This window comes from Bradyrhizobium ferriligni, from assembly GCF_056837965.1.
This window is the reverse complement of record NZ_JBXEJO010000086.1, coordinates 1-40,920: the sequence shown is the minus strand read 5'-3', so window position 1 is coordinate 40,920 and position 40,920 is coordinate 1. Positions and strand designations below refer to the sequence as shown.

Sequence of the window (40,920 nt, the reverse complement as noted above, 5' to 3'; positions counted from 1 at the left end):
AATCCCATCTTGGTGAGAGCCCCCACCCGCCGCGCTAAGCGCGTCGGCCTCCCCCGCAAGCGGGAGAGGCTGAGCGAGCCTGCGGTTCAACTCTGCTTCAACCAACAATTCATCGCGCTCTAGCGCACGCCGCGGCGAAATCTCGTCGCGGCGTTCGTACGATCGGCCTCGCGCGTGTCGAGGCAATAGCTGTGTTCCTTCTCCCGGAATTTCTGAACGGAATCGCAGAGCGCCATGCCGGCGACGGGGTTGTCGGCGATCCCCGATTGCTTCAGGAGATCGTCCGAAACATCGAAACCCCCGGGAACGAAATGTCCATCACGAAACGCTCGCTTGTCCTGGTCGCAATTGCCGCCATGTGTCTCTCATTTGCGGCCGGCGCTGCCCGAGCGGAGGATGGCGTGCTGCGGGTCGGCATCATCACCGACATGAGCGGGCAATATTCCGACGGCAATGGCCCGGGATCGGTGATCGCGGCACAAATGGCGGCGGAGGAAATCGGCGGCACGGTCGCCGGTCGCAAGATCGAGATCATTTCGGCGGATCACCAGAACAAGCCTGACGTGGCGACCGGCATCGTGCGCAACTGGATCGACAACAAGGGTGTCGACGTGGTCGCCGAAGGCGTCAATTCCGCGGTGGCACTCGCGATCCAGACGGTGACGCGCGAACGCAAGAAGCTGTTCCTGATTTCGGGCTCCGGTTCGTCCGATCTCACCGGCAAGCAATGCTCGCCGACCAGCGTGCAGTGGACCTACGATACCTATGCCTCCTCGAACGCGACGGCGAAAGCCGTGGTTGCGCGCGGCGGCACGCCCTGGTTCTTCCTGACGGCGGATTACGCGTTCGGCCAGGCGCTGGAGCGCGATGCGAGCAAGGCCGTGACATCGGCCGGCGGCAAGGTGCTCGGCGCGGTCCGCCACCCCTTCGACACCGCCGATTTCTCGTCCTTCCTGCTGCAGGCCCAGTCCTCCGGCGCCAAGATCCTGGCGCTTGCCAATGCAGGTTCCGACTTCCGCAACGCGGTGTCGCAGGCCGACGAGTTCAACATCCGCGCCAGCATGCAGGTCGTCGCACTGCAGGTGACGCTCACCGACGTGCCCGCGCTTGGCCTCGCGCATGCGCACGATCTGCTGTTCACCGATTCCTTCTATTGGGATCGCACGCCGGAGACGCGCGTCTTCGCCCAGGAGTTCTTCAAGCGGCATGGCGCGATGCCGACCGCCTACCAGGCCGGCGTCAACTCGGCGCTCCGGCACTATTTCAAGGCGGTCGCCGCCACCAACTCGGTCGATTCGGAAACCGTGATCGCGCAAATGCGCAAGACCCCGGTCAATGATTTCTTTGCCCAGAATGGCCTCGTGCGCGAGGACGGTCGGATGGTGCATGACATGTATCTGATGCGCATCAAGAAGCCGGAGGAGTCCAGGAGCAAATGGGACCTCTACGAGTATCTCGCGACGGTGCCGGGCGACCAGGCCTTCCGTCCGCTCGATGAAGGCGGCTGCCCCTACGTCGCCAAATCGCACTAGCTGCGTCAGAAATTTGCATCGAGCCTTCGCGTGAGTTTTTCTCCTATCATGCGCGAGTTTTGATCGGTTGTCCGGTGCCGATCCTGACGATACGTTCGCATTGAGATCGATCCCAGTTGGCAGATCATGCTCCTGCGCAGTTCCGAGCGATCTGCGGCGTGCGGCGCGTTGACCTCGCTGAGACCTTCTCGTCCGCCCTGCAAGGCCGGGCGCAGAAGCGATCCGGACAGGAGACGCGGCAACATGACGGGCGACACGGGTGTTCGGGCCGGCCAGTGCCATTGCGGCGCGGTGCGTTTCGAGGCGACGCTCAGCGACGGCTTCAATTCGATCCGCCGCTGCACTTGCTCTTACTGCCGGATGCGGGGCGCCGTCGTTGCCATGGCGGAGATGGGCGGGATCAAGATCCTGCACGGTGAGGATGCGTTAACGAGCTACCGCTTCCATACCGGATCGGTGCAGCACTTCTTCTGTTCGCGCTGCGGAATCTACACCCATCATCAACGACGATCGAACCAGAACCTGTATGCCGTCAATGTGGCCTGCCTGGACGGCGTAAGCCCATTCGATTTCCCCGAGGTGCCTGTGATGGACGGTGTCAATCATACGAACGACACCGGCAAGCCGACGCGCCGGGCAGGCACACTCCGCTTCATCCCGGCCGACTAACGATCGCTGTCGGCCGACGACCGCCCGGCTCGTCGCGGGACGACGGTGAAAGGGAAGGGAGCCATTCCACCGGTGATCGTGCAACAAGTTCAGTGTCGTCCCTGCCTAGTGCGCAATTGCGCACGGGAGCAGGGACCCATAACCACCGATGGTCATTGTTTCACGACGCTGGAACAAGGAGTCCCCTTAACAACCTCGGCCGCGGAGTATGGGTCCTGGCTTTCGCAGGGACGACAGCTGTGGTGAACTCAAGCGGACCGTCATCGCGACGGCCCCATCACCGTGTTCACGAGGCACCATGACCAACACCATCGAGGCTTCCGACGGCGGCTACCGCTTCATGCCCGGCGTCAGTCAGTATTCCTGCGGCATCGGTGCGCTGCCCGGCTTTGCCATCGAGCGCGTCAGGTTCTCTGAACCGGTGCCCTTGAGCGCGGGTTTTGCAAGGATTGCCGACATCATCAAAGCGGCGGGCCGTCCGCTGACGGCATTCGGCGCCTGCGAGCTGCGCTCCCCGGCGCCGTTCACCGAGGACGGGTTCAGGGCCTTCAACGATATCTACATCAAGACGCTGGTGGCCTGGGGCGTGATGCGGGACGGCGTCAATCCGGTGGCGCGCAGCAATGTCTGTCCGAAGCTCGATCCGCCCGGCGAGCCGAGCTTCCACGCCTTCTGCTACACGGTGCCGGCCGCCAAGGACGCACCAACCAGCTTCGTCGTCGCCGGCAGCGGCGAGTCGGTCGAGGGCAAGGCCAATTACCGCGATCACACCGTCGCCCTTGGCGACACCAGCCCGGCCGGCCTCCTGGCGAAGGCGAAATTCGTGGCCGACGAGATGGAACGCCGGATGAGCGCGTTCGGCGGCCGTTGGCAGGACACCACCGCGGTGCAGCTCTACACCGTGCACGACGCCTATCCGGTGCTGGAAAGCGAACTCGGCCGCCGCGGCGTGCTTCGCAACGGCTTGACCTGGCATTTCGACCGGCCGCCGGTGGTTGGGCTCGACTTCGAAATGGATTGCCGGCGCGTGCATCGCGAGCGCGTGGTGTGATGTGTCGGTCGCGTGATGCATCAAAAGCGCGTGTGGGTGCATGTGGAAGCGTGCGCCCTTTCTTGACACGGATCGCGTCAACCGTTTCCCTTCGCCATCGACGTCAGCGGCTGGGTGAGCGCGGGTGCAGAACGAATCTGTGATCAGGCGGCGGGATCTGCTGGCGCTGATTGGCACCATTGCCGGCAGTTCGGCGATGTATCACGCGATGACGAGCCTCGGCTTCGCGTCGGAATCCGCCTACAAGGGGCCGCTGAAGCTCGCGGGCGACGTGAAGGGCGCCTCGGTGCTGATTCTCGGCGCAGGGCTTGCCGGGATGACGGCGGCGCTGGAGCTGCGCAAGGCCGGCTACAAGGTCCAGATCCTCGAATTCAACAACCGCGCCGGCGGCCGCAACTGGTCGATCCGCGGCGGCGACAGTTTTGTCGAGCTCGGCGGCTTCAGGCAGACCAGCCAGTTCGAGCAGGGGCTCTATCTCAATCCCGGCCCGTGGCGGATTCCCTATCATCACCGTGCGCTGCTCGACTACTGCCGCCGGCTCAATGTGACGCTGGAACCCTTCATCCAGCTCAATCACAACGCCTATCTGCACGCGACGCGTGCATTCGGCGGCAAACCGCAGCGCTTTCGCAGCATCAAGGCGGATTTCCAGGGCGGGGTCTCGGAGCTGCTCGCGAAGATCACCCAGCAGGGCCGGCTCGACGAGACCGTCGGCAAGGAAGATCAGGAGATCCTGCTGCAGTCGCTGCGCGACTGGGGCGCGCTGGATCGCGACTACAAGTACAATGCCAACCTCGTGTCGGCCGAGTTCCGTGGTTATGCGCGCGATCCCGGCGGCGGGTTGATGGGCGATCCGCTGCCCAGCGACCCGATCCCGCTGCAGGAGCTGCTGCGGTCGCGGATGTGGCGCTATCTGCAGACCTTTGCGCGCTACGATTTCCAGACCACCATGTTCCAGCCGGTCGGCGGCATGGACATGATCGGCAAGGCGTTCGCGCGCGAGGTCGGCGATCTCATCCGCTATGGCGCCAAGGTAACGCAGATCCAGCAGAACGGCTCCGGCGTCACCGTGAGCTATGTCGACACCGCCAGCCCATCCACGGTGCAGCAGGCCACCGCCGATTGGTGCATCTGCACCATCCCGTTGCCGATCCTGAGCCAGTTGCCGGTCGATGTCAGCGCGCCGATGAAGAGTGCGATCGACTCCGTGCCCTATGCCGCCTCGGTGAAGATCGGCCTGCAGTTCAAGCGGCGGTTCTGGGAGGAGGATGACGCGATCTATGGCGGCATCAGCTATACCGACCTGCCGATCCGGCAGATCGCCTATCCGAACTATGGCTTCAACCGCGGCGGCCGCGGCATCCTGCTCGGCGCCTACATGTATGGCGGTGCCAATTCCTTCGAGTTTACCGCGATGACGCCTGCCGAGCGGGTCGCCAGCGCGGTCGAGTTCGGCGCCGCAATCCATCCGCAGTACAGAAACGAATTCGAGAACGGCGTCGCGGTGGCCTGGCATCGCGTGCCGTTCACGCTCGGCTGCGCCGGCGAATGGACCGAAGCCGCCCGCGCGCAGCATTACCGCAATCTCTGCCAGATCGACGGCCGTATCGTGCTGGCGGGCGAGCACGCCTCGCAGCTGCCGGCCTGGCAGGAGGGCGCCATCTTGTCCGCGCTCGACGTCATCTCCCGGCTGCACGAACGCGTGGTGAAGACATGATGATGCGGACCGCAACATCCGTCGTCGCCGCACTGGCGCTGCTGTCGGCGACGGCAGCCCTTGGGCAGGACAGTAGCGCGGGCAAGCGCACCTTCTCTTCGGGCTACCGCTTCGTCGAGATGACCGGCGAGGAGCTGTTCGCCAATGTGTGCCAGGGCTGCCACATGCCGGATGCGACGGGCGCGAGCGGGGCGGGCAGCTATCCGTCGCTGGCCGGCAACAAGAATCTCGAGGCCGGCAGCTATCCGGTCTTCCTGGTCATCAATGGCCGCCGCGGCATGCCGGCATTCGGCGACATGATGACCGATGGTCAGATCGCCGCCGTTGTGAATTATCTGCGGACGCACTTCAGCAACAACTATGAGGACGCGGTGACGACCAAGGATGTCCAGGACGCCCGCCGCTGACAAAAACACTCGGGAGAGTTTGATGAAATTCATCGGTATCGCACTGGGCGCCGCGTTATCGGCGATGGCGACCGCTGCCTCGGCTGACGTGGTCAGGCATCCGATTCCCAACTCGACATTCCCTATCGCGCAGGCCGTGACCGTCACCGGCAACACCACGACCGTCTATGTCAGCGGCCAGGTGCCGCCGGCGATCAACAAGGACGCCGATCCGTCGAGCGTGCAGGCCTATGGTGATACCAGGACGCAGACCGTCGGCGTGCTCAACCGCATCAAGGCCATTCTGGAAGGCCAGGGCCTTGGCATGGGCGACGTCGTCAAGATGCAGGTGTTCCTGGTGCACAACGCATCGGCGCCGATGGACTTCAAGGCCTTTATGGAGGGCTACACCCAGTTCTTCGGCGGCAGCCAGCCGAACCTGCCGGCGCGCTCGGTGGTCGGCGTCGCAGCCCTCGCCAATCCCGGATTCCTGGTCGAGATCGAGGTGATCGCGGCCAAGGATACCAACAAGGATTCGAAATAAGGACTGCAAATAGCGTACGCGAAACCGCGGAGCATGCGCGCGGAAATTGAAGGGCTCGCCGTCTTGCCAAAGCGCGTGTCGCCTGTCTGAATTCGCCCCAATCAGGTAGCGGAATTCTGGGAGAGCACGATGTCGCACAAGGCTAGAGACACGGTTCGATCGCTGCGGCTCGCGGCGGCGTTTGGACCGGCGCTGCTCGCAACTGGCGCCGCGGCGCAGGGGCTGACCGAGCAGCAGCAATTCGCCCGCGGCATCTACCAGGAGCTGGTCGAGATCAACACCACCACCGCGACCGGCGATACCCAGAAGGCGGCGGAGGCGATGGGCGCGCGGCTCCGCGCGGCGGGCTTCCCCGAGGCCGACGTGCACGTGTTCTCGCCGGCGCCGCACAAGGGCAATCTGGTGGCGCGGCTGCACGGCTCCGGCGCGCGCAAGCCGATCCTCCTGGTCGCCCATATCGACGTCGTCCCCGCCAACCGCGAGGACTGGTCGGTCGATCCGTTCAAGCTCACCGAGCAGGACGGCTATTTCTACGGCCGCGGCTCCAGCGACGACAAATACATGGCGTCCGCCTTCATCACCAATCTGATCCGCTACAAGAAGGAGGGCTACAAGCCCGACCGCGACATCATCGTGGCGCTCGAGACCGACGAGGAGATCCTCGATGCCAACGGTCTCGGCATGCAGTGGCTGATCAAGAACCACCGCGACCTGATCGATGCCGAGTTCGCGCTCAATGAAGGCGGCGGCGTCGGTCTCAAGAACGGCAAGGCGATCCGCAACAGCGTGCAGACCAGCGAGAAGGTCTCGATCGGCTACCAGCTCACGGTGAAGGATCGCGGCGGCCACTCGTCGCTGCCGCGCAAGGACAATGCGATCTATCACCTCGCCGAAGGCCTCGTCCGGCTTTCCAAATTCGACTTCCCGATGAACCTCAACGAGACGACGCGAATCTATTTCAGCAAGACCGCCGAGGTCGACACGTCGCATGCCGACGACATCAGGGCGATCCTGGCGCCGCAGCCCGACCCGGCGGCGCTGGCGCGGTTATCGGAGAATCCGGGTTATAATGCGCAGCTCCGCACCACCTGTGTCGCGACCATGCTGGAGGGCGGCCATGCCATCAATGCGCTGCCGCAGCTGGCGACCGCCAAGGTGAATTGCCGGATCCTGCCCGGCGAGCCGGTCGAGGGCGTGCAGGCGACGATCGAGCGGGTGCTCGCCGACAAGCAAATCGCGGTGGCTCCGACCGGCAAGGCCGTGCTGAGCCCGCCGTCGCCCCTGAACGAGGAGATCATGGGTTCGATCGAGAAGCTGTCGAAGGAGTTCTGGCCGGATGCGTCGATCGTTCCGGTCATGAGCACCGGCGCAACCGACGGCAGCTATCTGCGCAATGCCGGAATTCCGACCTATGGTCATTCCGGGCTGGCCGCCGATGTCGACGACAACCGCAACCATGGCAAGGACGAGCGCGTGCTCGTCAAGTCGTTCTACGAGGGCGAGGAGTATCTCTATCGCCTGGTCAAGATGCTCGCCGGCGGGAAATGATGGCTGACAGCAAGACAAAGACACGGGTTGCGGTCGCCGGCCTCGGCGCGATCGGCACCGACGTCGTCAAGGCGCTCGATCAGGGCATCGAGGGCCTGACGCTGGTCGCGGTGTCGGCGAACAATCCGGACAAGCACCGCGGCCGGGTGGCGGAGCTCAAGTCGGCGCCGAAGCTGGTGCCGATCGAGCAGCTGGCCGAGGTCGCCGACATCGTGGTCGAGTGCGCGCCGAGCAAGGTGGTCCGTGCGATCGTGGCGCCGGTGGTCGAGCGCGGCAAGACCGCGGTCGTGCTGAGCGTCGGCGCGCTGCTGCAGAACGAGGACCTCGTCGATCTTGCGAGAGCCCATGGCGGGCAGATCATCGTGCCGACCGGCGCGCTGATCGGGCTTGATGCGGTGACCGCCGCGGCGATCGGAACCATTCATTCGGCGAAGCTGGTGACGCGCAAGCCGGTCGCGGGCCTCGTCGGCGCGCCGCACCTCGTCGAGAACAACATCCAAATTGAAGGCATCACCGAGCCGCTGCGTGTCTTCGAGGGCAGTGCGCGCGGCGCCGCAAAGGGCTTTCCGGCCAACCTCAACGTCGCGGTGGCGCTGTCGCTGGCCGGCATCGGCCCCGACCGCACAAGGGTCGAGATCTGGGCGGATCCGACCGTGACCCGCAACACCCACCGGATCGAGGTCGATTCCGATTCCGCGCGGTTCTCGATGATGATCGAGAACATTCCCTCGGAGAACCCGAAGACCGGCCGCATCACCGCGCTGTCAGTGATCGCCTGCCTGTGCAAGCTGCGCTCGTCATTGCGGATCGGCACCTGATGAAGATTGCGCCCGACGATCTGTTGCTGGTCATCGACGTGCAGAACGATTTCTGCCCCGGCGGCGCGCTGGCGGTCACGGACGGCGATGCCGTCGTGCCGGTCGTCAACCGGCTCGCCAGCCGGTTCGACCATGTCGTGCTGACCCAGGACTGGCATCCGGCGGGCCACAGCTCGTTTGCGACCTCGCATCCGGGCGCGGCGCCGTTCTCCGAAATCGCCATGCCGTATGGGCAGCAGACCCTGTGGCCGGATCATTGCATCCAGGGCAGCGCGGGCGCGGCGTTCCATCCCGACCTTGCGACCGAGCCGGCCGAGCTCGTGATCCGCAAGGGGTTCCGGGCCGCGATCGATTCCTACTCGGCGTTCTTCGAGAACGACCGCAAGACGCCGACCGGGCTCGCCGGTTATCTGCGCGAGCGCGGCCTCAGGCGCGTCGTGATGACGGGGCTCGCCACGGACTATTGCGTGCAGTATTCGGCGCTCGATGCGCGGCGGCTCGGTTTCGATACCACGGTGGTGCTGGCGGGCTGCCGCGCCATCGATCTCGGCGGTTCGCTTGCCGTCGCCACCGCGGCGATGCGCGAGGCCGGGGTGGAGCTTGTCGAGGAGCTCGTCTGAGCGGCGCCAAAGAGGGGCAAAAACCGTTGTTTTGACTGGCTTTTTGTTCTAATCCCCAGCCGTTGATGATCACGCGCAGCGGAGCTTTCGTGTCGGGACAGGTTTTGCGGATTGGGACGCGCAAGAGCGCGATGGCGCTCGCGCAGACGGATGAGGTCGCGCGCCTGCTGCGCGCTTCGGCGCCGGACCTTGCCGTCGACATCGTCAAGTTCGAGACCCGCGGCGACCAGGACCAGACCAGCAAGCTGTTGCGCCATGGCGGCAAGGGCGGCGCCTTCGTCGCCGAGATCCGCGAAGCCATGCGCGCCGGCACCTTGCAGGCGGCGATGCATTCGCTGAAGGACGTGCCGGGCAACGAGGAGACGCCGGGTCTCGTCATCGCCGCGATGCTGGCGCGCGATGCCGCCAATGACAGCCTCGTGCTGCGGCCGGGCTTGTCGCTCGACACCCTCCGCGCCGCGCGCGGCAAGGGCTTCATGATCGGCACCAATGCAGTCCGCCGCGCCGCCTATCTGCGCCGGCTGTTTCCGGAAGCGACCGTGATCCATTATCGCGGCGCCGCCGATACGCGGGTGGCCAAGCTCGATCGCGGCGACAAGCAGCGGCTGCCCGGTGGCGGCGAAGTGGGGCCGGCGGATGCGCTGGTGATGGCGCGCTCGGGCCTGGAGCGCATCGGCATGACCGCGCGCATCGCGCATGATTTCTCGGTCGGCGAGATGCTGCCGGCGGTCGGCCAGGGCATTGTCGCGGTGGAATGCGTCGAGACCGATTGGGCGACGCGTGCGAGGCTTGCCGGGATCGACAACGCGCCGTCGCGGCTCGCCGCCGAGGCCGAGCGCGAGGTGCTGTGGGTGCTCAACGGTCATTGCAATTCGCCGATCGCCGGCCACGCCACGCTCGCGGGCAGCGAGATGACGCTGCGCGCCTCCGTGCTCGACGAGGCCGGTGCCGGCTTCATCGAGGTGACGCGGCGTGGGCCCGCGGATCGTCCGCGCGAACTCGGCCGCGCCGTCGGCATGGAGTTGTTGGAGAAGGGCGCCGCCGAAATCATCGCCCGCACCCGGATCGACGAATAGCGATATCCATCCCACGTCGTCCCGGCGAAAGCCGGGACCCATAACCACGAATGTTGGTTGTGGGACGATGCTGGGACCGCAGCTCGCTTGAACAACTACCGACGGTGGTTATGGGTCCCGGCTTTCGCCGGGACGACACCGGTGTGTGGGGCCTAATCCCGATCAGCTCGCAGCGGCCAGCTGCCGATGATGCGGAAGCACGATGCGCTGTCGGTCTGCTTGAACAGCGCGATGCGGTCGATTGCGAGCCGCGTGAGGTCGATCGCCGCGAACCGTGTGCGCAGCTGCGCCACGATCGGGCCGCGCCGCTCGTCGCCCAGCCGCCCCGTCAGCGTCATGTGGAAGCGGAACTCCTCCATGACGTAGGGATAGCCCCAGCGGTCGAGATAGTCGCACTGCCGCGCGGTGAGCCGCTCGGGCTTGCGCCGCGCGCGATCCGCGGCTGTCAGCGGGGTACGGAACGCGTCGAATTCGGTGACGCAGTCGGCGGCAAGCTGCTGCAGTTCGTCCGAGCGGCTGGCCGGGATCACCGCGATGAAGCCGCTGATCGCGTCGACCACCGGTTCGATCACCGGAATGCGCCGCGCGCGGCCGGCGAAGGCGGCACAGGCATCGAGAAGCTCGGCCTCGCTTCGACCGTCGGCGAGCGCGGTGGGCGCCTTCAGCGTGGCGTGGAATCCATACTTGCGCGGATCTTCGCTCACCTCGCGCCAGTCGGACGTGACGCCTTCGGGAAACGGCAGGTCGTCGCCCGACACCGCATCGTAACCGAGCAGTGTCGAACCGAAGCGGTGCAGGACGCTGTCGGGTGACGGCGCATAGTAGATCGCGTAGCGCGGAGTGCTGGACATGGGCTTGGGCTACGCCGCCGCAACTGTCTTGCGCGGCGCGCGCGAATGAACAAGGCAGCTTGCGTCCGCCAGATGCACCAGACGTCCGGCTGAGATCACGGCGACGATGCGTGGCCGCAGCGGCGCCTTGTCGTCGACGACGACGATGTCGGCACGGCGGCCCACCGCGAGCACGCCGCGATCGGCGAGCCCTGCCGCGCGCGCCGGTGCCGACGAGATCAGGTCCCAGGCCCTGGCGAGCGGCAGGATGCCGTCGGCGACGAGGCGGAACGCCGCGAGCAGCTGCGCCGGATAGTAGTAGTCCGACGCCAGCACCGAGCAGAGGCCCTGTGCGATCATGTCGGATGCCTTCGTCCAGCCGGTGTGGCTGCCGCCGCGCACCACATTGGGCGCGCCGAACACGATGAAGTCGCCCGCGCCAGCGGCATCGCGCGCGGTCTCCTCATTGACGGGGAATTCGGCGATCACAGCGCCCAGCGCGCGAAACTCCTGGCGCATCGCCGGGCTGTTGTCGTCGTGTGAGAGCATACGGATATCAGCCGCGCGCGCAGCCGCGGCCAGTCGCGCGATCGAGGCGGGCACTTCGGGACGGCGCGCCACAACCCGGTCGAGCATGTCGTTGACGGCCTCGAGGGAGAGCCCGGTGCGTTCGGCCAGCTGGTTGCGTTTCTTCGGCTTGACGTTGCTGTGGTCGTTGAAGGCGAACAGGTCGATGCGGCCTTCGCTGAGCCATTGAATGATTTCGGCCTCGGCCTCGAGATTGTGGGTCTCGTGGCGCAGATGGAAGCGGGTGTCGGCGGCGAGCTGCGGCCGCAGCGCCTCGATCGCATCGAGCAGCTTGCGCGCATTCTCCGCGCTGCGCAGGCCGGGCTCCCACGACCAGGTCGTGCCATGGAATACGGTGGTGATGCCGTTGGCGATCGCCTGCCGGTCGCTGTCAACAAGCGCCACGTCGGTCGGGAAGTCGACGCTTGGGCGTGGCATCATCTGCCGCTCGAATGCATCGCCGTGCAGGTCGATGATGCCGGGCAGCACCAGGAGGCCGGTGGCATCGATGTGAAGCGCGGCGCGACCCTGCTCGGCGTCGAGCGCACCGATGTCGCGGCCCGCGGTCCGCAGCGAGGTCTCGACCAAGGCGCCGTCAACCAGCGTGCGCCCGCCCTCGATGAAAATGTCCGTCACGATGCGGCGCTCCGTTGTTTGTTCTGTGATGGGGATACGGCCTCGGCCTCATGCTTGTCGAGGAATTCCTCGACCGCGAGTTTGCGAAAGTCGGGCAGGACACGCCGAAGTGTTTCGTGATCCCAGTCCCACCATGCGAGCGCGGCGAGGCGGTCGGCGATCGTCTCGGAGAAGCGCCGCTTCACCGGCCGCGCCGGATTACCGGCAACGATGGTGTAGGCGGGAACGTCCTTGGTCACGATCGCGCCGGCGGCAATGACGGCGCCGGTTCCGATGTTCCGTCCTGGTAACAGGATCGCACCATGCCCGATCCAGACGTCATGGCCGATATGCACGTGATGCGCACGTCGCCAGTTGAAGAAGTCGGTGTCGTCGCTCTCTCCGGGAAAATACGCGCTGGCGCGATAGGTGAAATGCGCCTGGGTAGCGCGATGCATCGGGTGGTTGCCGGGGTTGATGCGGGTCATCGCCGCGATCGAGCAGAACTTGCCGATCGAGGTGTAGGTGATCTGGCTGTCGTTCACGACGTAGGAATAGTCGTCCATGCTGACTTCAAGCAGGATCGTGCGCGCGCCGACCTCGGTGTATTTGCCGAGCTTGCTCTCACGGACCGACGCAGTCGGGTCGACGGTCGGCACAACCGAGAGTGTCTTTCCGGCCATCAGGGCCTCCGCAAATCTTCAAGAATCTTGGGCTTCCGGGGATGCGTGCTCGTCATCGGGACGCTTGATGACAACATCATGACGTCGGGATGACGGCAAGCGAGCGACAAGGGAGGGGTGTGGACGATCGCCGCACCGCAGCGCTGTCGTCACATAACTGTAAAACGCCGGGGATAGCGATGGCCCAACGAGGCGCGGTTGGAGCATTACATGCTGGTGGTGGAAGGTTTGACGTGCCGGTTCGGCACGAAAGCCGCAGTCGACAACGCGTCCTTTTCGATCGCGCCGGGCAGCTTTGTCGGCGTGATCGGCCGCTCCGGTGCCGGCAAGTCGACGCTGTTGCGGATGATCAATCGTCTCGCCGATCCGACCTCCGGCCGTATCCTGTTCGAAGGCACCGACGTTACCGCGTTGCGCGGCAAGGAACTGCGGCGGTGGCGCGCGCGCTCGGCGATGATCTTCCAGCAGTTCAATCTGGTCGGCCGCCTTGATGTGCTGACCAACGTGCTGATGGGTCGGCTGGCCCAGATTCCGTCATGGCGCTCGCTGGTGCAGGTCTGGCCGGAGCAGGACAGGGCGCTGGCGCTGTCGGCGCTCGAGCAATTCGACATCGCCCAGCTCGCGGCACAGCGCGCCGACCAGCTCTCCGGCGGCCAGCAGCAGCGCGTCGCGATCGCCCGCGCGCTGGTGCAGGAGCCCGACATCATTCTCGCCGACGAGCCGATCGCCTCGCTCGATCCGCGCAACACCAAGATCGTGATGGACGCGCTGCTGCGCATCAACAAGCATTTCGGCATCACTGTGCTTTGCAATCTGCACTCGCTCGACCTGGCGCGGACCTATTGCGACCGCTTGGTCGGCATGGCCGCGGGTCGCGTGGTGTTCGATGGCGCCCCCGCGGCGCTCACCGACCATATCGCCCGCGAGCTCTATGACCTCGAGGCCAATGACGTCATCGGCGCGGCACCGCTGCCCGCGCCCGACGGTGCAACTGCGCCGGCACTCGGCACCGCAGCCGCGGCCTGAGCGTCGCGCACTTTTCAATCTGGGAGGCCGAGCATTTTGCTCGGCCAACAGGTGCAACTACGACAAAAGAGGGGTAGTCATGTTCACTCGTCGCATCATTCTGGCCGGCGCTGCCGCGCTGGCATTTGCCGGTCCGGCCTCCGCGCAGGACTGGAAGGCAAAATATCCGGAGCTCACCTTCGCGGTGGTGCCGGCCGAGAACGCCTCCGGCGTCACCGAGCGTTGGACGCCGTTCGTCGCGTATCTGTCGAAGGAACTCGGCGTGAAGGTCACGCTGCGCATTGCCAACGACTACGCGGCCGTCATCGAGGGCCAGCGCGCCGGCAACATCCAGATCGCCAGCTACGGCTCGGCCTCGTTCTCTCGCGCGCGCTTGACCGGCGTCAAGACCGACGCGTTCGCCAACGATATGAACGCCGACGGTTCGACCGGCTATTACTCGGTGTTCTTCGTCAAGGCGTCGAGCCCGTACAAGACCGTCGAGGACCTGAAAGGCAAGAATCTCGGCTTGGTCGATCCGAACTCGACGTCCGGCAACAACGTGCCGCGCTTCGAACTCAACAAGATGGGCATCGGGAACGCCGAGGGCTATTTCGGCAAGGTCGTGTTCACCGGCAGCCACGAGAACGCCGTCTTGGCGCTGTCGCAGGGAACCGTTGATGTGGCCGCCAACCAGTGGACCAACGAGGACGATTCCACGCTCGCCCAGATGCTGACCAAGGGCATGCTGAAGAATGCCGACGGCTCGGCGATGAAGAAGGATGATTTCCGCATCATCCACAAGTCGGCGCTGATCATCAACGGCCCTTATGCGTACAACACCGATCTTCCGGAGGATCTGAAGGCCGCGATCGCAAAGGCCTTCTTCGACGCCCCGACCAAGGACAAGGCCGCCTTCGACCGTCTATCCGACGGTCAGAAGAAGGGCTTCCATCCCGCCACCACCAAGGATTGGGACGGCACCATCGAGCTGATCAAGTTCGTCGACGGTTTGCGCAAGAAGGCGAGCTGATCGCACGCCTGACGTCACGAGGGCCGGGCGTATCGCCCGGCCCTTTCTCTCCACTCAACTCCGAACCGGACTGGCACGCGTCGATGGCGACCGCCGTATCCATTCTTCCAGCGCAGCAACTGGCGACGCTGGAGGACGCCTACCGCAAGTCCGTCGCACGCAAGCGGTTGAAAGCCGCGCTGGCAACGGCGGCCTTCTGTGCGGTGCTGGTGATCGCGGCGTTCGGCGCGGAAGTGAACCTGCGCACGCTGTTCACCTATTTCGGCAATTTCGTCAGCTATTTCGATCGCATCCTGACGCTGGATTCCGGCGCGCGGGTCTGGACCGATCCCGCCGAATGGTTCTGGGGTTGGCATAAATGGCTGAAGATGCTCGGCGAGACGATCCTGATCAGCTATGTCGGCACGCTGACGGGTGCCGTGCTCGCCTTCGCGCTCAATTTCTTCGCGGCCCAGAATACGTCGCCGGGCCCGTGGGTACGTTTCACGATCCGCCGCCTGCTGGAACTCGCGCGCACCGTTCCCGGCATCGTGTTCGCGCTGATCTTCGTGATCGCGTTCGGCCTCGGGCCGATGGCCGGCGTACTGGCGATCGCGATCCACACCACCGGGGCGCTGGGCAAGTTGTTCGCCGAGATCGTCGAGAACGCCGACATGAAGCCGGTCGAGGGCATCCGCTCCACCGGCGCGAGCTGGCTGTCCTGCATGCGCTTTGCCGTGCTGCCGCAGGTCTCGGCCGGCTATGCCAGCTATGCGCTGCTGCGCTTCGAGATCAACGTCCGCGAGGCGTCGGTGATGGGCTTCGTCGGCGCTGGCGGCATCGGCCAGGAGCTGGTGGTCGCGATCCGCAAGTTCTACTATTCCGACGTCAGCGCCATCCTCATCACCATCATCGTCACCGTCTTCATCATCGACATCTCGACCGGCTGGCTGCGCGGCCGGCTGTTCGGCAAGGAGACCCGTCGATGAGCCAGATGCCGAGGCCGGACACCACGGAACTGCGCGCGAAGTACCCCGGCGTCTTCGAACGTCCCGCATCGGCACGGCTGGCGATGCCGGCCATGATCGCGGCGGCGCTCGCGATCTTCGTGTTCGGACTGGTCGATCTCGATTTCTCGCCGTCCAGGCTGATCGCGGGCCTCGGCCAGCTCGGCTGGATCACCATGCTGATGCTCCCGCCGAATCCGGGCTCGTCGTTTCCGCTCTACATGCAGGCGCTCGGCGAGACGCTGTCGATCGCGGTGCTCGGCACCACGCTTGCCGCGCTGCTGGCGCTGCCGGTCAGTCTGCTGGCGGCGCGCAACATCATCCCCTCGAACCTGATCCGCTTTCCGGTGCGCCGCTTCCTCGATTCGATCCGCGGCGTCGATACGCTGATCTGGGCGCTGGTCTGGATCAACGTCGTCGGCCTCGGCCCGTTCGCCGGCGTGCTGGCGATCATGGTGTCGGACTTCGGCGCGTTTGGAAAGCTGTTCTCGGAGGCGATCGAGGCGGCGGATCGCAAGCAGGTCGAGGGCATCCGCGCGTCCGGCGGCAACGCGCTGCACGAAATCCGCTTCGGCCTGTTGCCGCAGGTGCTGCCCGTGATCGCCGGTCAGGTGCTCTACTTCATCGAGTCCAACACCCGTTCGGCCACCATCATCGGCATCGTCGGCGCCGGCGGCATCGGATTGCAGCTCGCCGAGCAGATCCGCGTGCTGGAATGGCAGAAGGTATCGTTCCTGATCCTGATGATCCTGATCGCGGTCGCCGCGATCGACTTCATCTCCAGCAAGCTGCGCTTTGCGATCATTGGACAGAGGGCGGTGGTGTAGCTCGCCATGCGCTCAAATCCTTCTCCCCTTGTGGGAGAAGGTGGCGCGAAGCGCCGGATGAGGGGTATCTCTCCGCGAACTCAGAAGCCGACGTGTTCGCGGAGAGATACCCCTCACCCGGATCGCATCTAGTGATGCGATCCGACCTCTCCCACAAGGGGAGAGGTGCACCGTCAGTGTGGCTGCACACTCAGCCGTTCTCGACCAGAAACTCGACGCGCTCGGCGGCGAAGCGCGAGCGCTTGGTCACCAGCGGCTGGTCCAGCATGTCGACGTCGGTGGCGTCGACCACCAGCACCGGCCGTCCCAGCGGCAGGTCGAGCCGCGCGGCGTCGGTCGCATCGACGATCGCCGCGGTGATCCGGGTCGAGGCGCGGTGGTAGTCCTTGACGCCGTAATGTCCGAGCAGCTTGGTCATCGAGCGAACGTTGGCGAACACGCTGCCGGCATCGGGAAACCGCTCGGCCGACAGCCAGGTGGTGGAAACGCAGATCGGCGTCCGGTCGGCGAGCCGCACCGCTTCGATCCGGATCAGTGGCGCACCGATCTTCAGGCCCAGCTCGCGGGCGATCTCGCGGTTGGCAATGTCGTCGCCTGCCTCGATCAACTGGCCGCGCGGCTCGTGGCCGCCGGCGCCGACGATCTCGGAAAATCGCGTGCGTGAGCGCAAGGGATAAGCGAGGCGCTGGGCTTCGACATAGGTGCCGCTGCCGCGCTCCGCGCGCACCAGGCCGCGTTCGGCCAATGCGGCGAGCGCCCGCCGCACGGTGTGGCGGTTGACCCGGTACGTCTCGGCGATCTCCATCTCGCCGGGCAGCTTTTCGCCGGCGGCGAAGCGGCCGTCAGCGATGCCGCGCTCGATGCCGTCGGCGACCTGCCGCCATAAGGCGACGCCGGAACTTTCCTGCATGCTCATGGCGCGGTGATACCAGAAATCTTTGGTTTGTCACGAAACAGTCATGGCGCTCCGCTATCAAGTTGTCTAGTATCATAGACAACTTGATGCAAGCAAGGTTGCCCAAAGGTTTGCCCATGAGTTCGACCATGAGTTCGACCGGACCAAACAGCAAGCAGGCCCAGCGCAAGGCCGCGATGACGGTGCTGGCGCACGCCGCCGCGACCGACATCGCCGGCAGGCTGGCGGCGATCGCGGTGCCCGCGCATGAGAACCTGCGCGAGCCGGAAAACGGCCTTGTGATGCTGCGCGGACGGATCGGCGGCGACGGTGCGCCGTTCAATCTCGGCGAGGCGACGGTGTCGCGCGCGGCGGTGCGGCTTGCGACCGGCGAGGTCGGCTTCGGCTACACGCTCGGCCGCGACGCGCGCAAGGCGCAGATGATCGCGCTGTGCGACGCCATGGTGCAGTCGGCGGAGCTGTCCGGCGAGGTGGAGGCGAAGGTGATCGCGCCGCTGCGCGTCGCCATGAACGCCGAACGCGGCCGCAAGGCGGCGGAAACCGCGGCCACGCGGGTCGATTTCTACACGATGGTGCGCGGTGAGGGATGATGCAATGACGACGATTGCCGAAATGCCCACGGGCTTTGCCGACAAGGTGCTGTCGGCGCAGTCGACTTTCCGTTCCGTGATGGATGCGATGGCGCGCCCGGGCAGCGTGCAGCGCGTCGCCGCGAGCGTCGGAACGCCCGCCGGCATGATGCGCGGCGCGGCCGCGATCGCGCTGACGCTGTTCGATCACGACACGCCGATCTGGCTCGACGCCGCGATGTCGGCGACGCCGGACGTCGCCCGCTGGCTGAAGTTTCACGCCAGCGCGCCGGTGGTCACCGATTCCTCGATCGCGAGCTTCGCTTTGATCGGCGATGCCGCGAGCCTGCCGGCGCTCGATTGCTTCGCGTTCGGCAGCAGCGAATATCCTGACCGGTCGACCACGCTGATCCTGCAGGTCGACAGCCTGTCGCAGGGTCCGGCCTTCGCGCTGAAAGGGCCCGGCATCGACGGCAGCGCCGTGCTGCAGGCGATGCTCAAGCCGCCCGACCTGTTCCAGCGGCTCGCGATCAACGAAGCCCTGTTCCCGCGCGGCATCGATGTCGTGCTGGTCCATGACGATGCCATTGTGGCGATCCCGCGCACCACGCGGCTGATCGCAAGCGGAGTGTGAGCGATGTATGTAGCCGTCAAGGGAGGCGAGCGCGCCATCGAGAATGCTCATCGGCTGCTCGCGCATGAGCGGCGCGGCGACCGCGATGTGCCCGAGGTGACGCTGGCGCAGATCTCCGAGCAGCTCGCGCTTGGTGTCGATCGCGTGATGACCGAAGGCTCGCTCTACGACCGCGAGCTCGCGGCGCTCGCGATCAAGCAGGCGCGCGGCGATATGATCGAGGCGATCTTCCTGGTGCGCGCCTTCCGCGCCACGTTGCCGCGCTTTGGCGCCACCGAGCCGGTCAACACCGGCGAGATGCAGGTGCGGCGGCGGATCTCCTCGACCTTCAAGGACGTACCGGGCGGCCAGATCCTGGGACCGACCTTCGACTACACCCATCGCCTGCTCGATCCCCAGCTTGCGGAAGGTTTTGTACCCGAGCAGCCGGCGACCGCGGAGGCCTCGCAGGCCGCCACGCCGCGGGTGACCGACATTCTCGGCCGCGATGGTCTAATCGAATCCTCGCCGCAGGCAGATAGCGACACGCCGGTCGGCGACCTCACGCGCGAGCCGTTGAGCTTTCCGGCCGACCGCGATTTGCGGCTGCAGAACCTGGCGCGCGGCGACGAAGGCTTCCTGCTCGCGCTCGGCTACTCGACGCAGCGCGGCTACGGTCGCAATCACCCCTTCGCCGGCGAGATCCGCTTCGGTGAGGTCGAGGTCGAGTTCTTCGCCGAGGACGCGGGCTTTACCGTGCCGCTCGGCTCGATCGAATTGACCGAGTGCCAGATGGTCAACCAGTTCAAGGGCTCGACCACCGAGGCGCCGTGCTTTACCCGCGGCTATGGCCTCGCCTTCGGGCAGAGCGAACGCAAGACCATGTCGATGGCGCTGGTCGATCGCGCGCTGCGTGCGCGCGAGCTCGGCGAGGAGGCGGCGGCGCCGGCGCAGGATGAGGAGTTCGTGATGTCGCACTCCGACAATGTCCAGTCGACCGGCTTCGTCGAGCATCTCAAGTTGCCGCATTATGTCGACTTCCAGTCCGAGCTCGGCCTCTTGCGCAAGCTGCGGCAGGAGTTTGCCGAAGCCAATGCGGCCGTGGAAATGCAGGAGGCCGCGGAATGAACGCGCCGACGTACAATTTCGCCTATCTCGATGAGCAGACCAAGCGGATGATCCGCCGCGCGATCCTGAAGGCCATCGCGATCCCCGGCTATCAGGTGCCGTTTGCGAGCCGCGAGATGCCGATGCCCTATGGCTGGGGCACCGGCGGCGTGCAGGTGACGGCGGCGATCCTCGGTCCCGACGACGTGCTGAAGGTGATCGACCAGGGCTCGGACGACACCACCAACGCGATTTCGATCCGGAAGTTCTTCGGCAAGACCGCCGGTGTCGCGACCACGACCTCGACCACGGACGCGACCGTGATCCAGACCCGGCACCGCATTCCCGAGGCGTCGCTGCATGCCGGGCAGGTGCTGGTCTATCAGGTGCCGATCCCCGAGCCGCTGCGCTTCCTCGAGCCGCGCGAGACCGAGACGCGGCGCATGCACGCGCTCGCCGAATACGGGCTGATGCACGTCAAGCTCTACGAGGACATCGCGCGCTTCGGTCACATCGCCACCGCCTACGCCTATCCGGTGAAGGTGAACGCACGCTACGTGATGGACCCGTCGCCGACGCCGAAATTCGACAATCCGAAGATGGACAATTGCGCGGCGCTGCAGCTGTTCGGCGCCGGCCGCGAGAAGCGCATCTACGCGATCCCGCCCTACACCACGGTGGTCTCGCTTGACTTCGAGGATCACCCGTTCACGCGCTACCGCTTCAACGCGCCCTGCGCGCTGTGCGGCGCCGACAATTCCTATCTCGACGAGATCGTCACCGACGACAAGGGCGGGCGGATGTTCGTGTGCTCCGACACGGACTTCTGCGAGCAGCGCCAGGCCGCCGGCCATCACGGCACCGAGAGCGCAGCGCCGCACAAGGAGAAGGCGCATGTCTGAGCTCTCGAGCCTCGAGAACGATGAGCCGCTGCTGGTTGCCGAGGGGCTTGCCAAGAATTACGGCCGGCTTGCGGCCTGCCGCGACGTCTCGTTCGCGCTCTATTCGGGCGAGGTGCTGGCGATCGTCGGCGAGTCCGGCTCGGGCAAGTCGACGCTGCTGCAGCTGCTCTCGGCGCAGCTCGCGCCGAGCGCGGGCCGGGTGTGCTACCGGATGCGCGACGGCGTGCTGCGCGATCTCGCGGAGCTCGGTGAGGCCGAGCGGCGCTTCCTGTTTCGCACCGACTGGGGCTTCGTGCACCAGGACCCGGCGCAGGGCCTGCGCATGGGCGTGTCGGCCGGCGCCAATGTCGGCGAGCGGCTGATGGCGGTCGGCTGGAATCATTACGGCCGCATCCGCGACACCGCGTCGACCTGGCTGGAGCGGGTCGAGATCGATACCGGCCGCATCGACGACGCGCCGAAGACCTATTCCGGCGGCATGCGGCAGCGGCTGCAGATCGCCCGCAATCTCGTCACCGAGCCGCGGCTGGTGTTCATGGACGAGCCGACCGGCGGCCTCGATGTCTCGGTGCAGGCGCGTTTGCTCGACCTGATGCGCAACCTCGTCAGCGAGCTCGGGCTTGCGGCGATCGTCGTGACCCACGATCTTGCGGTGGCGCGCTTGCTCTCGCATCGCGTGATGGTGATGAAGGGCGGCCGCGTCATCGAGACCGGCCTCACCGACCAGGTGCTCGACGATCCGCGCGAGCCCTACACGCAGCTGCTCGTTTCCTCGATTCTTCCGCCATGAGCGTGCCAATGACCGCGATGATCGAACTTGCCGACGCCGAGAAGACTTTCACCATGCATCTGCAGGGCGGCGTCGAGCTGCCCGTGGTGCGCGGCGTCTCGTTCCACGCCGATCCGGGTGAGTGCGTGGTGTTGTCGGGCCCGTCGGGCGCCGGCAAATCCTCCATCCTGAAAATGATCTTCGGCAACTATCGCTGTGACAGCGGCCGGATCGGCATCCGCCATCACGGCAAGGTTGTCGACCTCGCCACCGCCGAGCCGCGTCAGGTGCTCAGCATCCGCCGCTCGACCATCGGCTATGTCAGCCAGTTCCTGCGCGCCGTGCCGCGGGTGGCGACGATCGACGTCGTTGCCGAGCCCTTGATCGTCAACGGCGTGGCGCGCGAGGAGGCCCGCACGCGCGCCGGCCAGCTGCTGCGCCGGCTCAACATTCCGGAGCGGCTGTGGACCTTGCCGCCCTCGACCTTCTCCGGCGGCGAGCAGCAGCGGGTCAACATTGCGCGCGGCTTCATCTCGGACCTGCCGATCCTGCTGCTGGACGAGCCGACCGCTTCGCTCGACGCGGCGAATCGCGCCGTGGTGGTCGAGCTGATCGCGGAGAAGAAAACCAAGGGCGTCGCGATGGTCGCGATTGTCCATGACGACGAAATCCGTCATCTGATTGCCGACCGCATCGTCGATGTGACCTCGTTCGCCGCTGCTGCCTGAAGGACCGTTTGAAATGACCGCCAAGCAAGACACCATCATCGGCAACGCCCGGCTGGTCCTCGCCGATCGCGTGATCGAGCAGGGCTGGGTCGCGATATCCGACGGCAGGATCGCGGAATTCGGCGAGGGCAGGGCGCCCGAGGCCGCCGAGGATGCCGGCGGCGACCTCCTGATGCCCGGGCTGATCGAGCTGCACACCGACCATCTCGAGATGCACTATGTGCCGCGGCCGAAGGTGTTCTGGAATCCGGTCGCGGCCGTGATCTCCTATGATGGTCAGCTTGCGACCTCAGGCATCACCACGGTGCTGGATTCGCTGCGGGTCTGGCGCGAGGACGGTGCCGAGGATGTCGACGGCCGCGCCGGCGTGCTGGCGGCGGCGATCGCGGCGGCGCGCGAGGAGAATCTGCTGCGCGCAGATCACTTCCTGCATCTGCGCTGCGAAGTGCCGATGCCTGATGTCGTTGCCGAGGCCAAGGAACTGATCGACCGGCCGGACGTGCGGCTGATGTCGCTGATGGACCACACGCCCGGCCAGCGCCAGTTCCGCGACGAGGTGAAGCTGCGCGACTATTATCGCGGCAAGGGCGGCGGCATGACCGACGCCCAGCTCGACGTGCTGTTCGCGCGCCGCTTCGCCTATCAGAAGGAATATGCTGTTGCGAACACCCGCGCTATCGTCGCCCTGGCGCATGAGTACAGGATCCCGCTGGCGAGCCATGACGACACCACTGACGAGAACGTGGTCGACGCCGTCAACGACAAGGTCGCGGTGGCGGAATTCCCGACCACGATGGAAGCTGCGCGGGGCTTGCACGCCGCCGGCATCGACATCCTGATGGGCGCGCCGAATGTGGTGCGTGGCGGCTCGCACTCCGGCAATATCGCGGCCGTCGATCTCGCCAATGAGGGCATGCTCGATATCCTGTCGTCGGACTACATCCCGTCCAGCCTGCTGATGGCGGCGTTGCAATTGCCGCGGCATGTGCCGGCAATCGATCTCGCTTCCGCCGTCCGCACCGTGACCAAGACACCGGCCGAGGCGGTCGGGCTCAACGACCGCGGCGAGATCGCGGTCGGCCGGCGCGCCGACCTGATCCGCGTGCACGTCGCGCGCGATCTGCCTGTCGTGCGCAGCGTCTGGCGCGAAGGGGGGAGGGTCGCATGACCGATGCATCCGTCGTCGCCGATCGGCGCGCCGGAATCGGTCCCGGCCGGCTGATCCTGGTGGTCGGCCCGAGCGGCGCCGGCAAGGACACGCTGCTGGGATTCGCCAAAGCGGCCTGTCGCGATGATCGCGATGTCGTGTTTGCCCGCCGGCTGATCACCCGCCAGGCCTCGGCGTCGGAGGACAATGAGGAGGTCAGCGCGGAAACCTTCCAGCGCGCGGTAGCCGCCGGTGACTACGCCATGCACTGGGAAGCGCACGGCCATCGGTACGCGCTGTCGCGGTCGATCGACGACGATATCGCTGCAGGACGCACCGTGATCGCAAACGTCTCGCGCACCGTGATTGCGGCGGCGCGCCGCAACTATGCCAATGCTGTCGTGGTGCTGGTCACGGCGCCGCCGGATGTGCTGGCCGCGCGGCTCGCGATGCGGGCGCGCAGCAGCGACGGCCTTCTCGAGCAGCGGCTGGCCCGCACCGTCGACGAGAGTACGTCGACGCCCGATTTCACCATCGTCAATTCCGGCACCGCCGACTATCATGCGCGACAGCTTGTCCGCATCATCAAAGGCGAACGCTGGGACGAATAGAGCGTTTTCGAGCGAAGTGGATACCGGTTCGCGTCAAGAAAACGCGTCAAAAAGAAGAGGAGAACGGCACGAATGTCGGTGATCGAAACGGTCGAGCAACTTGAGGCGATCTACGGCTTCCCGAACGACGCGTCGACCGTGAAGGTCGCCGATCACGTGACGCCGCTCTATCGTGTGCTCATCGAGAAGTCGCCGTTCGTGTCGCTTGCGACCGCAGGCCCCGAAGGGCTCGATTGCTCGCCGCGCGGCGACCTGCCGGGCTTCGTGCGCATCCATGATACGAAGACGCTGATGATGCCGGATCGCCGCGGCAACAATCGCTGCGATTCGCTGCGCAACATCGTTCGCGATCCCCGCGTCGGCTTGCTGTTCCTGATTCCCGGCTCGGGCAGCACGCTGCGCGTCAACGGCCGCGCTTATGTCACGGCGGAGCCGGAGCTGCTCGCCTCCTTCATGATGGAAGGCAAGGCGCCGCGCACGGTGATCGTAATGCATGTGGAGGAGATCTATTTCCAGTGCGCCCGCGCGATCGTGCGCTCCGATCTCTGGAATCCGGACAAGCGGGTCGATCCGAAGGCGTTGCCGACGCCGGGCCAGATCCTCGCCGAGATGAGCGAGCACACGGTCGGCGGCGAAAAATACGATCGCGAATGGCCGGAGCGCGCGCGGCAGACGATGTGGTGATCCGCGCGGATGGCTGGGATTAGACCTAGGCTTCGGCCCGGTCTTCCCAGTCCTCCCAGGTCACGTCAGCATTGATCTCGAGGTAGCGCGCAACGGCCACGCCGATGGTGGGGAAGAAGTTATTCTCGCCGAGTTGCGCCAGCAGGCCGAATTTCTTCAGCTTGTCCTTGACGGGATCCTTGAGCTCGGCAAAGCACAGCTCGATCTTCTGTGCGTGCAACGCCTCGTCGAGCTCGGCGAGAATGTCGCCCGCGGTCACGTCGACGCTGGTGACCGGCTCGGCCGTGACCACCAGCCAGCGCACCGGCGTCGGAGATTTCGCCACCGCATCCAGCGCACGTTCCTTGAAGAACTCGGCATTGGCAAAGAACAGCGGCGCATCCCACCGGAACAGCACCAGCCCGGGGATCTGGCGCGCATCCGGGTATCGCGTGATGTCGTGATAGCCCTTCACGCCGGAGGCGCGGCCCAACACGGCGGAATGCGGCCGCCAGCCGTCCCACAAGAACTCGACGATGGCGAGCACGATGGCGAGGCCTATTCCGGGAATCACGCCCAGCACGGCCACGCCGACAAAGCAGACCATCGATAGCCAGAACTCCCACTGCTGAATGCGGTAGATTCGCCTGAGGTCGCCGACCTCAAACAGGCCGAGCGCGGCGGCGATGACGACGGCGGCTAACGCGGCGTTGGGCAAGTGCTGGAGCAGGTTCGGCGCTATCAGCAGCAGAAAGGCGATGGCAAGCGCGCCGATGACGCTGGTCAATTGCGTGCGCGCTCCGGCAGCTTCCGCAACAGGCGTGCGCGATCCGCTGCTGCTGATCGGAAAACCCTGAAAAAAGCCGGCCGCCAGATTGGCCGCGCCGAGCCCCACCATCTCCTGGTTGGGATCAACACGATCGCCCAATCGTCCCGCATAGGCGCGCGAAAGCACGCTGGTGTCGGCGAACGACACCAGCGCGACGGCGCTGCCGCCGATCAGCACCTGCACGATGTCGCCATAGCCGATCCGGGGAATGGCAAATCCCGGCAGTCCCTGGGGAAGCGAACCCAGGACTGTCACGCCGAAGCGTGCCCCGAGATCGAAAACGCCGGTGATGACCGTCGCCGCGACGACGGCAATCAGAATGCCCGGCAGCCGCTTGTTCCGGGCGAGCAGCAGGATCACCGCCAGCGTCGCAACGCCGATCCCGAGGGTCGCCCAATTCGTTTTTCCATCGACGATTGCTCCGATGACTGCCCAGAGGCTGCGCAGAGGTCCATCGCCTTCAATGGAAAAGCCGAACAGCTTTGGCAGCTGGCTGATCAGCACGGTCAGCGCTATGCCGTTCATGTAGCCGTAGCGGATCGGCTTGGAGAGAAGCTCGGTCAGGAATCCCAGCCGCGCGATGCCCGCGACGATGCATATCGTTCCGGAGACGACCGCCATCATGGCGGCCAGGGTTGCCGCACGCATCGGATCGCCGCCCGACAGCGGAACCACGACGCCGAGGATGATGGCCGCAAGCGCCGAGTCCGGCCCAAGGACAAGGATGCGGCTCGGCCCGAACAGCGCGTAGACGAGCAGCGGGATGATCGTCGCATAGAGCCCGTAGATGCCGGGCAGGCCGGATGCTTCCGCATAGGCGATGCCGACCGGGACCAGCATGGTCGCAAGCACCAGCCCGGCGACGATGTCGTGTGGGAGCCACGCCGCTTGATATCGACGCAGCGTGGTGAGACCCGGCAGCCAGCCGGTCCAATGATTCATCCCCGGTCACTCCCAACTTCGTTGGGGCTCGCAGGCGCTTGACGTGAACTGCTCTACCCCTTCGCCTGCTCATCAAACGCCTTCAGCGACACCGCTGCAATCTCGCGCAGCGCGTTGCGGTCGGCGCCCGAGGAGGCCATCACGCACATGCCTGATGTCACCGCGGAGAGATAGCGGGCAAGGGTGGCCGGATCGGCGTTTTCACCCAGGTCGCGTTCGGCCTTCGCGCGGACAAAACGTTCATGCAACTGGTCCTCGGTTCGGGTGCGGCGCGCTGCCAGTTCAAATGGAACATTCTCCGAGCCGGTGCCGCAGGCAAGGCCGCCCTGCACCAGCAGGCAGCCGGGCGGGTTGGCGGGATCGGTCTGGGCGTCCGCGTGCTCCATGAGAAATCGTTCGGCCACCTCTCGGGCGGTGGCGGCGCCCAAGACCTTTTCCATCCAGGCGTCGCGCTTCTCGGTGTAGCGGTCGAGCGCGGCCTTCAGCAGGCCCTCCTTGCTGCCGAAGGCAGCATAGAGACTCGGCGGATTGATATTCATCGCCTCGGTGAGCTGGGCGATCGTCGCGCCCTCGTAACCATGGCGCCAGAACACATCCATGGCCTGGTCCAAAGCGGCGTCCGCGTCGAAAGCGCGGGGGCGTCCCATTCCCATATTTCGTTGCTCCGTAAGCCGGGTGCCGTTTCTATGACGGATTGTCCCTGGCTTATCCTCTTGTTGCACGTGATGTTTTTCCGCGACTTCCCATTTCCCCATGAATGAGATAAGAAATTCATAGTGCTCGATACATAAGTATCTTGCGAACCGGCGTCCAGCTCCACATCTGTAGCGAACACTACAGATATCTGGAGCGCGTGAATGCCCTCGTCAACCCAAAATCCCCGTTCCGGCCGCTTCCGACGTGTCGTCGGCGGTATCGTGATCCTTGGCGCCGTCGCGGTGGCCGGCTCGATCGCGACCGGCCACTATTTTCATGCCGCACAGGCGACCGCGACTGCCGCGGCCCCCGAGCCGGCCGTCCCGGTCACCGTTGCCGTGATCCAGCCGCGGCCGACCACGCTGTTCGATGACTTCTCGGGCCGGCTCGAAGCCGTCGACCGGGTTCAGCTCCGGCCGCGGGTGGCGGGCGCGATCCTTTCGACCAACTTCACCGAGGGCGCGCTGGTGAAGTCCGGCGATATCCTGTTCAAGATCGACCCTGCGCCCTACGCCGCCGAGGTCGATCGCGCCCAGGCGCAGCTCGAGGCCGCCAAGGCCCGCGTCGTGTTCACCACGAGCGAAGTCGAGCGCGGCGCGCAGCTGGTTGGCAACAACATCGTCACCAAGCGCGATTTCGACCAGCGCGACAACGCCAATCGCGAGGCAGTCGCCAACGTCAAGGCCGCCGAGGCCGCCCTGCAGACGGCCAAACTCAATCTCGACTACACCGAGGTGCGGGCGCCGGTCGACGGCCGGGTCGGCAGGATCGAGGTCACCGTCGGCAATCTCGTCGCGGCAGGTACGTCTTCGCCGGTCCTGACCTCGCTGGTCTCGGTCAATCCGATCTATGCGAGCTTCGATGCCGACGAGGAAGTCGTGCTGCGCGCGCTGAACTCGATCGCGGACGCCTCCGGCAAGCGCGGCAATCTCGACCAGATCCCGGTCGACATGGTCACGTCAGGCGGCCTCGGCGCCAAGGGCCACATCCAGCTGATCGACAACCAAGTCAACGGGCAGAGCGGCACCATCCGCGTCCGCGCCGTGTTCAAGAACGATGACGGCCGATTGATACCCGGACAGTTCGCCCGCGTCCGCATGGGCCAGCCCAAGCAGCAGACGCTGGTGCTGATCGACGAGCGCGCCGTCGGCACCGACCAGGACAAGAAGTTCGTCATGCTGGTCGGCGACGACAGCCGCGCGGTCTATCGCTCCGTCACGCTCGGCGGCGCGGTCGATGGCCTGCGGATCGTCACCGCCGGCCTGAAATCCGGCGACCGCATCGTCGTCAACGGCCTGCAGCGCGTGCGTCCGGGTGCGCTTCTGAAGATGGACGTCGCCGAGATGGGCGCGCGCGGCATGCAGCAGGCATCCACTGAAACCAACCAGCACGTCGTGCAGCGCTAGGCGCTGCGCGCGGGGGCGGAGCCATGAATCTCTCAAAATTCTTTATCGACCGGCCGATCTTCGCCGGCGTGCTTTCGATCCTGATCTTCCTGGCCGGCCTGATTTCGCTGCTGGCGATGCCGATCTCGGAATATCCCGACGTGGTGCCGCCGTCGGTCGTGGTGCGCGCGACCTATCCCGGCGCCAATCCGAAGGTGATCGCCGAGACCGTCGCGACCCCGATCGAGGAGCAGATCAACGGCGTCGAAGGCATGCTCTATATGTCGAGCCAGGCGACCACCGACGGCGCGATGACGCTGACGGTGACGTTCCGGCTCGGCACCGACCCCGACAAGGCGACGCAGCTGGTGCAGAACCGCGTGCAGCAGGCCGAGCCGCGCCTGCCGGCCGTGGTGCGCCAGCTCGGCATCATCACCAAGAAGAGCTCGCCCGACCTCACCATGGTCGTGCATCTGCTGTCGCCGAACAACCGCTATGACATGACGTATCTGCGCAACTACGCGGTGCTCAACGTCAAGGACCGGCTGGCGCGGATCGACGGCGTCGGCGACGTCCAGCTCTATGGCGCCGGCGACTATTCGATGCGGGTCTGGGTCGATCCGCAGAAGGCCGCCGAGCATTCGCTGACCGCGAGCGACGTCGTGCGCGCGATCCAGGCCCAGAACGTCGAGGCTGCCGCCGGCGTGGTCGGCTCCTCGCCCAGCGTCAAGGGCATCGACCTCCAGCTCTCCGTCAACGCCGAGGGACGGCTGTCGACCGAGGAGCAGTTCGGCGACATCGTGGTCAAGACCGGTTCGGCCGGCGAGGTGGTGCGGCTGCGCGACGTCGCGCGGGTCGAGCTCGGCGCCTCCGAATACGGCCTGCGCTCGCTGCTCGACAACAAGCAGGCGGTCGCCATCCCGATCTTCCAGGCGCCCGGTTCGAACGCGCTGGAGATCTCCGACCATGTTCGCGCGACGATGGCCGAGATCAAGAAGAACATGCCGGAAGGCGTGTCGTACCAGATCGTCTACGATCCGACGCAATTCGTGCGCTCGTCGATCGAGGCCGTCATCCACACGCTGCTCGAGGCGGTCGCGCTCGTCGTGCTGGTCGTGATCCTGTTCCTGCAGACCTGGCGCGCCTCGATCATCCCATTGATCGCGGTTCCGGTGTCGATCGTCGGCACTTTCGCGGTGATGCATGTGTTCGGCTTCTCGATCAACGCGCTCAGCCTGTTCGGCCTGGTGCTGGCGATTGGCATCGTGGTCGACGACGCCATCGTCGTGGTCGAGAACGTCGAGCGCAACATCGAGTCCGGCCTGTCGCCGCGCGATGCCACCAACCAGGCGATGCGCGAAGTGTCCGGCCCGATCATCGCGATCGCGCTGGTCTTGATCGCGGTGTTCGTGCCGCTCGCCTTCATCTCCGGCCTCACCGGGCAGTTCTACAAGCAGTTCGCGCTGACCATCGCGATCTCGACCGTGATATCGGCGATCAATTCGCTGACGCTGTCGCCGGCGCTGTCGGCGCTGCTGCTGAAAGGGCATCATGAGCCGAAGGACTGGCTGACCCGGGTCATGGAAAGGTCGCTCGGCTGGTTCTTCCGCGGCTTCAACAAGGTCTTCACTAAGTCCTCCGAGAACTACGGCCGCACCGTCACCAAGGTGATCTACGGCAAGGCCGTGGTGATCGGCCTCTACGTGTTGCTGATCGGCCTGACCGGCGTGCTGTTCAAGCAGGTGCCGAGCGGCTTCGTGCCCGGCCAGGACAAGCAGTATCTGGTCGGCTTTGCCCGGCTGCCCGATGGCGCGACGCTCGACCGCACCGAGGAAGTGATCCGCAAGATGAGCGACATCGCGCTGACCCAGCCCGGCGTCGAAAGCTCGGTGGCGTTCCCCGGCCTGTCGATCTCCGGCTTCACCAACTCCTCCAACGCCGGCATCGTGTTCTCGACCTTGAAGCCGTTCGACGAGCGCAAGGATCCCTCGCTCAGCGGTCCGGCGATCGCGGCGGCGCTGAACAAGAAATATGCCGGCATCCAGGACGCCTTCATCGCCATGTTCCCGCCGCCGCCGGTCAACGGCCTCGGCACCATCGGCGGCTTCAAGCTGCAGATCGAGGACCGCGCCGGCCTCGGCTATGAGGCGCTGAACGACGCGACCAAGGCGTTCATGGCGGCGATGCAGAAGACGCCGGAGATCGCCGGCGTGTTCTCGAGCTTCCAGGTCAACGTGCCGCAGCTGTTCGCCGACATCGACCGTACCAAGGCGTTGCAGCTCGGCGTGCCGGTCACGGAAGTCTTCAACACGCTGCAGATCTATCTCGGCTCCTACTACGTCAACGACTTCAACAAATTCGGCCGCACCTATTCGGTCTATGTGCAGGCGGACGCGCCGTTCCGCGCGCGTGCCGACGACATCAGGCAGCTCAAGGTGCGCTCGTCGTCAGGTGACATGGTGCCGCTGTCGGCGTTGCTGAAGGTCCGCCAGAGCGCGGGGCCGGAGCGTGCGATCCGCTACAACGGCTTCCTGTCGTCGGACATCAACGCCGCCGCCGCGCCGGGTTATTCCTCCGGTCAGGCCCAGGAGGCGGCGACGCGGATCGCGGCCGAAACGCTGCCGCCCGGATTCGCTTTCGAATGGACCGACCTGACCTATCAGGAGTTCATCGCCGGCAATTCCGGAATCTGGGTGTTTCCGCTGGCGATCCTCCTGGTGTTCCTGGTGCTCGCCGCGCTCTATGAGAGCCTGGCGCTGCCGCTCTCGATCATCATGATCGTGCCGATGGGCCTCTTGGCCGCGATGTTCGGCGTCTGGCTGTCGAAGGGCGACAACAACGTCTTCACCCAGATCGGCCTGATCGTGCTGGTCGGATTGTCGGCCAAGAACGCCATCCTGATCGTCGAATTCGCGCGCGAGCTCGAATTCGCCGGGCGGTCACCGATCCGTGCCGCGATCGAGGCGAGCCGGCTGCGGTTGCGGCCGATCCTGATGACGTCGATGGCGTTCATCATGGGCGTGCTGCCGCTGGTGCTGTCGACCGGTGCGGGCTCGGAGATGCGGCGGGCAATGGGTGTCGCGGTGTTCTCCGGCATGATCGGCGTCACGGTGTTCGGCCTGTTCCTGACGCCGGTGTTCTATGTGCTGCTGCGCAGCCTCACCGGGATGAAGCCGCTGACGCAGCACGGCGAGACGACCATCCCCGGAAAAGCACACGCGGCATGATGCCGCGTGTGTAAGCTTGATGTCAGCTTCGAAGGATCAGGCTGCGATATCGAGCAGCAGCAGTGACGAACCGCGGACCAGCACCTTGCGGCCCGCGGGCGTCAGCTCGAACGAGTCTCCTCGCACCGCAACATAGCCGAGCGTGACCAGGCTTTCGACGGCAAACCGGTTCAGCCGTGAAGGGTTTGCTGCGGGAGCCCGCAACGCTTTCAGCGCATCCCACTGATCGGGTCTGAGTTCGAATTCTTCGCTCATCGGTCCAGGCACTCCAGGAGTTCTTGGCGTGCGAGATACAGAGCGCAGATGAATTTCGTGCGACCACAACGAGTCAGGATTTCGATTTATGTGGACGCGTCGTCACATCGCCGTGTCATTGGAATACTTCAATTTTTTCGAATCATTGCGGCGCATTGACGCGTGATGTCACAGTGATTAACCGCACATCGTCACATAGGTTAATCAACTCGATTAACCGGGTTAATCGCTTCGATTAGCCGGGTTAATCACCTGGATTAATCGGGTTAGTCGTCGCGGTTAACCGCGACGCACACTTGCGCCGCCATCGACCGGCAACGTCACACCCGTGATGAAATTGGCCTCATCGGAGGCGAGAAACAGCGCGGCATTGGCGACGTCCCAGCCGGTGCCCATCTTGTGACGCAGCGGCACCTTGCTATCGCGCTCGGCCTCGACCTCGGCGCGGCTCTTCTTGAATTCGCGGGCGCGCGTGTCCACCGCCATTGGTGTGTTCATCAATCCCGGCAGGATCACGTTTGCGCGAATGCCGTATTGCGCATTCTGGTAGGCGAGCTGTTCGGTGAAGGCGATCATCGCCGACTTGGTCGCCTTGTAGGCGACGTAGGGATAGGTCGTGATCGCGGCCATCGACGAGATGTTGATGATCGAGCCGCGCTGCTGCGCGCGCATGATCGGGATCACATGCTTGGCGGCGAGGATGCAGCTCTTCAGATTGATCGCCACGCAGCGATCAAACGCCTCCTCTGATATATCGAGCAGTTCGGCATCGCCGCCGGAGAGGCTGACGCCGACATTGTTGTGCAGGATGTCGACGCTGCCCCAGCGGCCATGTGCGTCTGCCACCATCGCCTTGATGTCGGCATTTTTGGTGACGTCGGCCTTGAAGGCGACTGAAGTCCCGCCCTTGGCCGCGATCAGATCGACGGTTTCCTGTGCCGAAGCCAGATTGTGATCGACGCACAGCACCTTGGCGCCTTCGCGCGCGAAGGTCAGCGCGGTGGCGCGGCCGTTGCCGATGCCCTCGCCGGGGCTCTGGCCGGCACCGACGACGATGGCGACGCGATCCTGCAGGCGCATGTCACTTCACTCCCTGTAGCGGGTACTGCTGCAGTACCTCCTTGTAGTGCAGTTCGTTGTCGATCTGCATGGTGGCGAGCACGCGCACCACGGCGCAGTAGAACGCGATCGTCAGCACGAGGTCAGTCATGTGCTCGTCGGAGAGATGTTGCTTGATCTCGGCGAAGGTCGCATCCGACATCGCGAGCTCGCGCACCATCTCGCGAGCGCCCTTGAGGATCGCTTTCGCCAGCGGCTCGAGCTTCGACGGTTTGCCTTCGGTTTCGGCGATCAGGCCCTTTATATCCTCGTCGGTGACGCCGAACTCCTTGCCGATCTTCACATGGTGGGTGAACTCGTATTCCGACTGCTCGAGCCAGCCGACCTGCAGGATCGCGAGTTCGCGTAACCGCGGATCGAGCTTGCTCTTGAAGCGGATATAGCCGCCGACGCCGTTGAAGGCGCGCGCCATGTCCGGCGAGTTCACCAGCAGCTTGTGCAGATTGGTGTTGCGCTTGAGCATGTCGCGATATTCGGGAGCGACCTGATCGGCTTCGAGATAGGGCAGGCGGGCCATTGTTGTTGTCCTTGTTTCGGCGGCTTGCGGAAGAGGCGGCTGTTGTTTCAGCCGTAGAGGGCTTTGTGCTCGCTTTCGTAGTTGGCGTAGGAATCTTTCATGCTGGCGCCGTTGAGCAGCATGGTCGCAACCACGGCGTTGTCGGCATCGGACACGCTCGAGCGCACCCACATGCTCTCGGTGCGCTTGCTGCCCGAGAGCGCCACGACCTCGCGCTCGACCCAATAGGTCTCGCCGGGGAATAGCGGCCCGCGCAAAAGACGGATCTCCTGGTCGGCGAACAGCCCGACCGCCGGGCCGCGGACCGGCAGCCGGTCTTCGCGCGCGCGGTACTGGAACAGCACGCTCAGCATCTCCATCGGGATGATGGCGCGGCCCCAGGGATTGTGTTCCAGCGAATAATAGTCCGATGGCTCGGTGATCACCCTGAGCTTGTCGGCGAGCGAAAACGGATAGAGATCGCCCATGTTCTGGTCGAAATCCATCTTGATCGCCTGCCGCGGCGTCTTCATGCCGACCTTGATGTCGGCGAGGATCACGGGATCGGTCAGCGGCTTCAATTCGCCGAGCCGGTGGCTGAGCGCCGTCTCCCTGCCGTCGCCGTCGATCGAGGCGGTGCCGCGCAGGATCTCGGTGCCGTCGCGCTTGATCATCGCGATCGTGCAGACGGTCTGGCCCGGCTTCGGCTTCTCGATCTGGGCCTGCACCTCTTCGCCTTCGAACACCGGGTTGCGGTAATGCGCCGAGAGGCATCCGGTCATGAACCAGGCGCGGCCCCAGATCCGCTCGCACAGCGGCGCGAACTGGCTGAAATGGGTCGGTCCCTCGATCGTGCCGCCGCGGAAGCCGAGCTTCTGCGCGGTTGCGTCGTCGTGAATCGAGGCGTGGGAATCGTAGGTCTGGGCCTGCAGCATCTGCTTCGGGCTGCGCCACGGACCCACCAGCAGATCGCCGTTCTCCACGATTTCCGTCGTGAACGCGGATTCGACTGTAATCATCCTTGGTCTCCCTTTGCGCGCCACCGTTTCAAAGATGCCGGGGTTCGGCAAGCCTCGCAGAGCAACAAAGCCTCGCAGAGCAACAAGCCTCGCAGAGCAACAAGGCCTCGCATGCGCAACATGAGATATGTGCTGCGGCCATGGAACGGGGCTGTTCATGCATAACAAAATCAGTGCATGCTGATGCATGATCATTCGGAAGATAATCAGACCGGTTCGGACCGGCGTGGCTGACTGACGGGGAAACTGATGGCGTTGATGGAAGTGGGACTGGACGACAAGTACCGGTTGGACACCAAACGAATCTTCCTCTCCGGTACCCAGGCGCTGGTCCGATTGCCCATGTTGCAGCGCGAACGCGACCGCGCGCACGGGCTGAACACCGCCGGTTTCATCTCCGGTTACCGCGGCTCGCCGCTCGGCATGTACGACCACGCGCTGTGGCGGGCGAAATCCTTCCTGAAGGAGCATGACATCGCCTTCGTTCCGGGCCTCAACGAGGATCTGGCGGCGACCGCGGTGTGGGGCAGCCAGCAGGTGGGCATGTTCCCCGGCGCCAAGGTCGATGGCGTGTTCGGCATCTGGTACGGCAAGGGCCCCGGCGTCGACCGCTCGCTCGACGCGCTCAAGCACGCCAATTCCGCCGGCACCTCGCCGAACGGCGGCGTGATCGCGCTCGCCGGCGACGACCATGGCTGCCAATCCTCCACCCTGGCGCATCAGAGCGAGCAGGTGTTCGCCTCGGCGCTGATGCCGGTGGTCAATCCGGCGACGCTGCAGGATTATCTCGACCTCGGCATCCTCGGCTTCGCGCTGTCGCGCTATTCCGGCTGCTGGGTCGGCTTCAAGGCGATCTCCGAGACGGTGGAGAGCTCGGCCTCGATCGTCAGCGACCCCGATCGCATCAAGATCATCACGCCCGACGATTTCGAGATGCCACTGGGCGGGCTCTCGATCCGCTGGCCGGATCCGCCGCTGGAGGCGGAGCGCCGGCTGCACGGGCCCAAGATGGAGGCGGTCGCGGCCTTCGCCCGCGTCAACCGCTTCGACCGCATCGTGCTGGATTCCAAGCCGGCACGGCTCGGCATCATGGCGACCGGCAAGGCCTATCTCGATCTGCGCCAGGCGCTCGCCGATCTCGGCATCACCGATGCCGATGCGCAGGCGCTCGGCCTGCGCATCTACAAGGTGGCGCTGACCTGGCCGCTCGAAGCGCGCGGCGCGCGCGCCTTCGCCGAGGGCCTGCAGGATGTGCTTGTGGTCGAGGAGAAGCGTGGCTTCATCGAGGACCAGCTGGTCCGCATCCTCTACAACATGGACGCCGCGAAGCGCCCCTCGGTGGTCGGCAAGCGCGACGAGAGCGGCGCGCCCTTGCTGCCGAGCGAAGGCGAACTGACGCCGACCATGGTGGCGGCCGCCGTCGTCGCGCGGCTGCGCCGGCTCGGCCACCGCAGCCCGCTGCTGGAGCAGCGTTTGGCAAAACTCGAGGCATTCGATCGCCCGGCCGAGGGCACGGGCACCGCGAAGCTGCAACGCACGCCGTATTTCTGCTCGGGCTGCCCGCACAACTCGTCGACCAAGATTCCCGAGGGCAGTCGCGCCATGGCCGGGATCGGCTGTCACGGCATGGCGCTGTCGGTGCCGAACCGCAACACCCAGACCATCTCGCATATGGGTGCGGAGGGCGTGAGCTGGATCGGGCAGGCGCCGTTCACCAGCGAACAGCATGTGTTCCAGAATCTCGGCGACGGCACCTACACCCATTCCGGCTTGCTGGCGCTGCGTGCGGCGGCCGCGGCCGGCGTCAACATCACCTACAAGATCCTCTACAACGATGCGGTGGCGATGACCGGCGGCCAGCCGGCCGAGGGCGGCTTTACGGTGTCGCAGATCGCACACCAAGTCTGGGCGGAGGGCACCAAGCGGCTCGCGATCGTCTCCGACGATCCCGACAAATATCCCGCCAATTATTTCCCGTCGGGTGCCACCATCCATCATCGCCGCGAGCTCGATGCCGTGCAGCGCACCCTGCGCGAGATCGAGGGCCTCACCGTCCTGATCTACGACCAGACCTGCGCCGCCGAGAAGCGCCGTCGCCGCAAGCGCGGGCTGTTCCCCGATCCGGCCAAGCGCGTCTTCATCAACGAACGCGTCTGCGAGGGTTGCGGCGACTGCTCGGTGGCGTCGAACTGCGTCTCGGTGCAGCCGCTGGAGACCGAACTCGGCCGCAAGCGCCGCATCGACCAGTCGAACTGCAACAAGGATTTCTCCTGCATCGAGGGCTTTTGCCCGAGCTTCGTGATGGTGCAGGATCCCAAGCTGCGCAAGGCGGACCGCGCTGCCGCCGATCCCAAGGCGTTGTTCGCCGATTTGCCGACGCCGCCTGTGGCCACGTTGAGCAATCCCTACAACATCCTGATCACCGGCATCGGCGGCACCGGCGTCATCACCATCGGCGCGCTGCTTGGCATGGCCGCACATGTCGAAGGTCTCGCCTGCTCGACGCTCGACTTCACCGGCCTGTCGCAGAAGAACGGCGCCGTGATGAGCCATGTCCGGCTCGCGCCCGCCTCCGACATGCTGACCACGGTGCGCATCGCGCCGGGCAACGCCAACCTGATCCTCGGCTGCGACCTCGTCGTCGCCACCAGCGTGCCGGCGCTGAGCCGCGCCGAGCGCGGCGTCACCCGCGCCGTCGTCAACGCCGATCTCTTGCCGACCGCGAGCTTCGTGATCGATCCCGATATCGACTTCGAAGCCAGCTCGATGCGCGATGCGCTGAGCGGCGCGGTGACGCCTGGCGATCTCGACATCCTCGATGCCACCGGGCTTGCCACCGCGCTGATGGGCGACAGCATCGCCACCAACGCCTTCATGCTCGGCTTTGCCTTTCAGCGCGGCGCGATCCCGCTGTCGCTGGAAGCGATCCTGAAGGCGATCGAGCTCAACGGCGCCGCCATCGAGATGAACAAGACTGCGTTCTCGTGGGGCCGGCTCGCCGCGCACGACCTGCAGCGCGTGGTCAGCGCCGCGCGCTTCAAGAGCGCCGGTGCTGCGCCGGCCAAGAAGACGCTCGACGAGGCGATCGCCTTCCGCGCCAAATTCCTCACCGACTATCAGGACGCGGCCTACGCCAAGCGCTATCTCGACGACGTCGCGCGCGTCCGCACCGCCGAGGCGGCGGCCGCGCCGGGCTCGCAGGACCTGACCGAAGCCTTCGCCAAGGGCCTGTTCAAGCTGATGGCCTACAAGGACGAATACGAGGTCGCGCGGCTCTATTCCGACGGCGAGTTCGGCAAGGCCTTGAGGGAGCAGTTCGAGGGCAATTCCGGTCTGAAGGTCTTGCTGGCGCCGCCGCTGCTGGCCCAGCGCGATCCTGTCACCGGGCGGCTGCAGAAGCGCGAATTCGGTCCGTGGATTTTCACCGCGTTCGGCATGCTCGCGAAGCTGAAGGGCCTGCGCGGCACCGCCTTCGACATTTTCGGCTACACCGCCGAGCGCAAGATGGAGCGCGCATTGCCCGTCGAGTATTCGGCGATGATCCTGCGTCATCTCGACGGCAGGAAGCCGCTCGACCTGCCGCGGCTCGTGGCGCTGGCCAAGGCTGCGGACCTCGTGCGCGGCTATGGCCACATCAAGGAAGGCAACGTGGCCCGCTACCGCACCGAATGTGCGCGGCTGGAGCGCGCGATCGGCCAGCCGCTGGCGCAGGCGGCCGAATAGGGCAGAGCGTTTTCGAGCGAAGTGGCCACCGGTTCGCGTTAAGAAAACGCGTCAAAACAAGAATCTGGAGCTACGTTCCGATTCCATCGGAATCGTAAAGGGCTCCAGGTGGCGACTGGGGAACCTTCCACGGCCGCCCTGGTTGACCGGTAACCCTGCCCGCAAGCAGCGGCTGGATTCGCGCGGCCGGGCCCCCTACATGACGGCTGTTCTGTTCGAGTGATTTCAGGAGGCCGTTTGATGGTCCTGAAAAAGGCGTTTGTTGCAATCGTTTGCACCGCGTGCCTGACTTGGGGTGGCGTGGCGTTGGCCGACGAGTACGGCCCCAGCGAGTTTTTCAGCCTCGATCTCTCCAAGGCGGTGCTGTCGCCGAAGCGGCTCGGCCCGCCGGCGCAGTTCGAGCCGGTTCCGGTCGAGGCGAAGGCCGACCACGGCCCCGATCAGCATGCGAATGTCGAGCCGCAGGTCGAGGAGACGAAAGTCGAGCCGAAGAAGGCCGTGCGGACCACCAAGGTAACCGCGCCGCATGAGCGGAAGCGCGCGGCCGCGCACGTTCCCGCCCGCGCCAAGCTCGCGCGCCGCCACTCGAATCCGCTCGATGCGGAGGCCCGCGACACACGGATCCAGACCTGGCCGTGCCGCACCGGCGGCATCTGCAACTGGCATCGGTGAGGCGGCTCGCTGCGCGCCTGCTTTCCCACTCGCGTGTCAATTCTTAACCCGTCATCCTGAGGTGCGAGCGAAGCGAGCCTCGAAGGATGAATCGGCCACAGCCGGGGCCATGTATCCTTCGAGACGGCCGCTTTGCGGCCTCCTCAGGATGACGAGTTTGGCGCTTGTATGCTCGACGCCCTGATGCCACCGTTCCGATCTCCATCTCCCGGCCGAGTCATCCCGCCGTCGCAAAACCGTCGGCGGAGAGTCAAGAAACCGTAAGGCCGGAGTCAAGGAGCGCAGGCAAAACCTTCGTTGCGATTCGACGAAGGTTATTCGATGCCGACAGCGAACTCCGCGAGGCGGCGAGGCCTCACCCGGCGTCAGCTTCTGGTGCGCTCGGCGTCGACCGCCGCGCTGGCGGGATTCGGCGCGCTGGCAAGACCATATCTGAGCCGCGCCGCGGATCGGCCCGCGATCGCGGGCATCCAGTCCGGCGACGTCGCAAGCGATTCCGCTGTTATCTGGGCCCGCGCCGATCGCGCGGCGCGGATGCGCATCGAATGCGCGGCTGTCGAAAGCTTCGCCACCATCCTGCGCGCCGCGACTGCCGATGCGCTGCCCGAGCGCGACTTCACCGCCAAGCTGTTGCTCGACGGCCTGCCGCCGGGCCAGGACCTGTTCTATCGCGTGCGCTTCGAGGACCGCGACGGCACATCAGGCGAAAGCCGCATCGGGCATTTCCGAACCGCGCCGCTCGATCGGCGTTCGGTGTCGTTCGTCTGGTCGGGCGACGTCGTCGGGCAGGGCTGGGGCATCGACCCCGCGCGCGGCGGTTTGCGCAGCTACCGCACCATGCTGGACGAGCGTCCGGACTTCTTCATCCATTCCGGCGATCACATCTATGCCGATTGCACGGTGCCGTCGGAGCAGAAACTCTCCAACGGTGAGATCTGGCGCAACATCGTCACCGAGGAAAAATCCGCCGTCGCGCACAGCCTCGATCAGTTTCGCGGCAACTACAAATACAACTGGCTCGACGAGAATTTCCGCGCCTTCCACGCCGAGGTGCCGATGTTCGCGCAGTGGGACGACCATGAGGTGGCCGACGACTGGTCGCCGCTCGGCACCGCCGATGCGACCGGTTACGACGCGGACGGCAGCTCGCGTCTGGTGGCGCGGGCACGCCGCGCCTTCCACGAATTCATGCCGATGCGGCTGATGCCGGAGCGCGATGGCCGCGTCTACCGCAAGATTTCCTACGGGCCGCTGCTCGACGTCTTCATCATCGACATGCGTTCCTATCGCGATTCCAGCTGGAACAAGCAGGGCGATCCGGACCAGGCCTGCATCCTCGGCCAGAGCCAGCTTGCCTGGCTGAAGCGGGAGCTGGTGGCGTCGGATGCTGTCTGGAAGGTGATCGCGGCGGACCTGCCGATCGGCCTCGTCAGCCTGGATGCGGTCGCGCTCGGCGACGGCCCGCCCGCGCGGCGCGAGCACGAGATCGCCGATCTGTTGTCCTTCATGAAGCGCGCCGGGGTCCGCAATACGGTGTGGCTCACCGCCGACATGCACTACACCGCCGCGCATCATTATGATCCGAACCGCGCGGTGTTCCAGGAGTTCGAGCCGTTCTGGGAGTTCGTCTCCGGCCCGCTGCACGCCGGCACCTGGTCGCCGGGCGAGCTCGACAACACCTTTGGCCCGAAGGCGATGTACCAGAAGGGCTGCTCGGCCGAGCAGGGTGACAATCTCGCGCCGTGCTTCGGCCTGCAATTCTTCGGCCGCGTCGACATCGACGGCAAGACCGGCGTGATGACGGTGACGCTGAAGGACGTCGACAACCACGATCTCTGGTCGGTCGACATCGAGCCACGGCCGGACGCGCGGCCCGGCCAGATCATGGCGCAACACATCTAGTGTGCTGAATGCGAAGTTCGTGCGATTTCGCGGCAGCCACTTTCACGAACTTCGCATTCATAAAGCACACTAGAATCATAAGTTTGCTAGTGTCCTTATCGAATCCGAAGTTCGCTCCGAAGG

Annotated in this window: 38 protein-coding genes; 28 read left to right on the top strand and 10 right to left on the bottom strand. The window is 65.4% G+C overall.

Going from position 1 to position 40,920, the window contains the following annotated elements:
* Window positions 1-311 precede the first annotated feature (311 nt).
* The 10 genes from AC1VNY_RS36435 (at window position 312) to hemC (ending at window position 9,961) form a co-directional block, all read left to right on the top strand.
* Complete coding sequence (locus AC1VNY_RS36435; protein WP_482408783.1) at window positions 312-1,532, top strand: ABC transporter substrate-binding protein; 1,221 nt, start codon at window positions 312-314, stop codon at window positions 1,530-1,532.
* A gap of 243 nt (window positions 1,533-1,775) precedes the next feature.
* Window positions 1,776-2,201, top strand: coding sequence for a GFA family protein (locus tag AC1VNY_RS36430; protein WP_482408782.1), 426 nt, complete (start codon window positions 1,776-1,778; stop codon window positions 2,199-2,201).
* 298 nt (window positions 2,202-2,499) lie between these two features.
* A complete protein-coding gene (gene cnbZ, locus AC1VNY_RS36425; RefSeq protein WP_482408781.1) occupies window positions 2,500-3,252 on the top strand; it encodes a 2-amino-5-chloromuconate deaminase CnbZ in 753 nt (250 codons plus the stop codon).
* A 124-nt stretch (window positions 3,253-3,376) separates the two neighbouring features.
* Window positions 3,377-4,969, top strand: coding sequence for a flavin monoamine oxidase family protein (locus AC1VNY_RS36420; protein ID WP_461193890.1), 1,593 nt, complete (start codon window positions 3,377-3,379; stop codon window positions 4,967-4,969).
* Entirely contained in the window at window positions 4,966-5,376 is a 411-nt protein-coding gene (locus tag AC1VNY_RS36415; RefSeq protein WP_482408780.1) for a c-type cytochrome, read from the top strand. The genes AC1VNY_RS36420 and AC1VNY_RS36415 overlap by 4 nt, the downstream gene beginning before the upstream one ends.
* 22 nt (window positions 5,377-5,398) lie before the next feature.
* Window positions 5,399-5,899, top strand: a complete 501-nt coding sequence (locus AC1VNY_RS36410; protein WP_482408779.1) for a Rid family hydrolase — start codon at window positions 5,399-5,401, stop codon at window positions 5,897-5,899.
* Between the two features lie 129 nt (window positions 5,900-6,028).
* Window positions 6,029-7,447 carry a M20/M25/M40 family metallo-hydrolase gene (locus AC1VNY_RS36405; RefSeq protein WP_482408778.1) on the top strand — a complete coding sequence of 473 codons (1,419 nt, stop codon included), beginning with the start codon at window positions 6,029-6,031 and terminating at the stop codon, window positions 7,445-7,447.
* The gene (locus AC1VNY_RS36400; protein WP_482408777.1) at window positions 7,447-8,265 is read left to right on the top strand and encodes an aspartate dehydrogenase; all 819 of its coding nucleotides are present in this window, start codon (window positions 7,447-7,449) and stop codon (window positions 8,263-8,265) included. The genes AC1VNY_RS36405 and AC1VNY_RS36400 overlap by 1 nt, the downstream gene beginning before the upstream one ends.
* Window positions 8,265-8,885, top strand: coding sequence for a bifunctional nicotinamidase/pyrazinamidase (gene pncA, locus AC1VNY_RS36395; protein ID WP_482408776.1), 621 nt, complete (start codon window positions 8,265-8,267; stop codon window positions 8,883-8,885). The genes AC1VNY_RS36400 and pncA overlap by 1 nt, the downstream gene beginning before the upstream one ends.
* Before the next feature lie 65 nt (window positions 8,886-8,950).
* Complete coding sequence (hemC, locus tag AC1VNY_RS36390; RefSeq protein ID WP_482408775.1) at window positions 8,951-9,961, top strand: hydroxymethylbilane synthase; 1,011 nt, start codon at window positions 8,951-8,953, stop codon at window positions 9,959-9,961.
* Window positions 9,962-10,113: 152 nt separating this feature from the next.
* Here the strand turns inward: hemC and AC1VNY_RS36385 are convergent, their stop codons facing one another.
* From AC1VNY_RS36385 to AC1VNY_RS36375, 3 genes are read right to left on the bottom strand one after another with little or no spacing between them, the layout of a single operon-like run.
* Entirely contained in the window at window positions 10,114-10,812 is a 699-nt protein-coding gene (locus AC1VNY_RS36385) for a DUF1045 domain-containing protein (protein WP_482408774.1), read from the bottom strand.
* A 9-nt stretch (window positions 10,813-10,821) separates the two neighbouring features.
* Window positions 10,822-11,994, bottom strand: coding sequence for an alpha-D-ribose 1-methylphosphonate 5-triphosphate diphosphatase (locus tag AC1VNY_RS36380; protein WP_482408773.1), 1,173 nt, complete (start codon window positions 11,992-11,994; stop codon window positions 10,822-10,824).
* Window positions 11,991-12,656 (bottom strand): transferase hexapeptide repeat family protein, encoded by a 666-nt coding sequence (locus tag AC1VNY_RS36375; RefSeq protein ID WP_482408772.1) that lies wholly within the window; start codon window positions 12,654-12,656, stop codon window positions 11,991-11,993. Before AC1VNY_RS36375 ends, AC1VNY_RS36380 begins: the two co-directional genes overlap by 4 nt.
* A 210-nt stretch (window positions 12,657-12,866) precedes the next feature.
* Between AC1VNY_RS36375 and phnC the strand changes: the two genes are divergently transcribed.
* The 4 genes from phnC to phnE (AC1VNY_RS36355) all read left to right on the top strand — a co-directional run bounded on the left by phnC (window position 12,867) and on the right by phnE (AC1VNY_RS36355) (window position 16,507).
* Window positions 12,867-13,682, top strand: coding sequence for a phosphonate ABC transporter ATP-binding protein (phnC, locus tag AC1VNY_RS36370; RefSeq protein WP_482408771.1), 816 nt, complete (start codon window positions 12,867-12,869; stop codon window positions 13,680-13,682).
* Window positions 13,683-13,761: 79 nt separating this feature from the next.
* Window positions 13,762-14,694 (top strand): phosphonate ABC transporter substrate-binding protein, encoded by a 933-nt coding sequence (phnD, locus tag AC1VNY_RS36365; protein ID WP_482408770.1) that lies wholly within the window; start codon window positions 13,762-13,764, stop codon window positions 14,692-14,694.
* 83 nt (window positions 14,695-14,777) lie between these two features.
* Window positions 14,778-15,662: a phosphonate ABC transporter, permease protein PhnE gene (gene phnE, locus AC1VNY_RS36360; protein ID WP_482408769.1), complete on the top strand. Its 885-nt coding sequence runs from the start codon at window positions 14,778-14,780 to the stop codon at window positions 15,660-15,662.
* On the top strand, window positions 15,659-16,507 hold the full coding sequence (gene phnE, locus AC1VNY_RS36355) for a phosphonate ABC transporter, permease protein PhnE (RefSeq protein ID WP_038386534.1): 849 nt from the start codon (window positions 15,659-15,661) through the stop codon (window positions 16,505-16,507). The genes phnE (AC1VNY_RS36360) and phnE (AC1VNY_RS36355) overlap by 4 nt, the downstream gene beginning before the upstream one ends.
* 190 nt (window positions 16,508-16,697) lie before the next feature.
* Here phnE (AC1VNY_RS36355) and phnF read toward each other — a convergent pair whose 3' ends face one another.
* Window positions 16,698-17,423, bottom strand: a complete 726-nt coding sequence (phnF, locus tag AC1VNY_RS36350) for a phosphonate metabolism transcriptional regulator PhnF (protein ID WP_253592430.1) — start codon at window positions 17,421-17,423, stop codon at window positions 16,698-16,700.
* A gap of 128 nt (window positions 17,424-17,551) precedes the next feature.
* On the opposite strand from phnF, the gene phnG reads away from it, so the two are divergent.
* From phnG to AC1VNY_RS36305, 9 genes are all read left to right on the top strand, one after another.
* The gene (phnG, locus tag AC1VNY_RS36345; RefSeq protein WP_141341820.1) at window positions 17,552-18,013 is read left to right on the top strand and encodes a phosphonate C-P lyase system protein PhnG; all 462 of its coding nucleotides are present in this window, start codon (window positions 17,552-17,554) and stop codon (window positions 18,011-18,013) included.
* Between the two features lie 4 nt (window positions 18,014-18,017).
* A complete protein-coding gene (gene phnH, locus AC1VNY_RS36340) occupies window positions 18,018-18,626 on the top strand; it encodes a phosphonate C-P lyase system protein PhnH (protein WP_482408768.1) in 609 nt (202 codons plus the stop codon).
* Between the two features lie 3 nt (window positions 18,627-18,629).
* Window positions 18,630-19,733, top strand: coding sequence for a carbon-phosphorus lyase complex subunit (locus AC1VNY_RS36335; RefSeq protein WP_482408767.1), 1,104 nt, complete (start codon window positions 18,630-18,632; stop codon window positions 19,731-19,733).
* Window positions 19,730-20,614, top strand: a complete 885-nt coding sequence (locus tag AC1VNY_RS36330; protein WP_016846424.1) for an alpha-D-ribose 1-methylphosphonate 5-phosphate C-P-lyase PhnJ — start codon at window positions 19,730-19,732, stop codon at window positions 20,612-20,614. Before AC1VNY_RS36335 ends, AC1VNY_RS36330 begins: the two co-directional genes overlap by 4 nt.
* Complete coding sequence (gene phnK / locus AC1VNY_RS36325; protein WP_482408766.1) at window positions 20,607-21,404, top strand: phosphonate C-P lyase system protein PhnK; 798 nt, start codon at window positions 20,607-20,609, stop codon at window positions 21,402-21,404. The genes AC1VNY_RS36330 and phnK overlap by 8 nt, the downstream gene beginning before the upstream one ends.
* A gap of 8 nt (window positions 21,405-21,412) precedes the next feature.
* Complete coding sequence (gene phnL / locus AC1VNY_RS36320) at window positions 21,413-22,111, top strand: phosphonate C-P lyase system protein PhnL (protein WP_482408765.1); 699 nt, start codon at window positions 21,413-21,415, stop codon at window positions 22,109-22,111.
* Between the two features lie 13 nt (window positions 22,112-22,124).
* Entirely contained in the window at window positions 22,125-23,279 is a 1,155-nt protein-coding gene (locus tag AC1VNY_RS36315; protein WP_461193911.1) for an alpha-D-ribose 1-methylphosphonate 5-triphosphate diphosphatase, read from the top strand.
* Window positions 23,276-23,869 carry a phosphonate metabolism protein/1,5-bisphosphokinase (PRPP-forming) PhnN gene (phnN, locus tag AC1VNY_RS36310; protein WP_482408764.1) on the top strand — a complete coding sequence of 198 codons (594 nt, stop codon included), beginning with the start codon at window positions 23,276-23,278 and terminating at the stop codon, window positions 23,867-23,869. Before AC1VNY_RS36315 ends, phnN begins: the two co-directional genes overlap by 4 nt.
* Before the next feature lie 72 nt (window positions 23,870-23,941).
* A complete protein-coding gene (locus AC1VNY_RS36305) occupies window positions 23,942-24,553 on the top strand; it encodes a pyridoxamine 5'-phosphate oxidase family protein (protein WP_482408763.1) in 612 nt (203 codons plus the stop codon).
* A 25-nt stretch (window positions 24,554-24,578) separates the two neighbouring features.
* Here the strand turns inward: AC1VNY_RS36305 and AC1VNY_RS36300 are convergent, their stop codons facing one another.
* On the bottom strand, window positions 24,579-26,303 hold the full coding sequence (locus tag AC1VNY_RS36300; protein WP_482408762.1) for a SulP family inorganic anion transporter: 1,725 nt from the start codon (window positions 26,301-26,303) through the stop codon (window positions 24,579-24,581).
* A gap of 53 nt (window positions 26,304-26,356) precedes the next feature.
* Window positions 26,357-26,956: a TetR/AcrR family transcriptional regulator gene (locus tag AC1VNY_RS36295; RefSeq protein ID WP_482408761.1), complete on the bottom strand. Its 600-nt coding sequence runs from the start codon at window positions 26,954-26,956 to the stop codon at window positions 26,357-26,359.
* Window positions 26,957-27,160: 204 nt separating this feature from the next.
* Here AC1VNY_RS36295 and AC1VNY_RS36290 point away from each other — a divergent pair, with 204 nt between their 5' ends.
* Together AC1VNY_RS36290 and AC1VNY_RS36285 are read left to right on the top strand one after the other, a co-directional pair.
* Window positions 27,161-28,405 carry an efflux RND transporter periplasmic adaptor subunit gene (locus AC1VNY_RS36290; protein ID WP_482408760.1) on the top strand — a complete coding sequence of 415 codons (1,245 nt, stop codon included), beginning with the start codon at window positions 27,161-27,163 and terminating at the stop codon, window positions 28,403-28,405.
* 23 nt (window positions 28,406-28,428) lie between these two features.
* On the top strand, window positions 28,429-31,611 hold the full coding sequence (locus tag AC1VNY_RS36285; RefSeq protein ID WP_482408759.1) for an efflux RND transporter permease subunit: 3,183 nt from the start codon (window positions 28,429-28,431) through the stop codon (window positions 31,609-31,611).
* A 36-nt stretch (window positions 31,612-31,647) separates the two neighbouring features.
* Here AC1VNY_RS36285 and AC1VNY_RS36280 read toward each other — a convergent pair whose 3' ends face one another.
* From AC1VNY_RS36280 to AC1VNY_RS36265, 4 genes are all read right to left on the bottom strand, one after another.
* Entirely contained in the window at window positions 31,648-31,866 is a 219-nt protein-coding gene (locus tag AC1VNY_RS36280; RefSeq protein ID WP_016845043.1) for a hypothetical protein, read from the bottom strand.
* Window positions 31,867-32,145: 279 nt separating this feature from the next.
* Window positions 32,146-32,946, bottom strand: a complete 801-nt coding sequence (locus AC1VNY_RS36275) for an SDR family NAD(P)-dependent oxidoreductase (protein ID WP_482408758.1) — start codon at window positions 32,944-32,946, stop codon at window positions 32,146-32,148.
* Between the two features lies 1 nt (window position 32,947).
* On the bottom strand, window positions 32,948-33,502 hold the full coding sequence (locus tag AC1VNY_RS36270) for a carboxymuconolactone decarboxylase family protein (RefSeq protein ID WP_482408757.1): 555 nt from the start codon (window positions 33,500-33,502) through the stop codon (window positions 32,948-32,950).
* Window positions 33,503-33,549: 47 nt separating this feature from the next.
* The gene (locus tag AC1VNY_RS36265; RefSeq protein ID WP_482408756.1) at window positions 33,550-34,500 is read right to left on the bottom strand and encodes a hypothetical protein; all 951 of its coding nucleotides are present in this window, start codon (window positions 34,498-34,500) and stop codon (window positions 33,550-33,552) included.
* A 249-nt stretch (window positions 34,501-34,749) separates the two neighbouring features.
* On the opposite strand from AC1VNY_RS36265, the gene AC1VNY_RS36260 reads away from it, so the two are divergent.
* From AC1VNY_RS36260 to AC1VNY_RS36250, 3 genes are all read left to right on the top strand, one after another.
* Window positions 34,750-38,223 (top strand): indolepyruvate ferredoxin oxidoreductase family protein, encoded by a 3,474-nt coding sequence (locus AC1VNY_RS36260; protein ID WP_482408755.1) that lies wholly within the window; start codon window positions 34,750-34,752, stop codon window positions 38,221-38,223.
* 240 nt (window positions 38,224-38,463) lie between these two features.
* Complete coding sequence (locus tag AC1VNY_RS36255; RefSeq protein WP_482408754.1) at window positions 38,464-38,895, top strand: hypothetical protein; 432 nt, start codon at window positions 38,464-38,466, stop codon at window positions 38,893-38,895.
* A gap of 321 nt (window positions 38,896-39,216) precedes the next feature.
* Window positions 39,217-40,797: an alkaline phosphatase D family protein gene (locus AC1VNY_RS36250; protein ID WP_482408753.1), complete on the top strand. Its 1,581-nt coding sequence runs from the start codon at window positions 39,217-39,219 to the stop codon at window positions 40,795-40,797.
* Window positions 40,798-40,920 lie beyond the last annotated feature (123 nt).

What these genes read in the sequence shown, in the direction of transcription:
- AC1VNY_RS36435 (WP_482408783.1), top strand. Translation starts at nt 312, where the DNA reads ATGTCCATCACGAAACGCTCGCTTGTCCTGGTCGCAATTGCCGCCATG.
- AC1VNY_RS36430 (WP_482408782.1), top strand. Translation starts at nt 1,776, where the DNA reads ATGACGGGCGACACGGGTGTTCGGGCCGGCCAGTGCCATTGCGGCGCG.
- cnbZ (WP_482408781.1), top strand. Translation starts at nt 2,500, where the DNA reads ATGACCAACACCATCGAGGCTTCCGACGGCGGCTACCGCTTCATGCCC.
- AC1VNY_RS36415 (WP_482408780.1), top strand. Translation starts at nt 4,966, where the DNA reads ATGATGATGCGGACCGCAACATCCGTCGTCGCCGCACTGGCGCTGCTG.
- AC1VNY_RS36410 (WP_482408779.1), top strand. Translation starts at nt 5,399, where the DNA reads ATGAAATTCATCGGTATCGCACTGGGCGCCGCGTTATCGGCGATGGCG.
- AC1VNY_RS36405 (WP_482408778.1), top strand. Translation starts at nt 6,029, where the DNA reads ATGTCGCACAAGGCTAGAGACACGGTTCGATCGCTGCGGCTCGCGGCG.
- AC1VNY_RS36400 (WP_482408777.1), top strand. Translation starts at nt 7,447, where the DNA reads ATGGCTGACAGCAAGACAAAGACACGGGTTGCGGTCGCCGGCCTCGGC.
- pncA (WP_482408776.1), top strand. Translation starts at nt 8,265, where the DNA reads ATGAAGATTGCGCCCGACGATCTGTTGCTGGTCATCGACGTGCAGAAC.
- hemC (WP_482408775.1), top strand. Translation starts at nt 8,951, where the DNA reads ATGATCACGCGCAGCGGAGCTTTCGTGTCGGGACAGGTTTTGCGGATT.
- AC1VNY_RS36385 (WP_482408774.1), bottom strand. Translation starts at nt 10,812, where the DNA reads ATGTCCAGCACTCCGCGCTACGCGATCTACTATGCGCCGTCACCCGAC.
- AC1VNY_RS36375 (WP_482408772.1), bottom strand. Translation starts at nt 12,656, where the DNA reads ATGGCCGGAAAGACACTCTCGGTTGTGCCGACCGTCGACCCGACTGCG.
- phnC (WP_482408771.1), top strand. Translation starts at nt 12,867, where the DNA reads ATGCTGGTGGTGGAAGGTTTGACGTGCCGGTTCGGCACGAAAGCCGCA.
- phnD (WP_482408770.1), top strand. Translation starts at nt 13,762, where the DNA reads ATGTTCACTCGTCGCATCATTCTGGCCGGCGCTGCCGCGCTGGCATTT.
- phnE (WP_482408769.1), top strand. Translation starts at nt 14,778, where the DNA reads ATGGCGACCGCCGTATCCATTCTTCCAGCGCAGCAACTGGCGACGCTG.
- phnE (WP_038386534.1), top strand. Translation starts at nt 15,659, where the DNA reads ATGAGCCAGATGCCGAGGCCGGACACCACGGAACTGCGCGCGAAGTAC.
- phnF (WP_253592430.1), bottom strand. Translation starts at nt 17,423, where the DNA reads ATGAGCATGCAGGAAAGTTCCGGCGTCGCCTTATGGCGGCAGGTCGCC.
- phnG (WP_141341820.1), top strand. Translation starts at nt 17,552, where the DNA reads ATGAGTTCGACCGGACCAAACAGCAAGCAGGCCCAGCGCAAGGCCGCG.
- phnH (WP_482408768.1), top strand. Translation starts at nt 18,018, where the DNA reads ATGACGACGATTGCCGAAATGCCCACGGGCTTTGCCGACAAGGTGCTG.
- AC1VNY_RS36335 (WP_482408767.1), top strand. Translation starts at nt 18,630, where the DNA reads ATGTATGTAGCCGTCAAGGGAGGCGAGCGCGCCATCGAGAATGCTCAT.
- AC1VNY_RS36330 (WP_016846424.1), top strand. Translation starts at nt 19,730, where the DNA reads ATGAACGCGCCGACGTACAATTTCGCCTATCTCGATGAGCAGACCAAG.
- phnK (WP_482408766.1), top strand. Translation starts at nt 20,607, where the DNA reads ATGTCTGAGCTCTCGAGCCTCGAGAACGATGAGCCGCTGCTGGTTGCC.
- phnL (WP_482408765.1), top strand. Translation starts at nt 21,413, where the DNA reads ATGACCGCGATGATCGAACTTGCCGACGCCGAGAAGACTTTCACCATG.
- AC1VNY_RS36315 (WP_461193911.1), top strand. Translation starts at nt 22,125, where the DNA reads ATGACCGCCAAGCAAGACACCATCATCGGCAACGCCCGGCTGGTCCTC.
- phnN (WP_482408764.1), top strand. Translation starts at nt 23,276, where the DNA reads ATGACCGATGCATCCGTCGTCGCCGATCGGCGCGCCGGAATCGGTCCC.
- AC1VNY_RS36305 (WP_482408763.1), top strand. Translation starts at nt 23,942, where the DNA reads ATGTCGGTGATCGAAACGGTCGAGCAACTTGAGGCGATCTACGGCTTC.
- AC1VNY_RS36300 (WP_482408762.1), bottom strand. Translation starts at nt 26,303, where the DNA reads ATGAATCATTGGACCGGCTGGCTGCCGGGTCTCACCACGCTGCGTCGA.
- AC1VNY_RS36295 (WP_482408761.1), bottom strand. Translation starts at nt 26,956, where the DNA reads ATGGGAATGGGACGCCCCCGCGCTTTCGACGCGGACGCCGCTTTGGAC.
- AC1VNY_RS36290 (WP_482408760.1), top strand. Translation starts at nt 27,161, where the DNA reads ATGCCCTCGTCAACCCAAAATCCCCGTTCCGGCCGCTTCCGACGTGTC.
- AC1VNY_RS36285 (WP_482408759.1), top strand. Translation starts at nt 28,429, where the DNA reads ATGAATCTCTCAAAATTCTTTATCGACCGGCCGATCTTCGCCGGCGTG.
- AC1VNY_RS36280 (WP_016845043.1), bottom strand. Translation starts at nt 31,866, where the DNA reads ATGAGCGAAGAATTCGAACTCAGACCCGATCAGTGGGATGCGCTGAAA.
- AC1VNY_RS36275 (WP_482408758.1), bottom strand. Translation starts at nt 32,946, where the DNA reads ATGCGCCTGCAGGATCGCGTCGCCATCGTCGTCGGTGCCGGCCAGAGC.
- AC1VNY_RS36270 (WP_482408757.1), bottom strand. Translation starts at nt 33,502, where the DNA reads ATGGCCCGCCTGCCCTATCTCGAAGCCGATCAGGTCGCTCCCGAATAT.
- AC1VNY_RS36265 (WP_482408756.1), bottom strand. Translation starts at nt 34,500, where the DNA reads ATGATTACAGTCGAATCCGCGTTCACGACGGAAATCGTGGAGAACGGC.
- AC1VNY_RS36260 (WP_482408755.1), top strand. Translation starts at nt 34,750, where the DNA reads ATGGCGTTGATGGAAGTGGGACTGGACGACAAGTACCGGTTGGACACC.
- AC1VNY_RS36255 (WP_482408754.1), top strand. Translation starts at nt 38,464, where the DNA reads ATGGTCCTGAAAAAGGCGTTTGTTGCAATCGTTTGCACCGCGTGCCTG.
- AC1VNY_RS36250 (WP_482408753.1), top strand. Translation starts at nt 39,217, where the DNA reads ATGCCGACAGCGAACTCCGCGAGGCGGCGAGGCCTCACCCGGCGTCAG.